This window comes from Novosphingobium subterraneum, assembly GCF_000807925.1.
GTDB classification, from domain to species: domain Bacteria; phylum Pseudomonadota; class Alphaproteobacteria; order Sphingomonadales; family Sphingomonadaceae; genus Novosphingobium; species Novosphingobium subterraneum.
This window is the reverse complement of the sequence record NZ_JRVC01000015.1, coordinates 1-57671: the sequence shown is the minus strand read 5'-3', so window position 1 is coordinate 57671 and position 57671 is coordinate 1. Positions and strand designations below refer to the sequence as shown.

The window sequence follows — 57671 nt, the reverse complement described above, 5'->3', positions numbered from 1 at the left end:
CAGGGCTGGCTGGCCGATGCCTATGGTCTGCAGACCTCTTTCCTGCTGACGGCTGCGTGTGAATTGTATGTGCTGTTCTATGCTCTGTGGGGTTCGAAGACTTCTGCCGATCCCGCCTGACGCATAGCTATGAACACCCTTCGGCCGGATCGCACATGGTTGCGCTCCGGCCATTCTGATAATATGTCAGACTAAATCAGGAGATTTTCGATGACAGAATTCCGCTCCGTGGTCGCCGCCACGGGTGAGCCGACCGGTCCTGCCTTTGCGGTGCATGGCCCCGCTGAAGTCGATGCCGCCTGCGCCGCAGCTGCCGCCGCGTTCGACGTCTACCGCGCCACCAGCCGCGAAGAGCGCGCTGCCTTCCTCGAATCCATTGCATCAGAGATCCTCGCCATCGGCGATGATCTGATCGAAGCAGCAATGAGCGAATCCGGCCTTCCCCGTGCGCGCCTCGAAGGCGAACGGGGCCGCACCGTGGGCCAGCTGCGCCTGTTTGCAGACGTTGTCCGCAAGGGCGCCTGGCAGCAGTTGCGCATCGATCCGGCCCTGCCCGATCGTCAGCCCCTGCCCCGTCCGGACATCCGCCTGCGCATGATCCCGGTGGGGCCGGTCGCCGTGTTCGGCGCATCGAACTTCCCGCTCGCCTTTTCGACGGCTGGAGGGGACACCGCCTCGGCGCTGGCGGCAGGCTGCCCGGTCGTGGTCAAGGGACACCCTGCCCATCCCCGCACTGGCGAACTGGTCGCGGGGGCGATAGCCCGTGCAGTTGCTGCCTGTGGCCTGCCGGCCGGCGTGTTCGGCCATCTCGTGGGTCCGTCGAACGAACTTGGCGCGGCGCTTGCGCAGGATCCGCGCATTGCCGCAGTCGGCTTCACCGGCTCGCGCAGCGGCGGCCTTGCGCTCGTCCGCCTTGCCCAAGGCCGTGACGTGCCGATCCCGGTCTACGCCGAGATGTCGAGCATCAACCCGGTGCTGCTCCTGCCCGAAGCGCTGAAGGCGCGCGGGGCGGCGCTCGGCACGGCGTTCGTCGGCTCGCTCACCATGGGTGCGGGCCAGTTCTGCACCAATCCCGGCCTTGTGCTGGCCATCGAAGGCGAAGGCCTCGAAGCGTTTGTTGCCGCTGCCACCGAAGCCGTCAGGGCCGCGACTGCCCAGACGATGCTGACGGGCGGCATCTGCAAGGCTTATCAGTCGGGCGTCGCTGCGCTTGAAGCCGCACCCGGCGTAGAAAAGCTGGCCGAGGGCGTTGCCGGCGACGCAATGCAGGGCCATGCCGCGCTGTTTCGCACCACTGCGCAGGCATTCCTCGCCGACAAGGCTCTGGGCCACGAGGTTTTCGGCGCCTCTTCGGTCGTCGTCGTGTGCAGGGACGAGGTAGAACTCGCCACAGTCCTTGCCGGGCTCGAAGGCCAGCTGACGGCCACGCTCCACATGGACGCCGCTGATGAAGCGCTCGCCGCGCGATTGATGCCGATGCTGGAAGTGAAGGCCGGGCGCATCCTTGCCAATGGCTGGCCGACCGGCGTCGAAGTATGCCACGCCATGGTCCATGGCGGCCCCTTCCCGGCAACCTCCGACCCGCGCACCACGTCGGTCGGCAGCCTCGCGATCGACCGCTTCCTGCGCCCCGTCAGCTACCAGAACCTGGCCGCCGATCTGTTGCCGCCCGAACTGCGCGATGATGCGCGTGGCGATGGTGCGCCGCGCCTGATTGACGGCACGTTGACGCTCTGAGCGCCTGACAGGAGATCCCATCATGTCCCTCCGCCTCCTGCAGCACCGTGCCAGCGATGGAACGCGCAGTGTCATCCTGGCCAATGGCGCGGCCGCGCATGTCCTCGAAGGAGTTGCCCGCACCACGGACCTCGCCCGCCGCGCCATCGCCGCCGGAACGTCGCTGGTGCAAGAGGCGAGGGCCTGTCCGGTTGGCCCGTCAATAGATCTTGCGGCAGAGTTCGAAGCAGGCCGCTTCCTCGCGCCGATCGACCACGAAGATCCGGCGCATCTGGCCCTGACCGGCACAGGCCTTACCCACCTCGGCTCGGCCGAAGGGCGCGACAAGATGCATCGGGAGGCTGCAGCGGCTGCCCATCAGACCGATTCCATGCGCATGTTCCTCGAAGGGCTCGAAGGCGGCAAGCCGAGCGATGGCCGGGTCGGCCAGCAGCCCGAATGGTTCTACAAGGGCGATGGCAGCCAGCTGGTCGGACCCGGCGAACCGCTGGAGATGCCGGCATTCGCGCAGGACGGCGGCGAGGAACCGGAACTGGCTGGCATCTACCTGATCGGCCCGGACGGCACACCGTTCAGGCTCGGCTTCGCGCTTGCCAACGAGTTTTCGGACCACGTCACCGAACGCCACAATTACCTGTGGCTGGCGCATTCCAAGCTGCGCCGGGCCGCACTGGGCCCTGAACTGCTGATCGGCGAGGCCCCCACCGACATTCGCGGCACCAGCCGCATACTGCGCGATGGCGTGGTGCAGTGGGAAAAGCCTTTCCTCACTGGCGAGGACAACATGAGCCACAGCCTCGCCAACCTGGAGCACCACCACTTCAAGTACGAGTTGTTCCGGCGCCCCGGCGATGTGCATGTCCATTTCTTTGGCACCGCTACACTCTCATTCAGCGATGCAGTACGCACGCAAGTGGGCGACGTGTTCGAGATCGAGGCGGCGCCGTTTGCACTGCCGTGCCGCAATCCGCTGACGCAGACGGCAGGCGATGCTTCCGCGCCGCTCAAGGTGCAGGTACTCTAAAGGCATGGACCCGATCAGGATCGCCGTTGTCGGCGTGGGCAAGATCGCCCGCGACCAGCACTTGCCCGCTATCGCTGGCAATGGCGCGTTCGGACTTGCCGCGACGGTCAGCCCGCATGACCCCGGCGTGGATGGCGTGCCCCATTTCGCCAGTCTGGACGAGTTGCTTGCGAGCGGTCCGGCCGTCGACGCCGTCGCGCTGTGCACCCCGCCACAGGTACGCTACGATCTGGCCAGCACCGCGCTTGCGCGCGGCGTCCACGTCTTTCTCGAAAAGCCACCGGGCGCGACGCTGGCTGAAGTCGCCGCGCTGGAAACGCAGGCAGACAAGGTCGGCGCCACGCTGTTCGCTGCCTGGCATTCGCGCTTTGCCGCCGGGGTTGCTCCAGCCCGAGCCTGGCTGGCCGAACGGCGCATCGACAATGTCGAGATCATTTGGCGTGAGGACGTGCGGGTGTGGCATCCGGGACAGGCGTGGATCTGGGAGCCGGGCGGCCTGGGTGTCTTCGACCCCGGAATCAACGCATTGTCGATCGCAACCCGCATCCTGCCCCGGCCGATCTTCCTGCAGTCCGGGACACTCGAAATCCCCTCCAACCGCGCCGCCCCCATCGCTGCCGACCTGAGCTTGCGCGATAGCACCGGCGCGCCAGTCCACATGGACCTCGACTGGCGGCAGACCGGCCCGCAAAGCTGGGACATCGTGGTGGAAACCGATGCCGGCACGCTCAAGCTGTCAAGCGGCGGCGCGGTACTGACGCTACCTTCGGGCACCAGCCATGACGAGGATCACGAGTATCCCGGCCTCTACGCCCGCTTCGCCACGCTGATCCGCACCGGCCGCAGCGACGTCGATGTAACCCCGCTGCGCCTCGTTGCCGACGCCTTCCTGCGCGCGACGCGGGTCAGCGTCGAACCGTTCGAGGATTGACCATGCCTGGCCCGGTGCGACGCGTTATCGGCGACTGGGGCAGCACCCGCTTGCGCCTGTTCCTCGTGGAGGACGGCGAGACGACCGCACGCTTGGATGGCCCCGGCGTGACCCAGCTGGTGGAACCGGCGGAGCGAACGCTGGCTCGCCTGCTCTCGGTCTGGCTGGCAGTCGGTCCGATCAAGGCGATCACGCTGTGCGGCATGGTCGGGTCTCCCGCAGGTCTCGCCGTTGCTCCTTATGCCCCCTGCCCGGTCGATGCGGAGGGCTGGCACCATGCCCGCACCCGGCTGCGCGTGCTGGGCCACGATGTCGAGATCCTGCCCGGTCTCTCCTGCCGGACCGGCGATGGCGTGCCCGAGGTTATGCGCGGCGAGGAAACACAGGTCTTTGGCGCAATGGCGCTGAATCCTGTCCTGCGCGATGGCGATCATCTCTTCGCCCTTCCCGGCACCCACGGCAAATGGGTCAGCACCAGCGACGGCACCATCACCGGCTTCCATACGGCTCCCACCGGCGAGGTTTTTGCCGCGATTACGGGCCACACCTCCCTGACCGGCCCGGACGCGCCCGGCGAGGGCAGCTTTGAGGATGGCTTCGGACGCGGGCTTTCCCGTTCGGCCGAAGCATTGCCGGGTGCTCTGTTCGAAGCTCGCGCGGCGCGCCTGCTCGATGGCCGCTCGCGCGATTGGGCCAAGGGCTATCTCTCGGGCGTGCTGATTGGGGCAGAGGTGGCGCAGTTCGGCAGAGGCGCGCGGAACGTGACATTGATCGGCGATCCCGCACTTGCCGCGCTTTATACGACCGCGCTTGCACACCACGGCGGTTCATCGCAACTGGTCAACGGCGAACGCGCCGTCGTGGCCGGACTTGCCCAAGCCATAACACTTGCTGAAAGTCTGCGCTCGTGAAGGTCGAAGAAGTCCTCGCCGAAGGCGTTCCGCCCATCGTCGCCATCCTGCGCGGCATACGCACCGAGGAAGCGGTGGACATCGCCGCTTCCCTGGTCGAGGCGGGTGTGCGCCTGATCGAAGTGCCCTTCAACTCCCCCGATCCGTGCGGGTCGATCAGGGCCATGGTGAAAGCGCTGGGTGACCGCGCCGCCTTTGGCGGCGGCACGGTAACCAGCACGGATCTTGCCGAACAGCTCGCGGCGGCCGGCGGCACGTTCATGGTCTCGCCCAATACGGACGCCGCGGTCATTGCCCGGTCGCTCGAACTCGGCATGGACGTCCTTCCAGGGTTCCTGACGCCCACCGAAGCCTTCGCGGCACTTGGCGCAGGCGCGCGGGACCTCAAGCTCTTTCCCGGCTCCGTCCTGGGCAGCAGCTATATCAAGGCCATTCGGGAGGTCCTGCCGGCAGAAGCGCGCATATGGGCGGTCGGTGGCGTCGGCGTGGCCAATGTCGCAGAGTTCCGCGCGGCCGGGGTGTACGGGATCGGTGTCGGGGGCAGCCTCTACCGGCCCGGCGACGATGCGGCGACCGTGGCTGCGCGCGCAGCGTCCCTAGTGGCAGCCTGGAAGGCAGCTTCCTGATTTCTGCTTGAAGCAGTGCTTGCCAAGCGTTCACCCCGACGCTAATTAGAATGCATATTTCAGATTGCCGTCAGGTTTAGGTAGCGCTATCATCGCCGCAGCAATTACGCGAAAGGCCGGAAACCGGCCTGTAAGGGGATGTCATGATGAAGGCGAGAATCACCACTGCTGCCCTGTGCCTGACCAGCGCGCTTGCGCTCGTTGCCTGCTCGAAGGCCGCGAACGAAGCGCAGCCCGCAAATGGTGGGGCACCTGCAAGCGCCTTCCGTGATCAACCTCTGGTCAACGAGATCTACACCGCTGACCCTTCCGCCCACGTCTTTGACGGCAAGATCTACATCTACCCCTCGCACGACATCGAAACGCCGACGCCTGACGACGATCTGGGCAACCAGTACGCCATGCGCGACTACCGCGTCTTGAGCATGGACAAGGTTGGCGGCAAGGTCACCGTCGGTCCTGTCGCGCTTGACGTAAAGGACGTGCCTTGGGCCTCACAGCAGATGTGGGCGCCCGATGCGGCCTACAAGGACGGCACCTACTACCTGTACTTCCCGGCGCGCGACAAATCGAAGGACAAGAACGGCCTCGGCGCGTTCCGCATCGGCGTCGCCACGTCGAAGAGCCCGATGGGCCCGTTCGTGGCCGAAAAGGACCCCATTCCCGATTCGTTCTCGATGGACCCCGCGGTGTTCACCGACGACGACGGCACTGCCTACATGTACTTCGGCGGCATCTGGGGTGGGCAGCTTCAGCGTTGGGCCACGGGCAAGTATGATCCAAACGGCTCCGACACCGATCTCATGAAGGATGACCAGCCCGCGCTGTCCGGCAAGGTCGTCAAGATGAACCCCGACATGAAGACTTTCGCGGAGAGCCCTCGCGACGCGGTGATCCTGGGCGAAGATGGCAAGCCGGTACTGGGAGGCGACCACGAGCGCCGCTTCTTCGAAGCCTCCTGGGTCTTCAAAAAGGATGGCAAATACTACTACACCTACTCGACCGGCGACACGCACTTCCTCAACTACGCCATCGGCACCAGTCCGTATGGACCGTTCAAGTACGCCGGCCACATCCTCAAGCCCGTGCAGGGCTGGACCACGCACCACTCGATCATCCAGCACGATGGCAAGTGGTGGCTGTTCTACGCCGACACGCAGCTCTCCAACAAGAACCACCTGCGCAACGTCAAGGTGACCGAGCTGACCTTCAACCCTGATGGCTCGATCCAGACGATCGATCCCATGAAAGCGAAGTAAATCCCAATGTTCCTCGGCATCGATGTCGGCACCAGTTGCGTAAAGGCGGTCGTCACCGCCGAAACCGGGGAGGTCCTGGCGCAGAGCAGCTCGGACCTTACCGTTTCCCGGCCTCACCCGTTGTGGTCCGAACAGGCCCCTGCTGACTGGGTGGACGCAGCGCACAAGGCGGTGCTTGGCCTCGATGCCGCCTTGCGCAAGGGCGTGCGCGGCATCGGCCTTGCGGGGCAGATGCACGGCGCAACCCTGCTGGGCTCGGACGACAAGCCGCTGCGCCCTGCCATCCTGTGGAACGACGGCCGCAGCTTTGCCGAATGTGCGGAGATCGAGGCCGCCGAACCTCGCGCTCGCGAGATCACCGGCAACATCGCCATGCCTGGTTTCACGGCTCCCAAGCTGGCGTGGGTCCGCAATCACGAACCGGACGTTTTCGCCGCCACGCGGACGGTCCTGCTGCCCAAGGACTACGTCCGGCTCGCCTTGACCGGTGAAAAGGCAAGCGACATGTCCGACAGCGCCGGCACTCTCTGGCTCGACGTCGCCAAGCGCGCCTGGTCTCCGGAAATGCTCGCCGCCACTGGCCTTGACGAAAGCCACATGCCGCGCCTTCATGAAGGGCCTGACGTGACGGGCGTGCTGCGCGAAGATGTTGCCAGGGCCTGGGGAATGGACCGCGTGCCGGTGGTCGCAGGCGCTGGAGACAATGCCGCGGGCGCATTGGGCGTCGGCGTGCTGTCAGACGGGCAAGGCATGCTTTCGCTGGGTACATCGGGCGTGATCTTCGTGGCCAATGCGGCATTCCGGCCCAACCCGGCCGAGGCCGTCCACGCCTTCTGCCACGCCTTGCCGGGCGTGTGGCACCAGATGAGCGTGCACCTGTCCGCCGCCTCGTGCATCGACTGGGCAGCCAAGGCCTGCAACGTGCCGGGCCCTGCGGAGTTCTTCGCCCTTGCCGAACAGTCCGGCGCCGCCTGCGGGCCTGAGCTATTCCTGCCATACCTCTCCGGCGAGCGCACTCCGCACAACGATCCGCACATTCGCGCGGCGTTCCTCGGCCTCGGTAACGAAAGCACCACCGGACGCATGGCCGCCGCCGTGCTTGAGGGCGTGGCCTTTGCCCATGCCGACGGGATCGATGCCCTGCGCAACGCCGGTACGCAGAGCGACGAGTTGTGCGTGATCGGCGGCGGCTCCCGCTCGGCGCACTGGGGGCGCATCCTGTCGAGCGTCCTCGGCGTGCGGCTCGTCTATCTCCACGGTGGCGAAGTCGGCCCGGCGCTGGGCGGCGCCCGTCTCGCGCAGATCGCCGTGACCAAGGCTTCCGCCGCCGAAGTCTGCACCCGCCCGCCGGTTCGTGCCGTGATCGAGCCTGATCTCGCCCTCGCCGCATCATTAGCGCCCAAGCGCGCCCGTTTCCGCGCAGCCTATGCCGCGCTCGCCCCGATCAAGGAGTAACTTGTATGTCCGCAGCCTATTTCGATGAATTCGCGACCGTCCGCTACGAGGGTCCTGACAGCACCAGTGATCTTGCATATCGCTTCTACGACAAGGACCGCATGGTCTTCGGCAAGCGCATGGAAGACTACCTGCGCTTTGCCGTGTGCATGTGGCACACCTTCTGCTGGCCCGGCAGCGACGTGTTTGGCGCTGGCACGTTCGATCGCCCCTGGCTCAACGGTCCGCAGGACGAAAGCGCCGCCCGCGCCAAGCGTGAAGCCGCTCTCGCCTTTGTCGAGAAGCTCGACCTGCCGTTTTACTGCTTCCACGATGTCGACGTGATGGCACCGGCCGAGAGCATCGGCGAATTCCGCGCCAGCTTCGCTCGCGCCGTCGATCACCTCGAAGAGCTGCAGGCCAGGCACGGCCGCAAGCTGCTGTGGGGAACGGCCAATCTGTTCGGCCACCCGCGCTACCTTGCCGGCGCCGCCACCAGCCCTCGCCCGGAAGTCTATGCGTGGGGTGCCAGCCAGGTGCGGGATGCTCTTGAAGCGACCCATCGTCTCGGCGGCTCGAACTATGTTTTGTGGGGCGGGCGTGAAGGTTACGACACGATCCTCAACACCGATCTCAAGACCGAGCAGGAAAACTTCGGTCGCTTCCTCAGCCTCGTGGTCGAACACAAGCACAAGATCGGCTTCAAGGGCACGATCCTGATCGAACCCAAGCCGCACGAGCCAACCAAGCACCAGTACGACTTCGATACCCAGACCGTGTACGGCTTCCTCAAGCGCTTCGGCCTCGAAAACGAAGTCAAGGTCAACATCGAGGCCAACCACGCAACGCTTTCGGGCCATACCTTCGAGCATGAAATCGCCATGGCCGGCGCGCTCGGGGTGTTCGGTTCGATCGACGCCAACCGCGGCGACCCGCAGAATGGATGGGACACCGACCAGTTCCCCAACTCGGTCGAGGAACTGACGCTGGCCTGCATCGAGATCGAGCGCGCTGGTGGTTTCACCGACGGCGGCTTCAACTTCGATGCCAAGGTCCGCCGCCAATCAGTTGATGCAGCTGACCTTTTCCACGGCCACATCGGCGGCGTCGATGTCATCGCCAAGGCCCTGCTGCGTGCCGAGGCGATCATCGCCGATGGTCGCATCGATGCCTTCCGCGCCGAACGCTATGCTGGTTGGAATGGCGAGCTGGGGGCAACCATCCGCAAGTCAAGCCTCGCCGAAATCGCGGACCTCGCCGTGGCGCAGGATCTCAAGCCGGCCCCGGTCTCGGGCCGTCAGGAATGGCTGGAGAACATGCTCAACCGGTTCTGATCAAACTGGTCTGAGTAAAAGCAGAAGCCCGCGGCACGAATGCGAGTGCCGCGGGCTTTTTTACGCCTTCGACGTTGATAATTATCGTTGAAACCTCATCTTCTTTAACTCATACAATTGTAAGAATATGAGAGGATGACATGATTCGGACCTCCGCCTTTCTTGCGGCGGTGGGCGCAGTACTTTGCGCGTCTGCCACACCCGCAATTTCACAACCGGCCCCTTCGCTCGCCCCATACTTCGTGCCAGCCACAACCGGCAGCACGTCGGTTGACGAAGATGGCTTCATTCGCCGCTGGCTGCTGCTTGAGCCGATCACAAAGCCTAATCGCACCAACCAGCTCTTTACCAGCGACTACGTGCGCAAGGCCTTTGCTGAAGACCGACCCGCAGGTCTCGACCGCAAGCTGCCCAGTGAAGGCCAGACCGTTTCGCACAAGGGCGCTGCCCTCACCTGGCATGCGCTTGACGCCACGCAGTGGGACGCCAAGCTGTTCTACTTCGCCGCCGCCTACGGCAAGCCGACTTACGGCGTAATCTTCTGGGCAACGACGGTGATCGACGCGCCACGCGATATGCCCCAAGCTCACCTCGCCGTCGGCTCCAACTCCGCATCGATGTGGTGGCTGAACGGGAAGGAAGCCGCGGCCTTGTTCGGCGACCGTCGCATGGTCATGGACGATGTCGTCTCGCCCGCGCTCGGTTTGAAAAAGGGTCGTAACGTGCTGCACGGCGCGGTCATCAACGGCCCCGGCCTGTCCGATTTCGCGGTCCGATTCGTCGACGACAAGGGACAGCCGATCCGCGATCTCAAAGTTACCCTGCGCTGAAAGGCCTGTGATGAACACCAAGCTCCTCGCCGCCGCAGCTCTCGCCGGCATTGCCGCCCCGCTTCTCGCGCAGAGCAACCCCGTCGCGCAGATGGAGGGCGAGCCTTACATCCATGATCCCTCGACAATTGCGCATTCAGATGGTCGCTTCTACACCTTCGGCACCGGCAAGGGCGGCCTGGTGTCGTCTGACGGCTGGACCTGGAAAAGCGGACCAGTTCGGCCCGGCGGCGGCGTAGCGCCCGACGTGATCAATCTGGGGGATCGCTACTACGTGGCCTGGGCCGTCGGCGGCGGCGGCATGAATGGCGGCCACAAGAGCGACGTGAAGATCATGTGGACGAAGTCGCTCGATCCCGCGTCCAGGGATTTCGGTTTCCACGAGGTCGGCACCGTGGCTTCGAGCGATGGCTTCGAGAACAACGATGCAATCGACCCGGCCTTCCTGCTCGCCGAAGGGCGCCTTTGGCTCAGCTACGGCACCTACTTCGGCGCGATCCGGATGGTCGAACTTGATCCAAAAACTGCCGAACGCCTGCCCGGCAACCAGCCCGTCGATATCGCGATCGACATGGAGGCAACCGCACTGCTTTATCGCGATGGCTGGTACTATCTGCTCGGCACCCATGGCACCTGCTGCGACGGGCCCAACTCGACCTACAATATCCGCGTCGGCCGTTCGAGGAGCCCGCTCGGCCCTTATGTCGACAACTTCGGCGTGCCCCTGCTCAAGGGTGGCGGCAAGCTGGTCTGGGGATCGAACGGCCGTGGTCGCGGCGCTGGCCATTTCGGCCTGGTTGAGCTCGGCGATGGCGTGGAAAAGTTCTCGTTCCACTACGAGGCCGATATGGACCGCTCCGCGCGCAGCGTTCTCGCAATCCTGCCGCTGACCTGGAAGAACGGTTGGCCAGTGGGACAGGAAAACCTGCGCCCCGGCACTTACGAGATCCAGTCCGAGCGCGGCGGCGCGCTGCAATTGGCGGTGGACGAAGTGCGCTTGCCCTGGTCGTGGACCGGTTTCGGCCCGCCCAAGGAGCCGGTCAAGCCCGTGCCGGACCAGACTCTGGAGCAGAACCAGGCCGTGTGGCCCAAGGGCACGATCCCGGTCGACATGGGTACGTACCAGGTCCGTCCCAACCAGCATTGGACAGTCGAACCTGCGACCGGTGCCGGGGGCTGGTTTGGCGCGCCGTATATGAAGATCGTCATCGCCGGAACGAACCGCGCTCTTGCCGCCACGCCGTCGGGCGATGTCGTGACAGTGCCGGAATACACCGGCGCACCCGAACAGCTCTGGCGGATCGACATGCTGCCGGATGGCACCTATCGAATCGTCCCGAAGACCACGCCCGATCCCATGAAGCCCCTGGCCTTGGCCGCTGTCGGGGCCAGCACGCCGCGGCTCGTCCGCTTCGACACGGCGTCCGAGGCCGGCAAATGGACCTTCCGTAGGCCATGACGGCAAAGGACTGACAGTTCGATAAGGGTGACCCCCGACCATCGAACTGCTGGACTTTGCCGAAATTGCGCCCAAATAGGGCAGAGGGGCGCAAGGAGCTGAAAGTGTCGCGAAGCAAGGAACAGGGCGGGGACGCGATCGACAGGTCTGACAAATCTTTACGCCTACACGGCAGCATCGCGCGCGATCTAGGTATTGCCATTGTCACCGGTAAATACGCCCCCGGCCACGTGCTGACGAGCGAGGTCGATTTTGCCGAGCGCAACCACATTTCGCGCACCGCCTATCGCGAGGCAATCCGTATCCTCGCCGCCAAGGGCCTGGTCGAAAGCCGCCCGAAGGCAGGCACCAAGATCACCGATCCGTCGCGCTGGCACATCCTCGATCCCGACGTTCTTGCCTGGACCTTCGAGGGCGAACCCAGCCAGGCCGCGATTGACGACCTGTTCGAGCTGCGACTGATCATCGAACCGGCGGCCGCCGAAATTGCTGCCACCCGCCGGACCGGTGCGCAACTGGCGCAGATGGGCCACGCGCTTGAGGAAATGGCCAAGCACACGCTGGCTTCGCCGCTCGGTCAGGCCGCGGACCAGTCGTTCCACACCACGCTGCTGAAGGCGACTGGCAACATGGCGCTGATCTCATTGGCCAGCACCATCTCGGCTGCGGTGCGATGGACCACGATCTACAAGCAGCGCAAGCGCAAGCTGCCGCGCGATCCCTTGCCAGATCACCGCGTGCTGTTCGATGCCGTGGCCGATGGCGACGGCCCTGCCGCCCGTGCTGCCATGCAGAAACTGATCGAACTGGCACTTGCCGATATCGATCCGCCGGCGCGCGCCTGAGGTATAGCCGTCTGCAGCTTTTCGCTGGACAGCCCAGTATTTAGTCATACTTATTATCCGGCGGCCTTACGCTGCCGGATATGGCTCTTGCACGCCGATCCGAGATCCAGAAAACACCATCGTACGATGGTCATCGGACTACGGGAAGCGGGATGCCAATCACACGCAGGCAGGCAATCGCAGCGGGTGCTGCTGTTGCTGGACAGGGAATTGTCGGACTTCCTGCCAAGGCTGCGCCCCCCGCGCCCCGGCAGGATGTGCTGTGGTATCGCCAGCCTGCCTCGATCTGGACCGAAGCCCTTCCGGTGGGCAACGGCAGGCTCGGAGCAATGGTCTTCGGCGGCACCACGTCAGAACGGATCCAGCTGAACGAAGACACGCTGTGGAGCGGCGGCCCTTATGATCCGTTGAACCCGAAGGCTGGTCCTCAAGCGGTGGAGCACATCCGCAAGCTGATCGCGCAGCGCCGCTTTGCCGAAGCGGAAGCCCTCGCCAACGACTGCCTGATCGCACGGCCTGTCTCGCAGATGTCCTATCAGACCTTCGGCGATCTCTTCATCGACATGGACCTTCCCGGCACGCCAAGGACCTATCGCCGCGAACTTGATCTCGACAAAGCCATCGCCACAACCCACTTCGCCACCTCCACCGGCACCATAACGCGCGCGGTACTGGCAAGCCCCGTCGATCAGGTCATCGCCATCCACCTCTCGGCCAGTCACGGCGTCACGCTGAATTTGGCCGTTCGTTTTGACACGCCGCAAGACGCGACGGTCCGCGCGGCCGGCAATGCAATCCACGCAGAGGGCCGCAATCGGGCAGATCACGGCATCCCCGCCGGCCTGGGCCTCGCCGCAAGGATCACCGCCAGCGCCCAAGGCGGAAGCGTCCGGACGGAAGGCGCCACGTTGGTCGTCAGTGGGGCCTCGCACGCGACCATCCTCGTCGCGCTCGCGACCAGCCACGCAGGCGATCCTGTCGCCACCGTCGCCCGCCAGATCGCCAATGCCAGCGCCCGGCCATGGGTGGCCTTGCGCGATGCTCACATCGCCGAGCATCGCCGCCTCTATCGCCGCGCAGCGCTTCACCTCGGCCCCGCCAGCCCCCTGCCTACCGACGAGCGCATCAAAGCCAATGTCGAAAGCGACGAACCCGCCCTCGCCGCGCTCTATTTTGCCTATGCCCGTTACCTGATGATCTGCTCCTCGCGCCCCGGCACACAGCCCGCGAACTTGCAGGGCATCTGGAACGAGAGCACCAAGCCGCCGTGGGGATCGAAGTACACGATCAATATCAACACCCAGATGAACTACTGGCTGGCGGACCCTGCAAACCTCGGCGAATGCGCCGAGCCGCTGCTGCGCATGGTGCGCGAACTTGCGGTCAGCGGTGCGAAGACCGCTCGCGCCATTTATGGGGCAAGGGGCTGGGTTGCCCACCACAACACCGATCTCTGGCGCGCCTCCAGCCCGATCGATGGTGCCGCATGGGGCATGTGGCCGATGGGCGGCGCATGGCTCTGCAACGCGCTGTGGGACCGCTGGGACTATGGCCGTGACCGGGCATGGCTGGCCGCAATCTACCCCCTCATGCGCGGCGCGGCAGAGTTCTTTCTCGAGACCCTGCAGCCCTCGTCCCAGGGCCTGATCACCTCCCCCTCGATCTCGCCCGAGAATCGCCACCCGTTTGGCGCTTCGGTCTGCGCCGGCCCAGCGATGGACCGCCAGATCCTGCGAGACCTGTTCGATCGCACCGCAGCTGCCGCCACCCTTCTGGACCGCGACGCCGATTTCGCCGAGCAGCTGCGTCACGCCCGCTCCGCCCTCGCGCCTGACCGCATCGGCAAAGCCGGGCAGCTGCAGGAATGGCTCGAAGACTGGGACGAAGCTGCGCCCGAACAGGACCATCGCCACGTCTCGCACCTCTATGCGCTCTATCCCGGCCACCAGATCAACCCGGACGGCACGCCAGAACTGGCGAGGGCAGCGCGCGTCTCCCTCGACCGACGCGGTGATGAATCAACCGGATGGGCCACCGCCTGGCGGATCGCCCTGTGGGCGCGGCTGCGGGATGGCGAGCGGGCGCACAAGATCCTGCGCAGCCTGCTTTCGCCCGCGCGCACTTATCCCAACATGTTCGACGCGCATCCGCCCTTCCAGATCGACGGCAACTTCGGCGGCAGCACCGCAATGATCGAAATGCTGATGCAAAGCCGGGGCAGTTCGCTTCATCTCCTTCCCGCGCTTCCCCGGGCCTGGCCTTCTGGCAGTGCCCGAGGGCTGATTGCGCGAGGCGGGGTGGCAGTCGATCTTAAGTGGACGGAAGGACAACTCGTTCAGGCCGTGCTGCAACCGATGGAAAGTGGCACGGTCGAGGTGCGCCTCGGCGAAATCCGCCGCACCATCACTCTCTCTGCCGGGCGTCTTGTGACGCTGAAAGGCTCCACCCTGGCGATAAGCTGAAACCGCTTGCGAACCCATGCGTTGCGCTGGCACTTGGGTGCATGCGGGTTCGGCCGCAGGATGGGGGAATGATGCTGGAGCGTAGCAAGATCGAAAAGGGCGGATTCGTCCTGTTTCTGGTACTTGTCACCGTCGGGTTGACGCTTGTCGTATCGCATTTTCTTGGCGCGATGCTGTGGGCCGCGCTGGCCGCGATCATGTTTCATTCGCTGAACCAGCGCCTGCTCGAACGGTGGCCGGAAAGGCGCAGCCGCGCCGCTGCCATGACGCTGCTGATCATCACCTTCGCGGTGATTATCCCTGCCATGCTGATCGGAACGATGGTGGTGGAACAAGCTTCCGGCGTATTCGCGCAACTGCGCACCGGTGAGCTGAATTTCTCCGCCTATTTCAAACAAGTACACGACGCTCTTCCGGTTCGGCTTCAGGACCTGCTCGGCAATGCCGGTTTTGGTACGTTCGAGACCGCGCAGAGCCGCATTTCCGAAGCCCTCGGCAACAGCGCCAGCGCAATCACGCAGCGCGCACTGGCCTTTGGCGCAAATGCGGCATCCTTCCTTCTTGCTTTTGCTGTAGGCCTTTACGTCACGTTCTTCATGCTGCGTGATGGATATGTGCTGGGTCCGCAGATTGTCCGCGCCCTGCCTCTTGCGGATTCGATCGCCGCCCAGATCGTCGAGCGGTTCGTCGCCGTGGTACGTGCCACGATCAAGGGGTCGGTGCTTGTTGCCTTGGCACAGGGCGCACTTGGCGCGATCACTTTCGCAATAGTCGGTCTGCCCGCCTCACTGCTCTGGGGTGCGCTCATGGCCATTGCCGCACTGCTACCCGCGATCGGCCCTGCCATCGTCTGGGGCCCGGTCGCGATCTACCTCTTCGCCACGGGTGCGATCTGGCAGGGCGCAGTCGTGATCGGATCGGGCGTCATGGTCATCGGCCTTGCCGACAACGTCCTGCGTCCGATGCTGGTCGGCCGCGATACCGGCATCCCCGACTGGCTGGTTTTGGTGACAACGCTGGGCGGGATCGAGTTGCTAGGCCTTTCCGGCATCGTTGTCGGCCCGGTGGTCGGGGCCCTGTTCCTCACCGGCTGGCAGATCCTGACCGAACAGAGACTGGCGCTTCACCCTGCCGAGATACAAGGCGAAGCGCCGTGATCTTCACTTCGGCAGATCGACCACGCGGTCTACGCTGAATGTCGTCTCGGTCCCCGGCAGTCCACTGTCGGGCTGGCCCCCGCCCAGGTTGAGGCGATAAGTCCCCGCAAAAACCTGCCTCACCCCATCCGGGCGCACGGCGGAAAGGTCACGTGGCGAAAGCTCCAGCGTCACCGCCTTGCTCTCGCCCGGCTTCAGGGAAACCCGCTGAATCCCGCGCAGCGCCACGCGCGGGGCACCGGGCTGATCGGGGAAGCGCAGGTAGGCCTGCACCACTTCCTCGCCTTCGCGCGCGCCGGTGTTGGTCACCTGCGTCGTCACGCGAATGCCATTGGCCGTGCTGCCGCCAACCGGATCGACCTTCGCAGGGCCATAGCCGAATGTCGTGTAGCTCAGGCCATAGCCAAAGCCATAAACCGGCTTGCCGGTGAAGTAGCGATAAGTCCGCCCCTTCATCGAATAATCGGTGAATGCCGGCAGGTCCGCCGTGTCCTTGTAGAACGTCAGCGGCAGACGTCCGGACGGATTGGTCTTGCCTGTCAGCACATTGGCCACGGCAAGCCCCCCGGCCTGACCTGGATACCACGCCTCTACGAGTGCATCGGCATTGTCCCTGGCCCATGACAGGTTGATCGGGCTGCCGTTCATCGCCACGACGACGAGCGGCTTGCCGAGCGTGCGCGCCCGGATCAGCAGTTCGCGCTGATCCATCGGCAGTTCCAGACTGGTCTTGTCACCGCCGTCGAAGCCCTCGATCTTGAGCGGCATTTCCTCGCCTTCAAGGTCCGCCGTCAGGCCGACCACGGCGACCAGCACATCGGCCTCGGCCGCGCCGCGCGCCAGATCGCCCCAGGGGTCCTTGCTGATGCGCTTCCAGAACAAGCCCGGCCCCGCCGCGCCGCCTCCTTCGATATCGAAGTGCAGCGGATAGCGCTCGCCCTTCTTCAGTTCGACCTCGACGTACTTTGGCGGCTCACCCCACAGCGAGTAGTGATCGGAGGTGATCACGGGCTTCCCGCCAATCTCGATTGCGCCCTTCACCGCGGTCACGCCCATCTTGTACAGGCCGCTTTCCGGCGCCACGAAGAAGCCGTCCCACACCACCTTGTGCGCCGGGCTCACCTCTTTCAGCTGCATCGCGCTGCTTTTCAGGTTGGTCTCGATCCGCGTGACCACCGGCTTTGCCGTGAACGTTCGTTCGCCGCGCGGCTTGTCGGGATCCACCGCGTTATAATAGACTGCCTTCAGCCCCGGCTTCCCGTCAGGCGTGAGGAAGTTGCCATCCGTCACCAGATCGCCGTCGACGATCGAAGGAGAGAACGGCACGTAGTTGACCTGCGCTCCCGGCATCGCGCGGCGCAAGCCCTCGACAACCGAGATTGGCGGCGCGGAATTGGCGGAGGAGTAATTGCCCCGCAGCACCCGCGTCGCATCGCCCAGGGGTCCGATCACCGCCACCCGCGCGCCGGCCTTCAGCGGCAGCACGCCCGTGTTCTTGAGCAGGACCAGGCTCTTCTCGGCAGACTTGAGCGAAAGGTCCCAACCTGCCTGCGTGCCCACTGCGCTCACCGGCGTGGCATTGGGCTTGCGCGCGCTCATCCCGCCCAGGTCGCCATTGCGATAGCGTGCCGAGAACAGCCGCACCAAAACGCGGTCAAGGTCGCCTTCGGTCAGGTAGCCCGCCTTCAGTGCCGCCTTGTAGCGGTCGGCCAGCCCCTTGGCCTCACCAATGGTGCCGGTGTGGCATTCGTTGTCGACGCCCGCCAGCAGGCCTACCGCCACGCCCGAGGCAGCATCGGGCGCATACTTGTGGCGATCATAGATATCGACCACCGCATCGCAGTCCGAAACGACATAGCCTTTGAAGCCCCACGCCCCGCGCAGCCTGTCCTTCAGTAAGAGATGGCTCGCGCAGGCCGGCTGCCCGTCAACGCGGTTGTAGGCGCACATGATCGATCCGGCCTTGCCCTCGACAATCGCGGCGCGGAACGCGGGCAGATAGGTGTCTTCCAGATCGTGGCGCGAAACCATGATGTTGTCGGTATGCCGGGTCGGTTCGGGCCCTGAATGCACCGCAAAGTGCTTGGGGCTGGCGATCACGTCGGGCAGATCCGGGTTCGGCCCCTGGATGCCCTTCACGTAAGCGACGCCCAGTTGCGCCGTCAGGTACGGGTCCTCGCCATAGGTCTCCTGCCCACGGCCCCAGCGCGGATCGCGGAAGATGTTGATGTTGGGCGCCCAGGTGTCGAGCCCGGTGCCGATCTTGCCGAGATGCCCGGTCTGCCGAGCCAGCGTGTGCAGGCCCTGCAGTTCGGTGCTGATCACCCGTGCCACGTCATGGATCAATGGCGGGTCGAACGTGGCAGCAAGCCCGATGGATTGCGGGAAGTTCGTGGTCGGGACGGCACCGCCCGCGCCATGCAGGCTCTCGGTCCACCAGTTGTAGGCCGGCACGCCAAGGCGCGGGATAGCCGGCGCGACATTCAGCAATTGCTCCACCTTCTCGTCGGTGGTCATCTTCGCCACCAGCGCTGAAGCCAGCCGGTCCGCCTCGGCCCGCGGATCAACCTCCTGCGCGTTGGCGGTGGACATAGTTAGCGTTACCACGCTGACGGACCCAAGCAGCAGTCGCGCAAGGCCGCGCGTTGGCAATGAACTGGCGATCACGATTTTCCTCTCAAGTATCCCGTGCCGATGCGACCCGGCAGGGCTGGTCGTTGCGGATCAGACTGGCTGCAATCCGTATTTCACGATGCGGTCGATCAGGTCGCGATGCCTGGGCAGTCCACTCAGCATTCGCGCAGTGACGTCAGCATTCTCTGCCCGCGCACGCCGCGCCTCACGCACTTCCGGTTCGAGCGTGCGCGCGGAAACCTCGGTTCGGAAACCCATTCCATAGAGCACGTACTGATAGGATGCCGAAGGGAACACCTCGTCCACCCGGTCGAACTCCTCGTGCATATAGGGGCCCTGATACTGCCACAGCGCCATCAGCTCCTGCAGCCTCTCGGGAATGGAGGCCGGGTCCATGTTGTCCCGCCAGAACGCCGTATCGCGTCGCTGGCTCAAGACGTAATGCAGCTTGAGAAAGTCGATGATCCGGCCCCAGCGGTACAGCGTCTTCTCGTTGTAGCGCCGCGCCACCACGTCCATAACCTCGCGCACCGGGGGCATCTGGTCTGCGATCATCTTGGCCGAAAGCTCGATCAGCACGATGGCGGAGGCTTCCAGTGGCTCGAGGAACCCTGCCGCCAGCCCTACGGCAACGCAATTGTTCTTCCAGAACAGTTCGCGGTGGCCCGAACGGATATCGATCTTGCGCACCGCAAGACCTTCCGCCGCCGGACCCACATAAGCGCGCAGTTCCGCCTCCGCTTCTTCGCGGCTGATATGGCGGCTTGAATAGACGTGCCCAACACCCCGTCGCGTCGGCAAACCGATGTCCCAGATCCACCCCGCCGATTGCGCGGTCGAGATCGTGTGCGTTGCCACCGGCGCATCGGGGGCGGGGTATGGCACCTGCATGGCGAGCGCGGTGTCGCAGAAGAGCACGTCGTTGCAGTCCTTGAAGCCGACGCCGAGCGTCTGCCCCAGCAGCAGGCTGCGCATGCCGGTGCAGTCGATGAACAGATCGCCGCTGATTTCGCCTGCCTGCTCGGTCGCGATCGCGCGAATGTCGCCGCCTTCGTCCTGAAGCACTTGGCGCATGTCTGCCAGCACGTGGCGCACGCCCAGCTTTTCGGTGCAATGCCGCTGCATGAACGGCGCGAACTTGCCGGCATCGAGATGGTAGGCGTAATTCGCCTGCCCCTCGTACTCGGCATTGACCATCGACTTGGGCGCCAGGTTCTCGTCGCAGAGCCGCCCTTGCGGACATACCGCGTCGCAGAAGGTCTCGCCGTTGTCGCCACCCTCGTTCAGCGTGCCCGTCAGCCAATGCGGCGCAAGGTTCAGCTGCCCGAAGCGCTGCGGCAGGACCAGCGGATGATAATAGGCGTCATCCTCGGCGCCCGTGGTCCACTTCGCAAACAGCGCGCCTTGCTTGAAGGCGGCATCGCATTCGCGGAAAAAATCCGTTTCGGAAATGCCCACGCTCTTGAGCGTCGAGCGCAGCGTAGGCCAGGTCCCTTCGCCCACGCCTATGATCGGCACGTTGGGGCTTTCCACCAAGGTGACGGAGAAGTCGTGTCCGATCCGGGCCTTGTGCTTTGCGGCAATGATCGCTGCGGTCAGCCACCCGGCCGTTCCGCCACCGACAATCACGACATCGCGCACTGCACGAACCATCCGCGCACCTCTCCGTCCTGCTTTTGCAGCAGTGCCGGGGCACGAAGCTCCGGCACCACCATCACGTCTTGTCAGTAGTTGAAACGGGCGCCGAAGACAAAGCGGCGACCGTAGTTGAACGTGTCGAGCGACATGTTCGAAAAGCGACCATAGGTGCTGTAGTTCGAGTTGTTGAGGTTGGTGCCCTCGACAAAGACCGACAGCTCCTTGGTCACTTGGTAGCTTGCGCTGGCATCGATCTGGAACTGACGGTTCACGTTGACCGGTTCCGCACCGAAGGTGCCGCCCTGCTGCTGGCCAAGGCCAAGCAGGTACTTGTCGCGCCAGTTACCGGCAACGCGCACTTCCAGACCGTTCTTGTCATAGAACGCCACGAGGTTCGCGGAGTTGGCAAGGCCGGTGATGGCAAAGGCCGAACCCGAGATGTCCGCCGTGTTGAAGGTACGGTTGGTATTGACCAGCGTGGCATTGGCGTTGAACCCGAAACCGCTATCGCCGAAGACCTGCTGCCAGGCGATTTCGACGCCGCGCACCACGCCGTCCGGACCGTTGACCTTGCTGTTCACCTGGAACTGCGCGGGCTGGTTCGTGAACGGATCGACCACACCGTTGATCGTCTGGGTGCTGACGCCGCCGACGATGAAGTTCGAGATGAACTTCATAAAGCCGTTGACCGCGAAGTACGAGTTGGAACCGTAGTACCACTCGACACCGAGATCGAGGTTGTCGGCAAGGTAGGGCTTGAGGCCGGCGTTGCCGCCCGACGCCGCAAGGCTGCCCCTGCGCAGCGTACCAAGGTTGATCGTCGGGCGCAGATCACCCAGCGCCGGGCGGGTCAGCGTGCGCGATGCATCGAAGCGCAGGATCAGGTTCGGCTTCACCTCCAGCTTCACGTCAAGGCTGGGCAGGACGTAGTTGTAGGAAATGCTGCGCTCGATCAGCTGCTGCGGCGTGAAGGTATCGACCTGGATCAGCGTCGGGTCGGTCGGCACCGTGATCAACTTCACCGGATTGCGGCCAAGCGCGCCCGAAGTCAGCTTGGTGTACTCGTCACGTACGCCCGCGCTGACCTTGAACGGCATATCGCCGATCTCGCTCTCGAAGTTGATGCGCAGATAGGCCGCAAACGTCTGCTCCTTGACGTTGAGCACGCTGTCCGGGTTGAACGCAGGCGCAGTCGTGCCGCGTCCGGTCGCCTCGAGCACCCGGTACACCGCCACCGGATCGTACTTGATGATCGCAGGGGCGAGGTTGCCTTCGTAACCCGGAATGAAGTTGTTGGTGCTGATGATGCCCTGATAGACACTGTCTGGCAGCGGTGCGACTGCGCCGGTACGGCCAGACGGAGCGCCGTAACCACCGTAGCGGAAGAACGTGCCGTTCACGAACGGGCTTTCGCCTTCCTGATGATACTTGTTTTCCTGGAAGCTGCCGCCGAAGTGGACCTTCAGGTTGTCGCCGTCCCACTTGCCGCCGATCTTCACCTGCTTGACGAGGTTGGTGAAGTAGTTGGGGAAGCCGGCAATCACGTGGCTGCCGATCAGCGACTTGTCGGTAAAGCGCGAAACGTCACCACCCGGCCCCACGTCGTGGATGCTGGGCAGGAAGTTGTTGCTCGGCCCGCCGATCTTCACGCCGGTATTGGCGCCAAGGATCGTCGAATAGCGGCTGCACGAAGTCGGCGCGGTCGTCGGGCCCGCACCGGCGGGATACGTGCAACCCGTCGACAGGAACGGCCCGTTCGGATCGGCATTGGTGCCGCCGTAACCGATGTCCATCGCGTTCTGGTAGCCGTTGCGGCCGGGATTGAGGACCGAGCGCGAGAGCGATGCGTCGAAGTCGAAGCTGAGCTCGTCGGTCGCATCCCACTTCAGGTTGCCGCCGAACATGTAGGTCTGGTTGATCGTCCGCGCCAGGCTGGCGTTGAAGTCCATCGGCGTGCCGAACTGGTTGAAATCAACCACCGTGCCGTTGCTGTCCTGCTTCACATTGCGCAAGTCGTCACCGTTGAACCATGCGCCGTAGCCATAGGTCGCGGTGTTCAGCGTCTGGCGGGTGAAGTTGCCGTCCAGCGTCAGCAGCACATCGTCACCGGCCTGCCACTGATAGGCAAGACGGCCGTCGATGCGCTCGTCCTTCGTGGTAATCTGGTTGGCGCCAACCTGCTGCGGGAACCAGCCCAGCACGTTCTTCTTGGCAGGCGTGAAGTCGTTGGTCTGGCAGGCCGCCTGCGCCTGGCACTGATAGAAGTAGTTGCCGATCCACCCCGGGATGAAGACCTGGTTGGTTTCGGTATCGACGCGGCGGTAGGCGGCGTAGGCCAGGATGCCCATGGTGTCGTCGGCAAAACGCGTGCTCGCGAGGGCCGCACCCGAAGGCGTAACCTTGCCGCTGCGGTCCTGAACGGCACCGGAAGCCTTTACCGCAAACTTGCTGCCCGCGCTGTCGAAGGGCTTGGGCAGGGCAACATTGATCGTCGCACCGATGGCGCTGGCGCCCAGTTCGACGTCGGGAGTCTTGTAGACCGAGATGTTCGAGACGAAGTCCGAGCCGATCGTCGTGAAGTCAACCGCACGGCTGCCCGAAGCGGTCGAAAGGCGACGGCCATCGAACTGCGTGTCGTTGAAGTCACCGCCAAAGCCGCGCACGGTCACGCCATTGGCTTCGCCGCGGGCGCCAGAACGCTGGATCGAGATGCCGGGCAGGCGCTGCAGTGCGTCAGCCACGTTGGCATCGGGGAACTTGCCGATGTCTTCGGCCGAAATCGCATCGACCACGCCCGAAGCCGTGCGCTTGATCTCCATGTTGCGCTGGAGCGAGCCACGAATGCCGGTGACGATGATTTCGGCGTTGCTCGGCTCGTCGTTCATGACCGAGCTTTGCGCTTCCTGTGCCGCAACCGGCATCGCCATGGCAAGCGCGATCGCGCCTGCTGCACTTCCGATAAGGAAGCGTGAATTGATGGACGTCCTCATACCCTCTCCACTGCTACTCTGACGGCCCCCCCGCCCGGGAAGGTGATCTGCATCCGGCTGCCCCACACGACAGGACCGGCAGCCATGACGAAGCACGCGCAATCGGAGAAGCATCACGCAGGCGAACTGCGATTTCCCTTCAGCCTCTCAACCCTGCAGGCGCTCTGTCAGCGTCACCTTGCGAGACCGGTGTAACTGATCTAGGTAGCGCTATCAATACCAAATTGTCTGCGCAATGGCGCCTTGGTTGGATAGTGTTGCAACAAGGCCGCGGATGGCGTTAGATCAGCCATGTTAGCGCGCACATGAAGTACCGGGCATAACCGCGATAAGCTGCCTGAAAAACAGGGAAAGACGGGAGAGGACGAATGGCTGAGCAACTCGAGATCCTGAACAGCGAGGTCCATCGCAACCTGGCCATGCACCCTATTGCTGGCGCGCATCCGCACATGGTGCAGATCTCGCTGCCCGAAGTCGAAGCGGCCGCATCCTGCTGTCCGGTCATGCTGGCCAAGTCTCCCGAAACAGGGCGATTCGCCATCGTCGCGTTGTTCGGATTCTCGCCCGACGAAGTCCTCGTGGAGGGCGCAGGCACTGGAAACGCTGCGTTTCTTCCGCTCGACCTGCAACGGCAGGGATTTTTTGCCTCTGACGAGAACATTGCCGTCGATCTTGCTCATCCCCGCTTCGCGCCCGGAGGCACAATTCCCCTGTTCGATGCCATGGGCGGCCCGACCGACGAGATGCGTCTCGTCCAGCGCGCCATCGGCACCTTGATGGGCAACGCGGCAAGGACGGAAAGATTCATTGCCGATATCGTCGAGGCGCGGCTGGTCGAGCCGGTCGACATTTCCCTGAAGTTCGACGATGGCCAGACCGTCGCCCTGAATGGCCTCTACACGGTCAGCGGCGATGCGCTTGCAGATCTCGATGATACTAGAATCATCAGACTATTTAGAGACGGCTCCCTGGCTGCTGCATTGGCAATCCGCGCGTCGCTGCGCCAGATCGGCCAGCTTGCCCGCAGGCGGAATGAACGTCTCGCCATGCCTGCCAGCGGCTGGGCATGACATGACCGGACAGGCCCGGCCAGAACTGACAGAAATCTCGAAAGACCACACCGCGCTGGTCAGCGCGGAGGCGTTTCGCGTTCAAGTTATTGAAACGGGTCGGCCCGCGGTCATCAGAGGCCTCGGCGCGGCTTTGCCAGCGACACGGGCCGCAAGCGCAGAGCCAGGCGCAGTGCTGGACTATATGCTTGGATTTGCGAACGAACGCCGACCACAAGTCTTCCAGAGCGATCCGATCAACGCGGGCCACTATTTCTATTCGGACGATCTTTCCGGCTTCAACTTCACGCGCAGCGAAATGGCGCTCAGAGATGCCTTCCACGCGATGCTGGCCCACGCGGCCGATCCCTCGGCGCCGACGACCTATGTCGGTTCGCTTGTCGCGCACGCCTATCTTCCCGGCTTTGCCGAGCCCAATCATGTTGCCATCGTGCCCCGATCTGTCGAACCACGCCTGTGGATCGGCAATCCGTCCACCGCTGCGGCTCACTACGATGCTTATGAAAATCTGGCCTGCGTGATCGCCGGAGAGCGCACGTTCACGCTCTACCCGCCTGATGCCATTGGCGATCTCTACGTTGGTCCGATCGACAATACGATGGCCGGCCAACCCGCGAGCCTCGCCGCCGGCAATCCGGACCCAGCGCGCTTCCCCCGCTTCGAAAAGGCCCGCGCCCGTGCCATCGCCGTTACCCTGCAGCCGGGCGATGCCCTCTTCCTGCCCAAGTTGTGGTGGCACCAGGTTGAAGCCAAGGCCCCGATCAACGTCATGCTCAACTACTGGTGGGACGCCACTGCCACCGGGCCTGACGCGCCCTCGCTGTCTATGCTCCACGCCATGATCGCCATAGCCGAACGCCCAGAGGCAGAGCGCATGGCCTTCCGTGCCTTCTTTGATCACTACGTCTTCCGCACCGAAGGCCACCCCCTTGCCCATTTGCCCGAAGACCAGCGCGGCGTCCTCGGCAATCTCAAGGCCAACTACGGCCAGATCCGCGCCATGCTCCTCCGCGCACTGCGCGGCAGCTGACAACAACCAGAACCAACCTCGGGAGATTGACCAATGCGCCTTTTGCCTATGCTGGCCCTCTCAGCCCTCACGATGGGAGCGCTACCTTCAAGCGCATACGCGCAAGTGCAGACGCCTGCACCCGCTGCCATTGCTGGCGCACCCAAGACCACGGTCCAGAAGATCTCTGTTCACGCCACGGCCCTCGAAGGCGCGCTTGAAGGCGATAGCGCCGATCGTGACGTTTTCGTCGTCCTGCCGCCCAGCTACGCGAAGAACCCGAAAGGCCGCTATCCGGTGGTCTATGCGCTCCATGGCTACTCCATCGGCGCGCAGCAATGGATGGGCGAGATCCACGTGCCGCAGGTGATCGAAGGCGGCATGGCCCAGGGTGCGCGCGAGATGATCTACGTCTTCCCCGACAGCAAGACCGTGCACAACGGCTCGATGTATTCCTCGTCTGTCACCACCGGCGATTTCGAGACCTTCATCGCCCGCGATCTTGTGACCTACATCGACAGCCACTTTCGCACCCTGCCCACGCGCGAAAGCCGCGGTCTCGTCGGCCATTCGATGGGCGGTTACGGCGCCACGCGCATCGGCATGAAGCATGCCGACGTGTTCGGCGCGCTCTACCTGATGAGCCCGTGCTGCCTCTCCGCGCGCGGCCTGTTTGGCGTCACGCCCGAGGCAATGAAGGCCTATGCCGCGATGAAGAGCCCGGCCGACTCGGCCAGCCTGCAATGGGCACAGCGCGGCACCCTGGCGGCTGCCGCCGCCTGGTCACCCAACCCGAAGAACCCGCCGCTCTATCTCGACCTGCCGTTGACCGCCGACGGCAAGACCCGCGATGACGTCATGGCGAAATGGGCCGCCAACGCCCCGCTCTCCTTTGTGGACCAGTACATCCCGAACATGCGTCGCTACGCTGCGATTGCCATGGACGTGGGCGACAAGGACGGCCTCAAGACCGATACCGAAACCCTGCACAAGGTCCTCGAAACCTACGGCATCGCCAACAGCTTCACGCTGTACGAAGGCGATCACACCAATCGCGTCGCCTTCCGCTTCCAGGAACAGGTCGTGCCGTTCTTCAGCAAGCACCTCGCGTTCGGAGCAACGAAGTGAAGCGCCTCGCTGTCGCCGCCCTGCTCGCAGCAACCACCCTCGCATCCTCGGCCAACGCCGCCGACAAGCCGCTCGAAGCCCGTGGCACCTGGAGCGTAACGACGCGTGGCTCCGCCCCGCTGCCGCCGATGGGCTGGAACAGCTGGAACGCCTTCGGCACCGACATCGACGAGGAAAAGGTCATCGCCTCGGCGCAACTGATCGTCGATTCCGGGCTCGCCGCCAAGGGCTACCGCTACGTCAACATCGACGATGGCTGGTGGGCGAAGCGGCGGCAGGCTGATGGCCGTGTGCTGATCCGCACCGACAACTTCCCTTCGGCCCGAACGGCTGATGGCAACACCAGCTTCCGCCCTTTCACCGACCGGCTTCACGCCATGGGCCTGAAAGCCGGCATCTACAGCGAGATCGGCCGAAACAGCTGCGGCCAGATCTACGGCGATCCCGCCGGCCCCGGCCAGCCCGCGGGCACCATGGCCGAACGCGAGATCGGCCTCTACGGCCACATCGATCAGGACATCGCGCTCTATTTCGGCGAATGGAACTTTGACTATATCAAGGTCGACGGCTGCGGCATCCGCGCGCTCGCCGCTGACAGCCCGCAGGTCAAATCCGGCCGGCTGCGCGCGCTGGATCCGCTGATCGACTACGACACCATCCCGCGCACTAATATCCCCGCAGTGAAGGGCCTGTTCGATCAGGTGGGCCAGGCGCTGTCGCGCAACAAGCCTGGCAACGATTTCGTCCTGTCGATCTGCCTGTGGGGTTCGGCCGACGTCCGCTCATGGGCGCGTACCCTCGGCAACCTTTCGCGCACCAGCGAGGACATCTCCCCCAATTGGGAGCGGATGCTGCACAATCTCGATTCCGCCTCCCGGCGTGAACTTTACGCCAAGCCCAACAGCTGGAACGATCCCGACATGCTGTTCATCGGCAGCGGCGAGTTCGACGATGCGCACCTCACCGAGGCGCGTTCGCACATGTCGCTGTGGGCGATGCTCAACGCACCTCTGATCATCGGCTTCGATCTGCGCAAGGCCTCGCCCGCAATGATGGGCGTGCTCGGCAATGCGCAGGTCATCGCGCTCAATCAGGACGCGGCCGCGCATCAGGCCGTGCTGGCCTATGATGGCGACAGCGTTCAGATCTTCACCAAGACGCTGGCCGACGGCACCAAGGCTGTCGCCCTGTTCAACCGCACCGGCAGCCCGATCGACGTGAAGCTCATCGCGTCGCACCTCAAATACCGCGCCGATCAACCGATTACCCTGACTGACCTGTGGGACGGCGACACGAAATCCTTCACCAATGAAATGCCGGTCCATCTCGAACGCCACCAGACCCTGCTGTTCAAGGCCAGCGGCACGCGCGAGCACGCGCAAGGCCTTTACCTGTCCGAGCAACCCGGCAACGTGAACCCGGCGGTCGACGGTATCGTGCATCCCATGGCCGACCCGATGGTCTATCGCGGCCTTCTGCCCTGGCGCTCGACCAAGGCCGATGGCGAACATCCCGTTTATGGCGGTTGGGGCGGTGCGCGGGCAGATGCGACCCCCTTCGCCCAGACTCCGAAGATCGCGGGCAAGACCTATCACAACGCCATCGGCACCCTCGCCAACTCTCGCCTCGAAGTCCGCAACACCGGCTTCTCGACCTTCACCACCCTCGCCGGGATAGACGACTCCGTCGCCGACCCCACCGCTCGCGTCCGCTTCTCGGTCCACGCCGATGGCAAGCTGCTGAAGCAGACCGGGTGGATGAAGCCCGGCGACGCGCCTGCCGCCATTGCCGTGCCGGTCAAGGGCGCGAAGATCGTGGAACTGGTCGCCGAAGGAAACCGCCCGGAGATGCAAAATGTGGCGGTCGACTGGGCCGAAGCGGCGCTCGACCGCTAGGCTTGGCGCCGCACAAGGCGCCAGACCCGCATCACGCCCAGCACCACCAGCGCCCAGAAGCCAAGATCCGCAAGGAACGGGCCGGGCCGGAAGTCATCCTCCGGCCCGATCTGGTGCGGCACGGAAGTGGCCGTGCTGTCCGCCAGAAACGGCGCGGGCCACCCCGCCACCTCGCGCGGCAACCAGTTCTGCTCGAGCGGCCCCTCGAACCCATACATCGCCCGTTCGTCGGACGCGGGATGGATCAGCGCGCTTGCGCAGGTGAGGAGCAAAGCGAAGGCGGCAACGAGGATCGATCTCAGCATCACAGCCAAAACGCGGCAGCAAACGCAAAGTGCCGCCCCCAGCGGACGGTCTACGTTCCGCTGTTCAGGACCGCGTTTCTGGTGGCGAGGTCTTCAGCCAGAATAATTGGTTCGGCGCCAAACGGCAGTGATCTCCAGCGTCTCGGCAAGGACCGCTCTGGCAACTTCGTACTGTCTGAAAACGGTTTCGCCGGACATTCGCCTCATCGTGCTGACTTCGGCGGGCAACGTTGATCTTGTGACACCCTCCGGTCCTTTTTTGATGAGGTCCTTACTTTTCGGATGTCGGATCATCGCCTGCTGACATTCGCTGGATGAAGCTTGGCAAGGCTCGAGCGTCTCCTGCCGCGCAAGCATAGCCCAGATCTATACCCGCATAGGGAATCATTTCTTTTTTTGAGGGATAACTTTCGGCATCTCCGCGCCTTGACTGGGTCAGGTGGGAGAACCGCAGCGATGTGCCGGAAAAGACGATCGCTCGACGGGAAGGTCTCAGGCCGTGTCCACGAGTTCGACACGAGAGGTGTCCTTCTGGCGCAGCGATAGTTTCGGCCCCGATTGGACCACAGCTCAACGTTGGGCCGAATTGGCAGCACCAGACGTCTTCATCCGAGAATACTCGTCATTCACGATGAATACCACGTGCGAATAGGCATGGAACTCGAAGAAAAAAGGCGTCTCTTCTCCATAATTTCGACAATCGAGAGACATTATTCCGATAATTCAATTTCAGGGAGATAAAGATGAATAGATACAGATTGATGGCACTGGCGGCGTCGACTGCGATTGCTTCATATTCATGGTCAGCGAATGCCCAGGATACAACTGAAGGCGCTGGCACCGATGCGAATGCTGACGTGTTCGGGGACATCGTCGTGACAGCCTCGCGACGGGCAGAGCGCTTGCAGGAAGTGCCGTTGGCCGTGTCAGCACTGGGAGCTGAACAGATCGCCAAGGGAGGATTCCAGCGCCTGCCCGACTTGCAGTATCAGGTTTCTGGCCTTCAGTTTGGCAGTTCCCCGAACGACAGTGGTTTCCGTCTGCGTGGCGTTGGCTCGGCAGGCGGTTTCGCCTCGTCGTCCGAACAGAATGTCGGCACCGTCGTCGACAACGTCGTGATCCCCTTCGGCAATCCGCTCAACAGCCTGGGGGATCTCGAGCGGGTGGAAGTGCTCAAGGGCCCGCAGGGTACCCAGTTCGGCAAGAACGCTTCTTCCGGCGTCATCAACATCACGACGGCCAAGCCCCGGTTCGACAAGGTCTCGGGCAAGGCGTACGCATCGTACGGTGAATTGAACGAGGTCAACGCCAACGCCTCGGTCAACCTGCCATTGTCGAGCAATGCCGCTATGTCGGTGTTCGGCTTCTACCGTCGGAATGATGGCTTCCTCGAGAACGTCCTGCGCGATGAAATGTGGGGTGGTGAACGCAGCTATGGAGCGCGCGCCAAGCTGCTTTGGGAGCCGTCCGAAGATCTCAGCGTCTACGTGATTGGCGACTATTCCAAAATCAATCGTACAGGGCCGGGGCAACTCTGGACGCTTAACTCCCTGCCAAACAGCGCCAAGCCGGGAACCGGCTTTAATCCGCTGATGGCATTACGCTTCGCCAATCTGTCAGCCTTGGGCGTCACGCCGGGCTTCGAGAACGGCAAATCGGTTGAAGACTATCCAGGGTACAGCTCGGAGCAGAACTTCGGAGCCTCGATCGAAATCAACAAGGAGCTGGGGAGCGGCTATAACCTTACGTCCGTCACCGCCTACCGTGGTCTCAACGAAGGTCCGCAGGCATTTGCCATCGATGGCAGCAGCTTGCCGATCTTCAGGGCCCAGCCAACCGGTGTCGATCAGACATTCTTCAGCCAGGAACTGCGCCTCTCCTCGCCCAAGGGCTCGCAGCTCGAGTTTACCGGTGGCTTCTACGCATCGGTTCGCAAGGTAGGCGACGCTAACGACTTCAATCGCGCCCAGTTGCGCCCGGCCTTCCCGTTCACACCGATTGCTCTTGGACCGACGCTGAGTGCCACACCGATCATCAATATCTCGGCAGGGCAGAGTAACACCCAGACAAAGTCTGATTCTTACGCCGGATTTATTGACGGCAAGTTCCACATGAGCGAGCAGTTCGCCCTTCTCGGCGGTTTCCGCGTCCAGAATGACAAGGTCAAATCGTCGTCGTTCTCGATCGTCGACCCGGCCGTCGCACCCGCAACGGTCGATTTCTCGACAACGCCGCCAGGATTCGTTGTCCCCTATGCACCGCGTGCACTGCAAACGGGCAGCGTGTCGAAGACAGGATGGTCAGGGCGAGTCGGTGCCGAATACAAGCTGGCGCCTGATGTCATGGTGTTCGCGACCGTTGCCCGTGGTTACCTGGGACCGACCGTGACGTTCTCCGGGCTCACGGGTGCAAAGTCCAGCGTCAATCCCCAGACGGTCCGCGACGTGACAGTTGGGCTCAAGAGCCAGCTGTTCAATCGGACAGTCACCTTCAATGCCAACATGTTCTTCGATCAGTACAAGAACCTCCAAACCTCGGTCTTCAACGGAACCGAGTTCCTGACGGAGAACGCCGGTGGTTTCCGCGCGAATGGCTTTGAAGTGGATGCAGCTTGGCGCGTCAGCCCCGAGTTCAGCCTGAATGGAGGCTTCACTTATTCGGACACCAAGTTTACCGATTACGTCACGGCCTGCCCAAGTGTCGTCAAGGCCGGCTACACGTGCTTCACCCAGAACGGAACCAGTCTGATCCAGGCGAAAGGCGAGCCCTTGTCCGGAGCACCGAAATACAGCGCTACGTTGGGGGCAAATGTCACCCTGCCAATCAGCGATAGCCTGCAGTTCGATTGGGCAGCAAACGGGTACTATCGAAGCAGGGTTCAATATGACGTGGCAAGCGCGATTGCTTCCCAGCCAGGATTCGTGACCATCGGTCTCAATGCCGGCATCGGTCACCCGGACGGGAATTGGCGCCTCGGCGTGTTCGCCCGCAACCTGCTGGACAAGCGCTTCCATGCATCAGTGATCGGATTGCCCTTTGCAGATGCAGGCGGCGCCGTGAACTGGTTGACGCGTGAAGGGCGTCGCACCTTGGGGGCAAGCCTGGAAGCTAAGTTCTGACAGGCTACAGGTCCCGCCTTGCTGCCTCGCTTTCTAGGTTAGCGAGGCGGGACGCCTTGCAACTGCTAAGACACTGGAGGCTAAGCCAGACAGAACTCGGCTTGGTATCGAATTTGGGCAAACTCGTAAGATTCTGATCGACGTATGGGAGAAGTATCGTGAAGCGAGTTTCACGGCGAGAGTCCTTCAAGCTGGCTGCCATCGGAACTGCGGGCTGCCTTCTGGGCGGTCTGAGCGAACTGGCGCGTGCCAGCGAGCCAGAGGAATTTGCCTACGTTCACCCTCAACTGCGCCCCTTTGCCAAGCAACTCATGGCCATGCTTGAACCCATGCCCGAGCTTTCCGAAAAAAGCTTGTCATTCACCCGGAAGGCAATGGGCGGATGGGCGCAGCCTCCCCTCCAAGCCCCCGCCTGGACCAGACAATCTGTACCTGGTTTGACGGGCCACCCGGCGGTCACCGTGTACGTCGTCAACAGCGACGCGTCGAAACGCCGTCCGGCAATCCTTCACACGCACGGCGGAGGTTTTGTCAGCGGCACAGCTATCAGCATGGTTGCTGACCTGCAGCGTCTGGCTTTGGAATTGGACTGCACGATCGTCACAGTCGATTATCGTCTCGCGCCGGAAACACGATATCAGGGATCCATTGCAGACAACTATGCAGCTCTCGAATGGCTTTACGACAATGCGACATCCCTTGGCGTCGATGCAGGCAGGATCGCCGTTATGGGCGAGAGCGCAGGCGGCGGGCACGCAGCGCTGTTGGCCCTCAAAGCGCGTGATGTCGGCAAGGTCCCGATCGTCGCACAGGTTTTGATATACCCGATGCTGGATGACCGCACCGGAACCGTAGAGACGCCAAAGGCTCCGATCGGCACGATTGTCTGGACTGCTGCCAAGAACCGGTTCGGGTGGGGTGCGTTTCTGGGGATGGAGCCAGGCATGGATACTGCTCCTGTGGCGGCAGTGCCAGCACGCCGATCGGATCTGGCTGGCCTGCCGCCAACCTTCATCGGCGTCGGAGCTATCGACCTTTTTGTCGATGAGGACATAATGTACGCCAAGCGTCTGATCGCTGCCGGCGTTCCGACCCGGCTGGAAGTCGTGCCTGGGGCGTTCCATGGATTTGACGGGATCGCTGCTTCAACCCAGGTGGCGAAGAACTTCCATGAGTCGAAAGTAGCTGCTTTGCGGAGCGCTTTCGCTTGACAGACTTATCACCTCAACAGGCAGTATGAGCGCCCAGCTGTCCCCGCTTCGGGTGAATTGTTACATCCAGCCCAAGTGAGAACATTGCCTCCAGAGCCAAGCTTTGGGACGGGTTCGGCACAAGGGGGGAATGAGATGGTTGGTACAACTGTGGCTGGCAGGTGGGGACTGTCGCTGGCAGCGCTTGCATCGTCGATGCTGGTTGCTCCTGCCCATGCCGAGGAGGCTGAAGACCAGGCAGCTTCCGGCACGATCCAGGAAATCACCGTCACTGCTCAGAAGCGCAGGCAGTCTGTGCAGGACGTCGGGATCACCCTTTCGGTCGTCAGTGGCGACAGCCTGGCCCAGGCCGGCTCCAGCTCCGTCACCGACCTGACCTCGCTGGTTCCCAATATCCAGGCGAACTACGGCGCCGGGCAGGTTGCGTTCAACGTCCGCGGGATCGGGACCAACGAATTCTCCGCCAACCTCGATTCACCGGTCGCGATCAACGTCGACGAGGGATACCTCGCCAAGACCTTCATGAGCGGTCTCCTCCTGTTCGACATCGATCGCGTGGAAGTGCTCAAGGGTCCGCAAGGCACGCTATTCGGGCGCAACGCCACTGGCGGCGCGGTCAACTTCTTCACGCGCCGCCCGACGAGCGAACTCGCTGCCGGAGGCACCGTTTCGTTCGACAATTACCGCACGCTTCGCGCGGAAGGCTATGTCAGCGGCCCGCTCAGCAGCACGATCTCGGCGCGCCTTTCGGGCATGGTCACGGACCAGGGCCGCGGGACCTATCGCAATCTCACGCTCGGTCGGCGCGAAGGCTTCGAGAAGAAGTGGGGCCCTGCGTGGCCAGCTTCTTTGGGAAAGCGGGCCCGACAGCGTGCTGGTGACCGTGTTCGGCGGACAGCAGAACGGCGAGCTTCAGCCTTACGAAGGCGTCGGCGTATTCACCCCGGCTTCGGTAGCGGCAGGTGCCCCGGTGTTCTGCGGCGCTTATCTGGCGGGGCGTGCCACGGGCGGCAACAGCGGCTGCGTCAGGGGCACGGACGGCCTGTTTCCGGGCGACAACGACCCGTTCACCTCGAACAACAACCAGCCTCATACCGTCCGCAACCGCTCGATCGGCGCAACCGTGCGCTATGAGCACGAGTTCGACGGCGCGACGCTGACCTCGCTGACGTCCTATCAGACCTTCACCCGCCGCCAGCACGAAGACTCCGACGGAAGCCCGGTCAACACCATCGACGTCGACTATTACAACCGGATCCGCCAGTTCAACACGGAGCTGCGGCTGACCTCGAACGGGCAGGGCCGCTGGAACTACGTGCTCGGGCTCTATTACGAGCGCGACGCCTATCGCAACGGCGATTACCTGCAGATCGCGCGAGGCGCAGCACCCGGATTCTACAGCCCCTTCACCCAGACGAGCGACGCGATCGCCGCGTTCTTCCACAACGACGTCCAGCTGACCGATCATCTCAGCCTGACCGCCGGTGTCCGTTATTCCTGGGAGAAGGTCGGCCTGAAGGGCGGCACGTTCGCCGGAACCGGACTTGGCGGCAATCCGCTGGCCCCGACGACGATCGTCGCTACCCTGGCCCAGGCCGACACCAGCCGCACCGACGACGACGCCAACTTCAAGCTGGGCATCGAGTGGAAGCCGGACGTGTCCGGCATGTTCGACAAGTTCATGCTTTATGCGAACGTTTCGACGGGCTTCCGGTCAGGCTCCTACAATGCGGAGTTCACCGCCACCCAGTCTGCGCTGACTTCGCTCGCCCCCGAAAAGATCACCGCATACGAGGCAGGGTTCAAGTCGCTCCTGGCCAATCGCACCATGCAGCTCAACGCCGCAGTGTTCCACTACGACTTCCGCGATGGCTTCATCAACGTCGACAGCGCAACCTCGCCGATCCCGGTGACCATCAACGCAGCCGCGATCAACACCTGGGGCGCGGAGCTTGACTGGCAGTGGCGGCCCATCAACGACCTGTCGGTGGGCATGGTGCTCGGTTGGCTCGACTCCAGGATCGACAGCGACATCACTTCGGGCGGCGCCAGCCTCAAGGGTGCCCGCACCGTGCAATCGCCGCGCTGGACCTTCACCGCGCAGGGCAGCTACATGCCCGCCATCGGCAACGGCCTGAAGCTGATCCTTGCAGCCGACGGTAACTGGCGCTCGTCGCAGTTCTTCGAGACGGTCAACTCTCCCTCCAGCCTTGAGCCGGGTTTCTGGCTGGTCAATGCGCGCGCCGGAATTGGTGCCGAGGACGACCGGTGGAGCCTCACGGCGTTCGCCCGCAACCTTACCGACACCCAATATCGTACCTACGTCAATGACTTGCCCGGATTTGGCTGGGTGCTCAACATCTACGGGCAACCCCGGACTTATGGACTTGCCGCAAACTTCAAATTCTGAGGTTGGAAATGGCCACCTTGACTCCCCGTATCGAATTGCGTGAGGCTCCTCCGATCATACGGAGCGGCCGCGTCATGAAGCCAACGATCGTCTCATCCGGTTACGTCGTCGATCAGGAAGAGGGGCCGCTCGCGCGTCTCACCGAGGATCTCGACCGAGCGAGCGGACTGGAAGAGCGTCTCGATGTCCTTCACGACTTTCTACAATCGTTGGGTTGGAAGCAGTTTGTCTACGGGTGGTCAAGCGGACCGCTTGGAGGGCAGTGTGGCAATGTGCCTGTCCTTGTGCGGGCGTTCCCGACGAACTGGGACCGGCAATGGGACCGGCACAGCCGCCACGATCCATACTTCCTTTCGGCTGCCAACAGCCGCCGCCCGGTTCGCTGGAGCGACGTGCAGAACAGCGCGGACCTGCTGACCGCACCGCAGCGCGATTGCATGCATTATATCTCGGATCTCGGCCTGACGGACGGGATTACCGTGCCAGTCCATGTCCACGGCCGCCGGTTCGCCTTTCTCACGGCGCTGGGCACCGAATGCAGCGCCCAGGACGCCTGCCGCCAGGAAATGACCGCGCTGCTGACCATGGTCGCGCACTACTTCGATAACCACCTCTGGGCCACGACAGAACAGATGGTTGCCGGCCAGATCGCGCTCAGCCCGCGCGAGCATCAGTGCCTGGTCTGGTCTGCCTACGGCAAGACGATCGAGGACATCGCGGCCATCCTCGATATCTCGGCCGAGACGGTCAGGGTCTATCTGAAACGCATCAACCAGAAGCTGGCGGCAGCGAACCGGACCCATGCCGTCGCCAAGGCGCTGCACATGGGTCTGATCTCGCTGAACTAGGCTTCGCGCCACACCCCAGTCCGACAACGTGCTCCCGTGCGGCTGCCCAGCCTGCGCGAGAGCCAAGCCGTGCCGTCGAAGGAGGCAGGAAATCATGCAGTACCCACAAGCCATCAGGGACCGGCAGGCTGATTACGTTTTCATGTTCGACCGTCGGCTTGCCCAGAAGCTCGCCACGACGATCACCGAGAGAATGATCGAAGAGCATCGACGCAAGCCTTTGGGCCAGCACAGCGATGCTCTGGAGCGGGTGCTCAACTTCTTTCGGCGCGGCGGCCTTGCCGGCAAGGTCGGAATCTTCCAGCCTGATCCTGCCCGACCTGTCTATCGCCTCATCCGCTTTCCCGGCGTCCGCGGCGGCTCGGCCACGATCATCGATGGCGAGCCCGCGACCAGCCTCGCAGAGGCGCATCACGCGGCCTTCCTCCAGCGGATCGCGGACCTGAATGCACAGCTTGCAGGGGACGAGGCATGAGCGCGCCCGGCAACCTCACCGGCTATGCTGATCCGCTCAACGCCCGCTGCGGTGGCAGTGTCGATTTCATGCTGCACGATGCCACGCCAGGCACGGCAGAGATCAGTCTCGTCCGGCTGCTGCACGGCGATACCAACCCGCTCGGGCCGGGTTTCGTCGAGAAGGAAGTAACCGGCGTCACGCTGCCCCGGACCGTGGCGGTCGGGCCGCAGTATGTCCCGCTCGGCAGCTGGGCCAGGGCCCGGGACCCTGACGGAGTGCTCAGTGCTTCCCTGCCCTCGGCCACCCTCTTCGCCTTCATCAAGCCGACGATGCCCGGAGCACGCGAACAGATCATTGCCGGAACGTGGGACCCGGCAACGAAGCGGGGTTTTGCGCTGCTCCTGACCGAAGGCGGGCAGGTTGCTCTCAGGCTTGGCGATGAAGCCGGAACGGCCGAGATCGTCTGCCCCAAGCCGGTTGCAGCGCACGCCTGGCATTTCGTCGCCGGTGGCTGGGACGAGACAGGCAAGCTGCTGATCTGGCAGAAGGGCCTGATCTCGCGCTGGAACAGCCTCGTCGGACCGGCACCCGGCTACGATCTCGATGCTGCTGCCACGGAACAGCTGGAGCGGCCGGTGCTGCCATGTGGCGGGCAGTTCACGCTGGCTGCGGCGCTGACCGGCGATGACCGCGCCGTGGCGCACTACAATGGCAAGATCGACCGCCACGGCATCCTCAACGCGATGGCCGGGCATGATGAACTTGCGAGCCTTGCCGCAGGCGAACTGCCCGCCGCCGAGCGATTGCTGGCGTACTGGGACACGACCGCGGGATACACAGACAAAGGCATCGGCGACGTGATCCGGGACGTCGGACCCCATGGCCTCCATGCCCACGGCATCAACCGACCGATCCGGGCCATGACCGGCTGGAACTGGGACGGCCGCAACGACAGCTTCCGGCTCGCGCCGCATCAGTACGGCGGGATCGCATTCCACGACGATGCGCTTGTCGATTGCGGCTGGCAGGCAAGTGTTTCGATCGAAATCCCGCCCGATCTGCCGAGCGGCATCTATGCCCTGCGCGTATCCAAGGACGGCAGCGAAGACCACGTGCCGTTCTTCGTGAGGCCGGACAAGGCGCGCGCGGACATGGCCGTGCTTATGCCGACCTTCACGTATCTGGCCTACGCCAACGAACATCTCAGTTTCGAGGCGCCGATTGCCCAGGCCATCTGCGCCAATACGCCGGTGGTGAGTGAAGCGGATCTCACCTGGAAGCAGCAGGAAGCCTTCGGTCTGTCCACTTACGATGTCCATTCGGACTACGCGGGCGTGTGCTACTCCTCGTGGCGCAGGCCGATACAGAACATGCGCCCGAAGTACCGGATGCCGGCAATCGGTGCGCCGTGGGCTTTCCCGGCAGACCTTTCGCTGATCTGGTGGCTGGACGCGGCGGGCTATGAAGTCAACGTGGTGACCGACCATGATCTCGCCGCCGAGGGCCTGGAGCTGATCGCACCCTACCGCGCGGTGCTGACCGGGACTCACCCCGAGTACTACTCGCTGGGCATGCTCGATGCGCTCGAGGACTACGTAGCCGGTGGCGGTCGCGTCGGATACCTCGGCGGCAACGGCCTCTACTGGGTCACCGAAGTGCGTGACGAGGAGCCGTGGTGCATCGAGGTCCGCAAGCTCGATACCGGCTCGCGGGCGTGGCAGGCCGCGCCGGGCGAAGGCTATCTCGCGACGACGGGGGACCGGTCGGGTCTGTGGCGGGCGCGGGGAAGGCCGCCGCAGAAGCTCGTCGCGCTGGGCTTTACCACCGAAGGTATGGACGAAAGCCAGCCGTTCGAGCGCATGCCCGACTCCTTCGAACCCGAGGCGGCATGGCTGTTCGAAGGCGTGGGCCACGATGAACTGATCGGCAACTTCGGGCTGGGTCTCGGCGGCGCCTCCGGGCTCGAGATGGACCGCTACGACCTCACGCTGGGCACGCCACCGCACACCCTGTTGGTCGCGTCCTCGTTCAATCACTCGGACAACTACCCGCTGGTGTCCGAAGACATCACCTATGCCTTCCCCGGCAGGGGCGGCACGCAGGACCCGCAAGTGCGTGGCGATATTGCATTTTATGCCAACGCCAAGGGCGGCGCAGTGTTTGCCGCCGGGTCGATCGCGTGGAGCCAGGCATTGCCATGCAACGGCGGCCGGAACAACGTCGCGCGCATCATGACGAACGTGCTCGATGCGTTCCGCTCGTCGGACCCGCCGTTTCTGCCACGCACATGACGCGAAGGTCCGGCCCTCCCTTGCACGTCGCCCAGTTGACCCTGCCCGACAGGATGGGCGGTTACGCCAAGGGAGACCGGACGCGCCGCGTAATCCTGCAGGCGGCGCATGATCTTTTGCTTGAGCATGGCTACGCCGCCCTTACGCTGCGCGGCGTAGCCACGGCCTGCAACTTGCGCATGGGTAACCTGACCTATCACTTCCCCTCGCGCGAAAGCCTCGTCTCTGCCTTGTTCGACGCGATCATCCGTGGATACGAGGACGCCTTCGCCGAGATCATGGCCGACCAGAAGCTCCCTCCTGTTGCGCGCCTGATGGACGTGTGCCGGCTCATCATGGACGATATCGGCACGCGGCGCACCACGCGGCTGTTTCCGGAGCTCTGGGCGCTGTCCAACCACGATCCGTTCGTGGCAGACCGCATGTACGAGATGTACGACAGGGCCCGCGCCGCCATCGTATCCGCCGTCCGCTGCGCTTACCCTGCCGCCCACGAACGAAGCGTGGACCTGACCAGCATCTTCATCACTTCGGCGATGGAAGGCATGAGCATCTTTGCCGGGTATGGGAAACCCTATCAGGACGATCGCGCCGAGATTGCCGAGATCGCGCTCGATGCCTTCCTGCACGCAAGCCAGGCCCATGCAGACGAATCGCCGGCCCGCTGACGCCGAAGGGGGTAACCGTGCATCCTATTTGGAATGTTTCCCCGGGGAAACATTCCAAAATGGCGCGCCGTCGATGAGCGGTGAATTGGCAACTGTGGGCGGATAAAAGGCCGCCGAGATAGCCCGACCGCGCCCATCCGTGCGGTAGACAGTGGAACGACCGGGCAAGGGCCACCGTTCTCCCAGCCAGGAGAACATATGAAACTCGATCTTCTTTCGCGATATACCTCTGCAATCGACAGCGTGCCGACCATTCTCGACTGGCGCATCAGTGGCGAGACCGACCTGCTTTCCGACGTCGTCCTGTGCCCGCCGGACTATCTGGCGCCGGTACCTTGCTGCACCGTTACACGCGACAATCTCGAGCAGGGCTTTGCGGTCGATGTGCCGGCGGCCAAGCGGCAGCATGAGGCACTGTGTGCAGCCCTGCGCCGCAACGGCGTAACCTGCCACTTAGTGACGCCAGAACCGGACCTTCCGGATATGTGCTTCACCCGGGACATCGCCGTAGCGACCCCTTTCGGACCGATGCTGACGGCCCCCGCCATGCCGCATCGTCGTGGCGAAACCGAGGCTTTGGCGCGCCACGTCAGAGCCTGGGGGCTTAACTGGCCGCGCGTCACCACGGGCACGATCGAGGGTGGAGACATCTGCATTGCCCGTGAGGGCCTCCTCCTGATCGGGAGTTCGGGCGAGCGGACTTCGCGCGAAGGGCTTGAGGAGTTCGCCGCGCCGTTCCACGATGCCGGCTGGGAAGTGCTGGTCTGCCCGTTCCATGCAGACCACCTCCATCTCGACACCCTGTTCTGCATGGTCAGCCCGGACGAAGCCTTGGCCTGTGTCGAACTGCTCGATGCAAGCTTTGTTGCGCGGCTTCGCGAGCTTGGCATTGCGCTTATCGACATGCCAGCCGCCAGCGTGCCGCAGCTCGGCTGCAACATCCTTGCACTGGGTGGCAAGAAGATCATCGCCAGTGAGGACGACGAGGCCGTTTCACGACTCCGCGCCCGCGACTATCACGTTGTAACAGTTGACGTTTCGCAGTTCACCCGCTGCGGCGGCGGCATACACTGCCTGACTCTTCCAGTCCGGCGCGTGCCAGGCGCGCGAGGAGGATAGACAGGGTCAGCAGGTGCGTGGTTGGAGCTACCTTCATCCCATTTGCAGTTTTGCCATCGCCGTTGACAGATCTCGACGTCAAACGGCTTGGCAAGGACTTACCTTGGGCTGCACCGATGACCCAGAGGAGCCAGTCCCTGCATTGGTCCCTGGCGTCACTCGGATGATGGTCGAAGCAACGGGTAGGGAGTGCCCTTTCAATGACGCTCTCGTGCAGCGCCTCGCTTGCCAACGCGCCTCAAACGGCTGCTGGAGCGAGTCGCGGGCTGAGTATATGCACGACAGCCAGGGCAAGCAGGTAGCTGCTGGCGCAGATGGCGAAAAGAACCTCGTACGAGCCGCCGGTCTTGTCGAGGATGTAGCCGGTGAACAGGGCCATGCCCATCCCGCCGAGAGCCCCGACTGTGCCGCCAATGCCGACCACCGAGCCTACCGCCCCACGGGGGAACACGTCTGAAGGCAGCGTGTAGAGGTTCGCCGAGAAGGCCTGATGCGCCGCAGTGGCAAGCCCGATGATGAATACGGCAGCCCACACGCTGTCGAGGCTCTGCGCGAACGAGATCGGCAGTACCGCCACGGCGCACAGAAACATCGTGGCCTTGCGCGCGAAGTTCGGAGTGCGGCCAGCCTTGATCAGGCGGGAGGACATCCATCCGCCGAAGATCGAACCACCATCGGAAATCAGGTAGATCGCCGCGAGCGGCAGACCGAATGTCTTGAGGTCCATGTCATAGCGCTCGAACAGGTAGCCGGGCAGCCAGAACAGGAAGAACCACCAGACCGGGTCGATCAGGAACTTGCCAAGCGCATAGGCCCAGGTCTCGCGCACGGTCAGGAGCTTTGCCCAGCCGATCTGCTCCACCGGGTCTGCCGGGTCCTGCTGTATCCAGGCAAGTTCGGCCGGCGAGACGCGCGGGTGTTCGGCAGGATGGCGATAGATCAGCCACCATGCGACGAGCCATGCCACACCGAAGATGCCGGTGATGAAGAATGCGGCGCGCCAATCGAACCACAGCACAAGCGCCGGGACCAGCAGTGGCGTGATGATCGCGCCCACATTGGCACCGGCGTTGAACAGGCCGATCGCATAGGCGCGCTCGCGCTGGGGGAACCAGTCGGTGACGGCGCGAATGCCAGCCGGGAAGTTCCCGCTTTCCCCGACGCCGAGACCGAAGCGCGCGGCGGCAAAGCTGACAAGACCGGTTGCGAAGCCGTGCGCCACGTGCCCGGCAGTCCAGATCACGATTGCGATGGTATAGCCAAGCTTCGCGCCGACCACATCAACGATGCGGCCAAAGCCAATGTAGCCGATGGCATATGCGACCTGGAACCAGAACACGATCTGGGCGAAATCGGTCTCGCTCCAGCCGAACTCGGCCACCAGCGTCGGCTTGAGCACGCCGATCATCTGGCGGTCGATGTAGTTGACTGCCGTGGCCGCAAACAGCAGGGCAACGATGACCCAGCGGTAGCGCCCGGCCTTGGCAGAGGCGGCTGCAGCCGGGTTGAAGTTCTGGTCCATTGCTTCTCTCCCGAAGCGGCCAACCCGTTACGGGCTGTGCCGCCAAGTGCAATTCAGCGGGGGCCCGCCGCGATGATCGAGCAGGTCAATTCGCCGTGGCCCTCGAAGATCGCACGAAATTCCTGGCCGACGGCGATCTCGTGCACGCCGGTCACGGCACCGGTGGAGACCCATAGGCCCTGCGACACATCGAAGCCTCGAGCCAGCAGATTGCCAAGCAAGAAGCGCACCGCACCGTAGGGCCCGTCGAGCATCGCGGCAGCGGTTGCCGACCCGACTTCGACGCCGTCAATCTCGCTCCTGACCCTGATTGAGCAGAGGTCGGTCGACTGCCAGTTGGGCAGAGCGGCGCCACGCACCAGGCCAGTGTTGTTCCCGAAGTCGGACACGGTAACCGCCGGACCATCGGCATTGATGCCCGGGTAGGGCGAACTTGCGATCTCGATCCCGATGCGGACATCATCAACTATCGCGATCGTGCCGGCGTCGTCAGCAGGAACCGGACCCTTGAAGCCCGGCGCGACGTGGACAAGGAACTCGGCCTCGCCGGCGGCGAAGCCTCCTGCATAGACCGGCATCGTTGGAGTATCGCCGACATTGGCGTCGACGACGCTGTCCGCAAAGATCGGGCCCGCAAGGCGGTTGGCGCCAAGCGACGCGTCGAGAGGGGGATTGATGCGCCCGACTTTCCAGCCGACGACCTCACGCCCGTCGATCGAAATGGCGCGACCCTGTATGCCATAGGCATCGTCGAGACCCTGCGGCGCGGTGCCGGGGTAGGTTTCGAGGACGCGGGCCTCGCGGCGGGCGCTGACGAAGGCCGCTGCAACCTGATCCGCATTCTCGTTCAATTCGGTCCCCATCCCTTGGTCCTTCATTCGTCCGGCTGCCTATAGGAAACCGGTGTCAATCACAAGTCTCAGCCATCCGGTCGCGTTATACAATTAGAGCGTTACGCCCTTCTTCCAGATTGCCATTTCGCGCTGGTCGCTGCGTTCTGCGGCCGTTCGGCGACCGCTGGCGATAGCGACCAGCGTCTCGAGAAAAGCCGCATCTGCCGCCTGCTCGCCTTCATAGAGCACGCGCGAGGCGTCGAAATCGATCCAGTGGGGCTTGGCCAGCGCCAAGGCCCGGTTCGAGGCGACCTTGACCGTAGGCACCGGAAATCCCAACGGCGTGCCGCGCCCGGTGGTGAACAGCAAGAGCGTTGCACCTGCTGCGGCAAGGGCCGTGGAAGAAACCGCATCGTTTCCGGGCGCTTCGAGCAAGGCGAGGCCGGGTTCGACCGCCTGACCCCCGTAATCCAGCACCGAAGCGAGCGGCGCGGTCCCGGCCTTCTGCACGGCGCCGGCAGACTTTTCCTCGAGCGTGGTAATCCCGCCGGCGATGTTGCCGGGCGACGGATTTTCCGACACCGGCAGGCCCTGATCGAGGTAGTAACGCTTGAAGCGGTTCACCAGCGCAGCGGCAGACGCGAACGTCCGAGCATCGACGGCGCGATCCAGCAGCGCCTGCTCCGCGCCGAAGATTTCCGGAATCTCGGTGAGGATCGGCGTGCCCCCGGATGCGGCCAGGCGTTCGCTGAAGCGGCCGAGCATCGGATTGGCGGTAAGACCTGACAAGCCATCGGACCCACCGCACTTCAGCCCCACGATCAGCGCGGAGAGCGGCAGGTCCTCGCGCTGCGCGGAGACTGCGAGTTCGACCAGTTCGTCTACCAGCGTTGCCGCTTCCACCAATTCGTCGCCAGCGGATTGCGAGGACAGCGTCCGTACCTTGGACCGCGCCGTTTGCGGCAGCGCGGCCAGCAAAGCGCTCAACTGGTTGGATTCACACCCCAGACCGAGCAGCAAGACGCCAGCCGCATTGGGATTGGCGGCCAGCCCAGCCAGCAACGCGCGGGTCGCGTCGAGATCGTCTCCCAATTGCGAACAACCGTGAGGATGATTGAACGCGTGAACACCGTCGATTCGGCCCTCCGCAATCAAGGCGGCATGGCGTGCTTGTGCAGCACGGGCGACCTGCTCCGCAGTGCGACCGACGCAGCCCACTGTTGGCAGGATCCAGATTTCATTGCGCGTCGCGGCACGACCATCGGGGCGTCGGTAGCCCTGCCAGGTCCGTGAAGCGCTGGTCGCCGTGGCCAATCCGCCGCGTGCGACTTCGGCAGAGTAGACCTGTTCGCCGTCAAGCGCGGTCTTCACGTTGTGGACGTGGACGTGTTCGCCAACCTGGATGTCCTGGGTGGCAACGCCGATCGGCAATCCGTACTTCACGACCCGATCACCGACGGCGTGGGCGCGCGTGGCGAACTTGTGCCCCTGCGGAATGTCTTCCATGATCGCAAGGGCGACGCCGCCGACTGTGACCGCCGCCTCGCGGGAAAGCGGACGCAGCGCCACCGCAACGCTGTCCATCGCGTGAACGCGCAGCACGTCCGGCATGGCAACGACGACCGACAATCCGCGACTCTCCCAAAAATACGCCCGGCAGGGCACCGTCTTTGGATAGCTTCTAGGTAACCGGTGTCAATGGCCAAGACTCGCGGCCCATTGCAAAGTCTGACAAGAACCGGCTAGTAACGCTGCAACGCCTTGACACCGGTGTAAGTCACCGTGAACCGGGCTGGGATCGACGGGACGACGTGTGAAGAAGTCGAAGGACGGCAAGCCGACAATCAACGACGTGGCGCGCCTTTCGGGCGTCTCGAAGAAAACCGTCAGCCGGGTAATCAACCGCTCGCCGCTGCTCAACGATGCAACGCGCGAGAAGGTCGAGGCGGTGATCGCGGAGCTGGGCTATGTCCCCAACCCTCAAGCCCGGGCCCTGGCCCTGCGCCGCAATTTCCTCATCGGCCTGATCCACGATAACCCCAACGCGCAGATGGTGCTGGGCGTGCAGGAAGGGATCCTTTCCGCAATCCGCGATACCGAGTTTGCGCTTGTCGTTCGTCCTGTCAATCGCCGCTCGCCTGACATGCTTGACGACGTGCGGGCCTTTCTCGAACAGCAAAGGCTGTTCGGCGTCATGCTTCTGCCGCCAATTTCCGAGAATGATGCGCTTGCCGAACTGTGCGACGAACTTGGCGTCACCTACGTGCGCATGGGCTCGGTCAAGCTTGACGAAGACGAGCACATGGTGGCGTCAAACGACCGCGAGGCGGTTTCGCAAGCGATAGACTACCTGATCCGTCGGGGCCACCGCCGCATCGGCTTCGTCGCCGGTCCCGAAGGTTTCCGCTCCGCTGCCGAGCGGTCGCTGGGCTATCGCGATGCGCTGGAGATGGCGGGGATCCCCTTGGACGATGCCATCATGGCCGAGGGCAACTACACGTTCGAGACGGGAATTGCCGCAGGCAGGAAGCTGCTCGCCGCAACGCCCCGCCCCGGCGCGATCTTTGCGAGCAACGACGAGATGGCCGCAGGCGTTCTGCACGCAGCGCGGACGCTCGGCCTTTCAGTACCGGAGGACCTTTCGATCGTCGGCTTTGACGACACTGCCATCGCCGCCCATATCTGGCCCCCACTCACCACCGTGCGCTGGCCGATCCAGGCCATGGCCAGAGCCGCGGCGCTCAAGCTGATCGACCCGGCAGAGGCGCGCAAGCAGCCCTCGCACTTCCTTTCCGACCTGATCGAGCGGGCGTCGGTCGCCACCTGCTGATACCTGCAAAAATGGCGCACGAATGGGCTTGCTTCGACTAATGACACCGGTTACCTAAGGGTCAAATTCGCGTCAAACTGCTCGGTCAAGCAAGCCGAAGCGAGAGGAATTCCCATGAAAATCGCATTGATCATCGAGAACAGCCAGGCCGCAAAGGCCAGCCTCGTCCACGAATCGCTGGCCGCCGTGGCAGAGCCGCTTGGCCACGAGGTTCATCATTACGGCATGTACACGCCCGAGGACAAAGCCTCGCTGACCTACGTGATGAACGGCCTGCTTACCGGCATCCTGCTCAACTCCGGGGCTGCCGACTTCGTGGTTACTGGCTGTGGCACCGGGATGGGTTCGATGCTTGCTGCAAACAGCATGCCGGGCGTGTTCTGCGGACTGGTGATCGACCCGACCGACGCGTTCCTGTTCGGCCAGATCAACGATGGCAACGCGATCTCGATGCCCTACTCCAAGGGCTTCGGCTGGGCAGCCGAACTGAACCTGCAGGACGTGTACCGCAAACTGTTCGATGGCGAACGCGGCCTTGGCTATCCCAAGGAACGCGCGGCGATCATGAAGACCAATCGTGGCATCCTCAAGAGCCTCAAGGAAGCTTCCTGCCGTGATATGCTGACCGTCCTCAAGACCGTTGACCAGGACCTGCTCAAGGCCGCCATCGCTGGCGAGAAGTTTGCCGACCTGTTCTATGCCAACTGCAAGGACGAAGCGATCTCCGACTACCTGCGCGGCCTTTCGGCCTGACCCCTGATCCAGGGGAGAGGATAACGATGAACCTGTTCGACCTATCGGGCCGCGTTGCGGTCGTCACTGGTGCCAACACCGGTATTGGCCAAGGCATTGCCGTGGCGCTGGCACAGGCGGGGGCAGACATTGCCGCAGTCGGCCGCACGCCTGCCGAGGAAACCGCAGCCAAAGTTCGCGCACTGGGGCGCAATTGCGAAGTGGTTGGTGCCGATCTTTCGACGATCGAACCGGTGCAGGCTGTGGTCGAACAGGTGATCTCTTCGCTCGGCGGGCTCGACGTGCTGGTCAACAACGCGGGCATCATCCGTCGGGCCGATGCGGTGGACTTCACAGAGGCGGACTGGGACGCGGTGGTCGATACCAACCTCAAGTCCGTGTTCTTCCTCTCGCAGGCGGCGGGCCGCCACATGATCGCCAACCGCGAGGCCACCGGGCGGCGCGGCAAGATCATCAACATTGCTTCGATGCTGAGCTTCCAGGGCGGCATCCGGGTGCCGAGCTACACCGCAAGCAAGAGCGGCGTCGCCGGCCTCACCAAACTGCTTGCCTGCGAGTGGGCGGCCAAGGGTGTGAACGTCAACGCGATTGCACCGGGCTATATCGCCACGAACAATACCGCCGCGTTGCAAGCGGACGAGACGCGCAATCGCCAGATCATGGAGCGTATACCGGAAGGACGCTGGGGTGATCCGGCGGACATCGGCGGCGCAGCGGTGTTCCTTGCCAGCAGCGCGGCAGATTACGTGCAGGGACACGTGCTGGCCGTCGACGGCGGCTGGCTGGCCCGGTGACCCCTGGCGCCCTGATGGCCGGTCACCTCGTATGCTTTGGCGAATTGCTGTTGCGGCTCTCGCCACCCGGCGCGCGTCTGATGGTCCAGGCGCAGAGCCTCGAGATGGTTGTCGGCGGGGCGGAAGCCAATGTGGCCGTCGCGCTCGCCTCGCTGGGCCACGCCACCCGCATGGTGACGCTGCTGCCCGACAATCCCCTTGGCGACAAGGCGCGGGCCGAACTCGGCGCGGGCGGAGTCGATACCCGCTTCGTCGCCCGTGGTCCCGGGCGCATGGGGCTCTATTTCATGGAGCCCGGCGCTGGGCTCAGGCCCTCATCGATCACATACGATCGCGCCGGGTCCGCATTTGCGCATGCTGACGCTTCGGCGTTCGACTTTGCAGGAGCGCTTGAAGGGGCGAACCTGCTGCACTTGTCGGGCATAACCCCTGCGCTCGGGCCCAATGGCGTCGCGCTTGCCCGAGCCGCCGTGGCTGCAGCGCAGAGCGCGGGCGTACCTATCTGCCTGGACGGAAACTACCGGGCTCAGCTCTGGGAAAGCTGGAACAGCGATCCGCGCGCCGTGCTGACCGAACTGGTGGGTGCAGCGACCGTGCTCATCGGCAACCACCGCGACATATCACTGCTGCTCGGCAAGACGTTCTCGGGCGATGGCGCCGAACGGCGGCGCGAGGCGGTGGAAGCGGCCTTCGCCGCGTTCCCCAACCTGCAACTGATCGCCTCGACTGCACGCCAGGTGGTCAGCAGCGACCACCATCGCATCGCGGCGCGCGTCGACGCGCGCGAGTCAAAGCATCAGACATCCGAGATCGACGTTACCGGCATCATCGATCGGATCGGGACCGGGGACGCCTTCGCGGCCGGAGTGCTGCACCGTTACCTGCAAGGCGGCGATGCACAGGCCATGGCCGAATGCGGCCTTGCGCTTGCTGCGCTCAAACACTCTGTCCCCGGCGACTTCTGTTTAATAAGGCAGAGCGAACTCGCTGCGTTCAGCGCCGAAGGCGGCGATGTCAGGCGGTGAACTGACCCGGCGCGCGTTGCTTGGCGCCAGTGCGGCACTCGCGGCATCACCGGTTCTGGGCAGAGCCCGAGACCCGCAAGCGGGACGCTTTACCGGACTGCGCGAGGATGCCGTGCTGGCCTTCAAGGGCATTCGCTATGGCCGTGCAGAGCGGTTCGCACGGGCCGTGCCGGAGCCGTGGCAAGGCCCGCCGCGAAGGGCGCAGAGCTTCGCCCCGATCGCTCCTCAACGCGGCAATCCCGACTTGGCGCAGAGCGAGGACTGCCTGTTCCTCAACGTCTGGACGCCGGATACCAATCCGCGAGCGCGGCGTGCGGTCATGGTCTATTTCCATGGCGGGGCCTATTCCAACGGCACGGTCACCGATCCGCTGACGCGCGGCGGGACGCTGGCGGCGCAAGGCGACGTCGTCGTCGTCACAGTCAACCACCGGCTGAATGCACTTGGCTATGCTTGGCTCAAGCCTTTCGGGCCGCAGTTTGCGGACAGCGGCAATCTTGGGCAGCTGGACCTGATCCTTGCCCTTCAATGGGTGCGCGCCCACATAGCCGCGTTCGGTGGGGATCCGGCGCGGGTCATGGTCTTCGGCCAATCGGGAGGCGGCGCCAAGATTGCGACACTGATGGCGATGCCGGCGGCTGACGGCCTGTTCCATGCGGCGGCAACGATGAGCGGCCAGCAAGTCGTGGCGAGCGGACCCGGGAACGCATGGAAGCGGACGCTTGCCCTGCTAGCAGCGCTGAAGCTGCGCCCCGATGACGTGGAAACACTTCAGACGATGCCTGTGCAGCGACTCGTCGAAGGCCTTGCCGCACCCGACCCGATCATGGGTGGCAACCTTTACATGGGCCCGGTGCTGGACATGACCAATCTGCCCCGCCACCCGTTCTGGCCGGATGCGGCGCCCCAGTCACTGGGAATACCGATGATCCTGGGCAATGTGCGCGAAGAGACCCGGGCCTTCATCGATCCGCGTGGGCCAAAGCTACAGGGGCTGGCCTGGGACAACCTCGCGGCCCGCATAGCGCCAGAGATCAAGATCGATCTCGACGTCGATTGGGTCGTCGGGCAGTACCGCTCGCAATACCCGCAATGGACGCCAGAGCAAGTGTTTTACTCCGCGACCACGGCGGGCCGCTCGTGGCCCGGGCAAGTGATCGAGGCTGACGAGCGGGCGAAGGCTGGTGCCAAAGCCACCTGGGTCTATCAGCTGGACCGCGCTTCTCCCAGCGATCCCTTGCGCGGTGCCGCACATACCGATGACATCCCTTACGTCTTCGGGACGCTGGATGCGCCCGGCAGCATGAGCGGGGCGGATGCAGGCGCTCGGACCACCAGCAGCCTGCTGATGCAAGCATTCACCGGCCTTGCCAAGACCGGCCAGCCCGGGCTGGCGGAATGGATGCCGTACACCCTTCCAGACCGGGAGACGCTGGTGGTTTCGGACGGCCGGGTCGAGACCGTCAACGATCCACGCCGGTGGGAGCGCGAACTCTGGGCTACGGCACCTTACGTTCAACCGGGTAGCTGATGATCAGTGCCAGAGGCGCGTCCCCGCGCTGCGTGATGCCGACGACCGCGCCTTCGTAGAGGTAGGCGGTCATGCCCTTCCTCAGCACGGCACGCTGCCCGTCAGACACGACTTCGCCTTCGCCTTCGAGCACGTAGTAGACCTCATCGTGCGCGATGGGATGTTCGCCGATTGACGCGCCGACATCCAGAGTGCGGCGGCGGAACTCCATGCGGCGCGGCTGAGGCACCGCGTCACTGATCCGCCATGCAGTGCTCATGCCGATGCCGCCATGCGGCGGGGGTTCACGCCGCATGGTGTCCACCTCATCGATGACCGCCATGGGCGGCGCTGCGGCAAGCAACAGGGCGAAGACCGCGTTCATGGCTGGCGCATCGTCGCGTCGCGGGAAGAGAGTTTCTCCTGCGGTCCCGCCTTCTGGCCCGGATACCGGCCCGACTTCGGCGTCATCGTATCGAGGTTCCAGTCGGCCTCGACGAAGGGCGCGAATGTGGCCACGGTGTGCGGATAGCCGCCGACTTCTTTCTCGTCGTCGATGATGTCGCCACGTCCTTCGGCGACGAAGAACAGCACCCGGATATCATCGGGCGCACGATCCCACGGACGCGCACCGACTGTCTGCAGCACGGACGTCTCTACCTCACCCGAAGGCAGGGTGCTGTAGCGAGAGATGTCGGTCAGGGGCGCTTTCGCGGTGATCAACCTGGCCCGCGTCTCGCCATAGCGGCCGAACTGCGGAAGGGGGTTGCCGTGGCGGTCGACCGCGCGGTTGTCCTTGCCGAAGTACTTTAGATCGCCATCGCCGCCCAGCATCAGGAACGGCAGGCCCGGATCGGTATCGTTGCCGCCGCGCATGACGTTGCCAACTGCAGTGATCTCGCCAGTCACATAGTCGTGGCCGCCCCATTCGAGGTTCATCAGGTTGTAATGCACCGCGCGGTGGCCGGGATTGTAGATCACATTGTTGATCATGGTGACCTGCGCGCCGCCCTTCACCAGTGGCGAACGCTCGACATTATGCGCCCAGACGTTGCGGTAGAAGGTGATGTTCGTCGCATTGTCATGGATGAGCGAACCCTTGGAATGCTCACCCTTGGGGTGGCTGGCATTGGCAAGTCCTTCCGCAGCGATGTTCTCGCGGAAGACGATGTCGTGGCTGGTACCAGCGCGCCATTCGGCCACGGAATTGCCGGTGAAGCGCGGTCCCGACGCGGACATGTTCTCATCGAGCGCCCACAGGAAGCTACAATGTTCGACCACGACATTGCGCGCCGCCACAGTCGAGAAGGCGTCAGCCTCCCAGCCTGAAAGCTTGGCCTGACCATCAGCACCGGTCATCACGCGCAAGTGGGAAAGGATGACGTCGTGCGTCTTCAGATCGATGCCACCCTTGACGATCGTGATTCCTGGCGACGGCGCAGTCTGTCCCGCTACCGTAAGGAACGGCTCGGTGATCTCCAGCGTGTCGCGGCCCATGTCGATCGTGCCGCCGACCTCGAACACGACGGTGCGCGGACCCTTTGCGGCAAGCGCCTCGGCAAGTGATCCAGGGCCAGCTTTTGCCAGCGTGGTAACGCGGATGATTCGCCCGTTGGCCCCGCCCTTGGTCGGATCGGCGGGGTGCGGCCCGGCCCAGGCGGTCGTTGCCAGCAGACTGGCGAAAATGGCGGAAATCGTGAACTTTTGCAGTCTCTGATGCATCGCAGACTCTCCCATTGGCATGGTTATTGACAGAGGCGCGATGCAAGGGCAATAAATAATGACACCGGTTACCTAAATGACATGCCAAGCCTTTGCGGGCATGATCGCTGCGGGATCGGATCGATAGCCGGTACCATGTTGGTAGCAGGGCCGGCTTGCGGGAGCAGTGGTGCACAGAAAGGTTGTCGGTTCGCGTCATCCCTCTTTGACACCGGTATCAATGGCCTCGACAAGGGCAATGAGGGGATTCATCATGCTTACTTCAGTTTCGCGCATATCGCTGTTCAGGATGGCGTTGCTGGCGGGCGGCGGGCTCGCGGCAAGCGGTCTTGCCCAGGCGCAGGAAGCGGTCGCAGCTCCCGAAGCACAAGTCGGCGCAGACGATGCGGCTATTGATGATGCGATCGTCGTGACCGGATTCCGCCAGTCACTCCAAGCGGCCATCAACGTCAAGAAGAACGCCGTCGGCGCAGTGGATGCCATCGTCGCCGAGGACATCGCCAAGTTCCCAGACCAGAACCTTGCCGAATCGCTGCAGCGCATCCCCGGCATCTCGATCTCCCGCGATGCCGGTGAAGGCCGCGCCATTACCGTGCGCGGTCTGTCGAGCCAGTTCACCCGCGTCCGCGTCAACGGTCTTGAAACCGTGGCGACGTCGACCGACGGCGCATCGACGAACCGCGACCGCGCATTCGACTTCAACGTCTTCGCTTCCGAGCTCTTCAGTTCGATCGTCGTCCACAAGACCGCAGAAGCAAGCCTCGATGAAGGTTCGCTGGGCGCCGTGGTCGATCTCAACACCGGCAACCCTCTGGCCGGCAAGGCCGGCTTCACCGGCGTCGCCTCGGTCGTCGGCACCTACAACGACCTGTCGGATTATGTCGGCCCGCGTCTCGCCGGCCTGCTCAGCTGGCGCAACGATTCCGGCACCTTCGGTGTGTCTCTTTCTGCCGCGTACCAGAAAACCAAGGTCCTTGAGCTTGGCAACAATACGGTGCGCTGGTCACAGGCCCGCTTTGACTCCGTCAATGGCGCGCCATGCTTCACGCAGAGCGCCACCGACCTGACCGGCCGCCAGAACTCCGGCGGGACCTACACCGTCGGTCGCAACGCCGCGTGCGACAAGGCCGCGCTTGCCTTCCACCCGCGCATTCCGCGCTACGGCGAGGTCAAGCATGACCGCGAACGCCTGGGCCTGACCGGCTCGGTCCAGTTCGCGCCGACCGATGCCACCAAGTTCTCGATCGATGGGCTCTTTTCCCGCTTCAACGCCGATCGCGAAGAGCAGTGGGGCGAAGTCCTGCTGCGCAGCAACGAGCGTTCGATCGACGTCGTGAACCCGGTCTACGACAGCAACAACAACATGATCTCGGCGACGCTCAACGATGCATGGGTCCGCACGGAGCATTACCTTCGCAAGAGCAAGACCGAGTTCTATCAGGTCGGCGGCACCTGGGACCAGGACCTGTCGGATACCTTGCGCTTTACGGTGCTCGGCGGTTTCTCGAAATCGGATGCCGACATCCCGGTCGAAACCACGATGATCTTCGATGATCGTGACGCGCAGGGGTACAGCTTCGACTACACCGACATGAAGAGCCCGAAGCTGACCTTCGGCACCAGCGTGACCGACCCGGCCAACTTCCAGCTCGCCGAAATCCGCGACCGCCCATCGACCGTGGTGAACAAGTTCAAGACCGTGCAGTTCCGCACGGAATGGGACGTTGCGGAGGGCTTCACCGTGAAGGCCGGTGCGATGTGGCGCCGCTTTAATTTCGACACCGAATCCTACACCCGCGACACCGCTGTGTGCGGCAATGGTGGGCTTGACCGCGTGCTTGGCACGATCACGTGTTCGGCCTCGTCAGTCTTTGGCCCGACGGCCGTTTACGGCATCCCGGTGACGGCGCAATTGGCGCAGATGTTCAACCTCGGCAATGCCGGGCAGCCAGCAGGCAACACCAACGCCTGGCTGGTTCCGAATCTCGAAACCACCACGGCGCTGACGAAGCTCTACGACCGCGCGCTCGTTCCCGATGCTGGCAACATTCGCGGTGTCCAGGAAACCACCAAGGGCGGTTACCTGCAGTTTGACGGCAAGGGCGAACTACTGGGACTGCGCTATGCGCTCAACGCAGGCATCCGCTATGTGAAGACCGAGCAGTCCTCCTATGGTCTTGTCAGTGGGACCCAGGCCACGGTCGAACGGTCGTACGACAACTGGCTTCCCTCGGCGAACGTGGCGTTCTACCCGACTGAAGACCTGATCATTCGCGGCGCAGTTGCCGAAGTGATCACGCGTCCAACGCTAGGCTCCCTGACGCCGGGCGGTTCGGCGGACGGGTTCAACTTCCGGGTGAACAGCGGCAACCCGTTCCTCAAGCCCTTCCAGGCCACTAACTATGACCTGTCGATCGAATGGTATTTCGCTCCGCAGGCGCTGATCTCTGTGGCGGGCTTCATCAAGGATGTGGCCAGCTTCACCCAGAGCGCAGCCATCACCGAGGCGACCTTCGCGCAGACCGGCCTTCCGGCCTCGGTGCTGAACCCCTCTTCGCCAGCTGCGCTGAACCCAGCCCTCCTCAACCAGCCGATCTGGACGCTGACCACCACCGTCAACGGCACCGGTGCAAAGCTCAAGGGTATCGAACTGGCAGCGCAGATCCCGTTCAAGATCTTTACCGAAGGCTTCCTCGGCAACTTCGGCATCATCGCCAACGCAACCTTCATCGACAGCGATGCAACCTACACGCTGCAGGGTCCGGCGACTACGCCAGGTGGCGCGTTGGTCAACGTCGACAGGACCGCGGCTCTTGCCAACGTCTCAAAGCAGGCCTTCAACGGCACGCTGTATTATGACGACGGCCGCTTCTCGGCCCGCGTAATGGGCACCTATCGCGGCCGCTATCACGAGGGTGCGAGCGGCACCGGCAACGTCCTCGAAGGCTATGGGTCGATGTTCAACCTCGACGCCTCGATGCGGTTCAAGCTGACCGATTGGGTCGAACTCTCGGTCGAGGGCAACAACCTGCTCGATACCTACCGCTATCGCTACACCGACATCGACGCGAACCGGAACTACGAGAACAATCATTATGGGCGCAACATCCTGGTGGGCGCCCGCTTCAAGTACTGACGACCAACCTGCCGGGCGCATCCCTCCCGCGCCCGGTACCTCAGAAGGAGCTGCCATGACTGTCGCAGGATCACTGGATCGTCGATTTTTCATGGCAGCTTCTCTTTTGTCACTCGGCCTTGGTGCAGCAGCGAGTGGCCAGACGCCGCCGCCCGCCGTGTCCGGTGGCCCCCTGCCCCCTGGCCTGCCACAGCCATCCGAAACGATCGATCTTTGGCCAGGCGGTGCGCCCGGCCAACCGGCCAAAGCACTGGTCGAAACCGTGCAGGAGCGCTCGACTGACCGCCTCGTCACCGATCGTGCCGTCTTCGGGATATCCCGCCCGCGCATGGCAGTGTTCCGGCCTGACCGCCCGAACGGCGCTGCGGTCCTGATAACGCCGGGCGGGGGCTATCGCTGGGTTGTGGTCGACAAGGAAGGGTACGAGATGGGCCGCTGGCTCGCGGCCCGTGGCTTCACCGCCTTCGTCCTGTTCTATCGCCTGCCCGGGGAAGGCTGGGCAGCGGGTCCGGATGTCGCACTATCCGATGCGCAGCGCGCCATGCGCCTCATTCGCCAGCGCGCCAGGGATTTCGCAATTGATCCGGAACGCGTGTCTGCAATGGGTTTCTCAGCCGGCGGTCATGTCTGCGCCGATCTTGCCACGCGCTTTGCGGTGAAGACCTATGCCCCGGTCGATGCGGCAGACGCGCTGTCGGCCAAACCGCACAGCGCCGCGCCGATCTATCCGGTGGTCTCGATGTCCGCACCCGATGCCCATCCCGGTTCGCGCGAACTCCTGGTCGGCAAGGCCGCTGCGCCGGAGATGGAAGCTGCGCATTCCCCTCACCGCAACATGCCGCGCGATGCCCCGCCACTGTTCCTGCTTCATGCCGAGGACGATGACGCGGTACCGGTGAACAATACACTGCTGCTTCGTGCCGCCGCCAAGGCACAAGGCGTGCGCGTCGAGACCCACCTGTTCGAGTTCGGCGGCCATGGCTTTGGCCTGCGCAAGGCAATCGGCAAGCCGGCCGAGGTCTGGCCGGATCTTTGGCGCGCGTGGGCGCGAACCACGGGACTGGCGCTATGACTGTGAATCGCCGTGATGCGCTGAAATCTGCCGCCCTCGTCTCTTTCGGTCTTGCCGCGCCTCTCGGAGCAAACGCAGCACCTGCGCCGCGCGAGGTCCCCTCGCGGCACCGGGGCTTCGACAACCAGCGCGTTGCCGATCTGGGCAACGGCATGTTTCTAAACCCGATCCTTTCGGGCGACCGTCCGGATCCGGCGATCCTCAAGGACGGCAAGGACTATTACCTCACCTTCTCCAGCTTCGAGAGCTATCCCGGGCTGCTGATCTGGCACTCACGCGATCTGGTGAACTGGCAGCCGCGCAAGCCTGCGCTACACAGGAACATCGGATCCGTCTGGGCAGTCAGCCTTGAGAAACACGCCGGACGCTACTTCCTTTACATCCCGGTGAAGGCTCTCCCACGCAACGAGATCTACGTGATCCATGCCGATCATATCGACGGGCCGTGGAGCGATCCGGTCCCACTTGGACTGCACGACCATATCGATCCGTGCCATGCGGTCGGCGAAGATGGTTCGCGTTGGCTGTTCCTGTCGGGCGGCGATCGCGTACGTCTTTCGGACGATGGCCTGAAGATCGCAGGCCCGGTCGAACATGTCTACGACCCATGGCGATATCCCGATGAATGGGACGTCGAAGGCTTCTCGCCCGAAGGTCCCAAGATCCATCGCATCGGCAAATGGTTCTACATGCTCACCGCCGTCGGTGGCACTGCCGGCCCGCCCACAGGCCACATGGTCATTGCCGCACGGTCGAAGTCGATCCACGGACCCTGGGAGCAGCATCCCGGCAATCCACTCGTCCGAACCAAGGACGTGCGCGAGGCCTGGTGGTCACGTGGCCACGCCAGCTTGGTCGAAGCTCCTGACGGATCGTGGTGGAGCCTTTATCATGGTTTCGAGAACAGCTTCTGGACGCTTGGACGCCAGTGCTTGCTTGATCCAGTCGCCTGGACTGCAGATGGCTGGTTTCACATGCAAGGCGGCGATCTCTCCAAGCCCCTGGCCAAACCGAGAGGGGGCGAGGCGCTTCCCCACGGAATGCCGCTAAGCGACAATTTCAGCACGCTGCAACTCGGAACAAAATGGTCGTTCTTCCGCCCGGCACCCGATGAAGCGGACCGCGTGCGCGTTTCCGACAGGACCCTGTTCTTCAAGGGCAAGGGTCTGGCACCATCGTCCGGTTCGCCCTTGCTGCAGATCGCGGGAGATACGTCCTATCAGTTCGAGTGCGACATCGAGCTGGCCGAGGGCGCCACTGCTGGACTTGTGCTGTTCTACGACGACAAGCTTTATGCCGGTCTAGGCTTCGACAGGGAGCGTTTCGTCACGCATCAGTACGGGATGGAGCGCGGCCGGCCAGCGAACCCGCACGGTTCGGCCATGCGGATCCGCGTGACCAATCGTCGCCACATCGTCAGCTATCACACCTCGGGTGATGGCGGACGCACCTGGCGCAAGTTCGACCGCGGAATGGAAGTCTCGGGCTATCACCACAACGTCCGTGGCGGTTTCCTGATGCTGCGTCCCGGCCTTTATGCCGCAGGACCGGGCGAAACGAAATTCCGCAACTTCATTTTCACCGCACTGGACGACTAATGCCCCGCATACTTGAGCTTCATCCGGACCGGCTTTTGCCGGCCGATCCATCGGTGCGCGCGATTGCGCGCGAGC

44 protein-coding genes (1 of these 44 running past the window's edge) are annotated in these 57671 nt (G+C 63.6%); 35 read left to right on the top strand and 9 right to left on the bottom strand.

Annotated features, from left to right (window positions below):
• The 14 genes from NJ75_RS15075 to NJ75_RS15010 all read left to right on the top strand — a co-directional run.
• Nucleotides 1-120: the 3' end of a sugar MFS transporter gene (locus NJ75_RS15075; RefSeq protein WP_052242546.1), read on the top strand. It extends 1170 nt beyond the left edge of the window; the window shows 120 of its 1290 coding nt (coding positions 1171-1290); its start codon lies beyond the left edge, outside the window; the stop codon is at nt 118-120.
• 90 nt (nt 121-210) lie between these two features.
• The gene (locus NJ75_RS15070; RefSeq protein WP_052242545.1) at nt 211-1737 is read left to right on the top strand and encodes an aldehyde dehydrogenase (NADP(+)); all 1527 of its coding nucleotides are present in this window, start codon (nt 211-213) and stop codon (nt 1735-1737) included.
• 22 nt (nt 1738-1759) lie between these two features.
• The gene (gene araD1 / locus NJ75_RS15065; RefSeq protein ID WP_039335907.1) at nt 1760-2761 is read left to right on the top strand and encodes an AraD1 family protein; all 1002 of its coding nucleotides are present in this window, start codon (nt 1760-1762) and stop codon (nt 2759-2761) included.
• A gap of 4 nt (nt 2762-2765) precedes the next feature.
• Nucleotides 2766-3692: a Gfo/Idh/MocA family protein gene (locus NJ75_RS15060; protein WP_039335905.1), complete on the top strand. Its 927-nt coding sequence runs from the start codon at nt 2766-2768 to the stop codon at nt 3690-3692.
• Between the two features lie 2 nt (nt 3693-3694).
• The gene (locus NJ75_RS15055; RefSeq protein WP_039335904.1) at nt 3695-4603 is read left to right on the top strand and encodes a 2-dehydro-3-deoxygalactonokinase; all 909 of its coding nucleotides are present in this window, start codon (nt 3695-3697) and stop codon (nt 4601-4603) included.
• A complete protein-coding gene (locus NJ75_RS15050) occupies nt 4600-5229 on the top strand; it encodes a 2-dehydro-3-deoxy-6-phosphogalactonate aldolase (protein ID WP_039335903.1) in 630 nt (209 codons plus the stop codon). Before NJ75_RS15055 ends, NJ75_RS15050 begins: the two co-directional genes overlap by 4 nt.
• Nucleotides 5230-5375: 146 nt before the next feature.
• The gene (locus NJ75_RS15045; protein ID WP_039336020.1) at nt 5376-6488 is read left to right on the top strand and encodes a glycoside hydrolase family 43 protein; all 1113 of its coding nucleotides are present in this window, start codon (nt 5376-5378) and stop codon (nt 6486-6488) included.
• A 6-nt stretch (nt 6489-6494) separates the two neighbouring features.
• Nucleotides 6495-7943: a xylulokinase gene (gene xylB, locus NJ75_RS15040; RefSeq protein ID WP_039335902.1), complete on the top strand. Its 1449-nt coding sequence runs from the start codon at nt 6495-6497 to the stop codon at nt 7941-7943.
• A gap of 5 nt (nt 7944-7948) precedes the next feature.
• Nucleotides 7949-9256, top strand: coding sequence for a xylose isomerase (xylA, locus tag NJ75_RS15035; protein WP_039335900.1), 1308 nt, complete (start codon nt 7949-7951; stop codon nt 9254-9256).
• A gap of 242 nt (nt 9257-9498) precedes the next feature.
• On the top strand, nt 9499-10086 hold the full coding sequence (locus NJ75_RS15030; RefSeq protein WP_236727160.1) for an acetylxylan esterase: 588 nt from the start codon (nt 9499-9501) through the stop codon (nt 10084-10086).
• A gap of 10 nt (nt 10087-10096) precedes the next feature.
• The gene (locus NJ75_RS15025; RefSeq protein ID WP_039335896.1) at nt 10097-11545 is read left to right on the top strand and encodes a family 43 glycosylhydrolase; all 1449 of its coding nucleotides are present in this window, start codon (nt 10097-10099) and stop codon (nt 11543-11545) included.
• Between the two features lie 104 nt (nt 11546-11649).
• Nucleotides 11650-12390: a FadR/GntR family transcriptional regulator gene (locus tag NJ75_RS15020; RefSeq protein WP_052242544.1), complete on the top strand. Its 741-nt coding sequence runs from the start codon at nt 11650-11652 to the stop codon at nt 12388-12390.
• A gap of 152 nt (nt 12391-12542) precedes the next feature.
• The gene (locus NJ75_RS15015; RefSeq protein ID WP_039335895.1) at nt 12543-14852 is read left to right on the top strand and encodes a glycoside hydrolase family 95 protein; all 2310 of its coding nucleotides are present in this window, start codon (nt 12543-12545) and stop codon (nt 14850-14852) included.
• A gap of 71 nt (nt 14853-14923) precedes the next feature.
• Nucleotides 14924-16009 (top strand): AI-2E family transporter, encoded by a 1086-nt coding sequence (locus NJ75_RS15010; protein WP_039336017.1) that lies wholly within the window; start codon nt 14924-14926, stop codon nt 16007-16009.
• Nucleotides 16010-16012: 3 nt separating this feature from the next.
• Here the strand turns inward: NJ75_RS15010 and NJ75_RS15005 are convergent, their stop codons facing one another.
• From NJ75_RS15005 to NJ75_RS14995, 3 genes are all read right to left on the bottom strand, one after another.
• On the bottom strand, nt 16013-18601 hold the full coding sequence (locus tag NJ75_RS15005) for a glycoside hydrolase family 3 C-terminal domain-containing protein (RefSeq protein WP_052242543.1): 2589 nt from the start codon (nt 18599-18601) through the stop codon (nt 16013-16015).
• Nucleotides 18602-18733: 132 nt separating this feature from the next.
• The gene (locus NJ75_RS15000; protein WP_039335893.1) at nt 18734-20296 is read right to left on the bottom strand and encodes a tryptophan halogenase family protein; all 1563 of its coding nucleotides are present in this window, start codon (nt 20294-20296) and stop codon (nt 18734-18736) included.
• A gap of 71 nt (nt 20297-20367) precedes the next feature.
• The gene (locus NJ75_RS14995; RefSeq protein ID WP_039335891.1) at nt 20368-23271 is read right to left on the bottom strand and encodes a TonB-dependent receptor; all 2904 of its coding nucleotides are present in this window, start codon (nt 23269-23271) and stop codon (nt 20368-20370) included.
• Nucleotides 23272-23639: 368 nt separating this feature from the next.
• Between NJ75_RS14995 and NJ75_RS14990 the strand changes: the two genes are divergently transcribed.
• Genes NJ75_RS14990 through NJ75_RS14975 form a run of 4 tightly spaced genes read left to right on the top strand, consistent with a single transcriptional unit; the run spans nt 23640 to nt 28373 of the window.
• The gene (locus NJ75_RS14990; protein ID WP_039335890.1) at nt 23640-24341 is read left to right on the top strand and encodes a SapC family protein; all 702 of its coding nucleotides are present in this window, start codon (nt 23640-23642) and stop codon (nt 24339-24341) included.
• A 1-nt stretch (nt 24342) separates the two neighbouring features.
• Nucleotides 24343-25371, top strand: a complete 1029-nt coding sequence (locus tag NJ75_RS14985) for a cupin-like domain-containing protein (protein WP_039335888.1) — start codon at nt 24343-24345, stop codon at nt 25369-25371.
• A 33-nt stretch (nt 25372-25404) separates the two neighbouring features.
• The gene (locus tag NJ75_RS14980) at nt 25405-26478 is read left to right on the top strand and encodes an alpha/beta hydrolase (protein WP_039335886.1); all 1074 of its coding nucleotides are present in this window, start codon (nt 25405-25407) and stop codon (nt 26476-26478) included.
• Complete coding sequence (locus tag NJ75_RS14975; RefSeq protein ID WP_039335884.1) at nt 26475-28373, top strand: NPCBM/NEW2 domain-containing protein; 1899 nt, start codon at nt 26475-26477, stop codon at nt 28371-28373. The genes NJ75_RS14980 and NJ75_RS14975 overlap by 4 nt, the downstream gene beginning before the upstream one ends.
• Here NJ75_RS14975 and NJ75_RS14970 read toward each other — a convergent pair.
• The gene (locus NJ75_RS14970) at nt 28370-28678 is read right to left on the bottom strand and encodes a hypothetical protein (protein WP_039335882.1); all 309 of its coding nucleotides are present in this window, start codon (nt 28676-28678) and stop codon (nt 28370-28372) included. The genes NJ75_RS14975 and NJ75_RS14970 overlap by 4 nt on opposite strands.
• 743 nt (nt 28679-29421) lie before the next feature.
• Between NJ75_RS14970 and NJ75_RS14960 the strand changes: the two genes are divergently transcribed.
• The 9 genes from NJ75_RS14960 (at nt 29422) to NJ75_RS14920 (ending at nt 40801) form a co-directional block, all read left to right on the top strand.
• The gene (locus NJ75_RS14960) at nt 29422-31797 is read left to right on the top strand and encodes a TonB-dependent receptor (RefSeq protein ID WP_082013412.1); all 2376 of its coding nucleotides are present in this window, start codon (nt 29422-29424) and stop codon (nt 31795-31797) included.
• Between the two features lie 317 nt (nt 31798-32114).
• On the top strand, nt 32115-33008 hold the full coding sequence (locus tag NJ75_RS14955) for an alpha/beta hydrolase (protein ID WP_236727159.1): 894 nt from the start codon (nt 32115-32117) through the stop codon (nt 33006-33008).
• 135 nt (nt 33009-33143) lie between these two features.
• On the top strand, nt 33144-34142 hold the full coding sequence (locus tag NJ75_RS25145; RefSeq protein ID WP_039335878.1) for a TonB-dependent receptor plug domain-containing protein: 999 nt from the start codon (nt 33144-33146) through the stop codon (nt 34140-34142).
• Nucleotides 34051-35418, top strand: a complete 1368-nt coding sequence (locus NJ75_RS14945; protein ID WP_236727163.1) for a TonB-dependent receptor — start codon at nt 34051-34053, stop codon at nt 35416-35418. Before NJ75_RS25145 ends, NJ75_RS14945 begins: the two co-directional genes overlap by 92 nt.
• Before the next feature lie 74 nt (nt 35419-35492).
• The gene (locus NJ75_RS14940) at nt 35493-36266 is read left to right on the top strand and encodes a LuxR family transcriptional regulator (RefSeq protein WP_169745729.1); all 774 of its coding nucleotides are present in this window, start codon (nt 35493-35495) and stop codon (nt 36264-36266) included.
• Between the two features lie 94 nt (nt 36267-36360).
• Complete coding sequence (locus tag NJ75_RS14935; RefSeq protein WP_062780514.1) at nt 36361-36741, top strand: hypothetical protein; 381 nt, start codon at nt 36361-36363, stop codon at nt 36739-36741.
• On the top strand, nt 36738-39014 hold the full coding sequence (locus NJ75_RS14930) for a N,N-dimethylformamidase beta subunit family domain-containing protein (RefSeq protein ID WP_039335872.1): 2277 nt from the start codon (nt 36738-36740) through the stop codon (nt 39012-39014). The genes NJ75_RS14935 and NJ75_RS14930 overlap by 4 nt, the downstream gene beginning before the upstream one ends.
• A complete protein-coding gene (locus NJ75_RS14925; RefSeq protein ID WP_169745728.1) occupies nt 39011-39682 on the top strand; it encodes a TetR/AcrR family transcriptional regulator in 672 nt (223 codons plus the stop codon). The genes NJ75_RS14930 and NJ75_RS14925 overlap by 4 nt, the downstream gene beginning before the upstream one ends.
• 198 nt (nt 39683-39880) lie before the next feature.
• Nucleotides 39881-40801: a dimethylarginine dimethylaminohydrolase family protein gene (locus NJ75_RS14920; protein ID WP_052242541.1), complete on the top strand. Its 921-nt coding sequence runs from the start codon at nt 39881-39883 to the stop codon at nt 40799-40801.
• Between the two features lie 238 nt (nt 40802-41039).
• On the opposite strand, the gene NJ75_RS14915 is transcribed toward NJ75_RS14920, so the two are convergent.
• From NJ75_RS14915 to NJ75_RS14905, 3 genes are all read right to left on the bottom strand, one after another.
• Entirely contained in the window at nt 41040-42323 is a 1284-nt protein-coding gene (locus NJ75_RS14915) for an MFS transporter (protein WP_039335870.1), read from the bottom strand.
• A gap of 53 nt (nt 42324-42376) precedes the next feature.
• Entirely contained in the window at nt 42377-43186 is an 810-nt protein-coding gene (locus NJ75_RS14910; RefSeq protein ID WP_039336007.1) for a 2-keto-4-pentenoate hydratase, read from the bottom strand.
• A gap of 81 nt (nt 43187-43267) precedes the next feature.
• The gene (locus tag NJ75_RS14905; RefSeq protein WP_039335868.1) at nt 43268-44767 is read right to left on the bottom strand and encodes a UxaA family hydrolase; all 1500 of its coding nucleotides are present in this window, start codon (nt 44765-44767) and stop codon (nt 43268-43270) included.
• 202 nt (nt 44768-44969) lie between these two features.
• On the opposite strand from NJ75_RS14905, the gene NJ75_RS14900 reads away from it, so the two are divergent.
• From NJ75_RS14900 to NJ75_RS14880, 5 genes are all read left to right on the top strand, one after another.
• Entirely contained in the window at nt 44970-45986 is a 1017-nt protein-coding gene (locus NJ75_RS14900; protein WP_039335866.1) for a LacI family DNA-binding transcriptional regulator, read from the top strand.
• Between the two features lie 114 nt (nt 45987-46100).
• Nucleotides 46101-46739 carry an RpiB/LacA/LacB family sugar-phosphate isomerase gene (locus tag NJ75_RS14895; RefSeq protein ID WP_039335864.1) on the top strand — a complete coding sequence of 213 codons (639 nt, stop codon included), beginning with the start codon at nt 46101-46103 and terminating at the stop codon, nt 46737-46739.
• A gap of 26 nt (nt 46740-46765) precedes the next feature.
• Nucleotides 46766-47533, top strand: a complete 768-nt coding sequence (gene kduD / locus NJ75_RS14890; RefSeq protein ID WP_039335862.1) for a 2-dehydro-3-deoxy-D-gluconate 5-dehydrogenase KduD — start codon at nt 46766-46768, stop codon at nt 47531-47533.
• 14 nt (nt 47534-47547) lie between these two features.
• A complete protein-coding gene (locus NJ75_RS14885; RefSeq protein WP_039335860.1) occupies nt 47548-48558 on the top strand; it encodes a sugar kinase in 1011 nt (336 codons plus the stop codon).
• Nucleotides 48545-50089: a carboxylesterase/lipase family protein gene (locus NJ75_RS14880; RefSeq protein WP_039335858.1), complete on the top strand. Its 1545-nt coding sequence runs from the start codon at nt 48545-48547 to the stop codon at nt 50087-50089. Before NJ75_RS14885 ends, NJ75_RS14880 begins: the two co-directional genes overlap by 14 nt.
• Here NJ75_RS14880 and NJ75_RS14875 read toward each other — a convergent pair.
• Nucleotides 50058-50453, bottom strand: coding sequence for a cupin domain-containing protein (locus tag NJ75_RS14875; RefSeq protein WP_039335856.1), 396 nt, complete (start codon nt 50451-50453; stop codon nt 50058-50060). The two genes, NJ75_RS14880 and NJ75_RS14875, sit on opposite strands and share 32 nt — an antisense overlap.
• Nucleotides 50450-51790 carry a pectate lyase family protein gene (locus tag NJ75_RS14870; protein ID WP_039335854.1) on the bottom strand — a complete coding sequence of 447 codons (1341 nt, stop codon included), beginning with the start codon at nt 51788-51790 and terminating at the stop codon, nt 50450-50452. The genes NJ75_RS14875 and NJ75_RS14870 overlap by 4 nt, the downstream gene beginning before the upstream one ends.
• 253 nt (nt 51791-52043) lie before the next feature.
• Here NJ75_RS14870 and NJ75_RS14865 point away from each other — a divergent pair, with 253 nt between their 5' ends.
• The 3 genes from NJ75_RS14865 (at nt 52044) to NJ75_RS14855 (ending at nt 57596) form a co-directional block, all read left to right on the top strand.
• Nucleotides 52044-54926 (top strand): TonB-dependent receptor, encoded by a 2883-nt coding sequence (locus NJ75_RS14865; protein ID WP_039335851.1) that lies wholly within the window; start codon nt 52044-52046, stop codon nt 54924-54926.
• Nucleotides 54927-55017: 91 nt separating this feature from the next.
• Nucleotides 55018-55998 carry an alpha/beta hydrolase gene (locus tag NJ75_RS14860; RefSeq protein ID WP_236727158.1) on the top strand — a complete coding sequence of 327 codons (981 nt, stop codon included), beginning with the start codon at nt 55018-55020 and terminating at the stop codon, nt 55996-55998.
• The gene (locus NJ75_RS14855; RefSeq protein WP_039335848.1) at nt 55995-57596 is read left to right on the top strand and encodes a family 43 glycosylhydrolase; all 1602 of its coding nucleotides are present in this window, start codon (nt 55995-55997) and stop codon (nt 57594-57596) included. The genes NJ75_RS14860 and NJ75_RS14855 overlap by 4 nt, the downstream gene beginning before the upstream one ends.
• Nucleotides 57597-57671 lie beyond the last annotated feature (75 nt).

Bases quoted from the DNA above. Each gene is read 5' to 3' on its own strand.
- NJ75_RS14935 (WP_062780514.1), top strand. From the start codon at position 36,361: ATGCAGTACCCACAAGCCATCAGGGACCGGCAGGCTGATTACGTTTTC.
- NJ75_RS14915 (WP_039335870.1), bottom strand. From the start codon at position 42,323: ATGGACCAGAACTTCAACCCGGCTGCAGCCGCCTCTGCCAAGGCCGGG.
- NJ75_RS15015 (WP_039335895.1), top strand. From the start codon at position 12,543: ATGCCAATCACACGCAGGCAGGCAATCGCAGCGGGTGCTGCTGTTGCT.
- xylA (WP_039335900.1), top strand. From the start codon at position 7,949: ATGTCCGCAGCCTATTTCGATGAATTCGCGACCGTCCGCTACGAGGGT.
- NJ75_RS14895 (WP_039335864.1), top strand. From the start codon at position 46,101: ATGAAAATCGCATTGATCATCGAGAACAGCCAGGCCGCAAAGGCCAGC.
- araD1 (WP_039335907.1), top strand. From the start codon at position 1,760: ATGTCCCTCCGCCTCCTGCAGCACCGTGCCAGCGATGGAACGCGCAGT.
- NJ75_RS14905 (WP_039335868.1), bottom strand. From the start codon at position 44,767: ATGCCGGACGTGCTGCGCGTTCACGCGATGGACAGCGTTGCGGTGGCG.
- NJ75_RS14875 (WP_039335856.1), bottom strand. From the start codon at position 50,453: ATGAACGCGGTCTTCGCCCTGTTGCTTGCCGCAGCGCCGCCCATGGCG.
- NJ75_RS15045 (WP_039336020.1), top strand. From the start codon at position 5,376: ATGAAGGCGAGAATCACCACTGCTGCCCTGTGCCTGACCAGCGCGCTT.
- NJ75_RS14865 (WP_039335851.1), top strand. From the start codon at position 52,044: ATGCTTACTTCAGTTTCGCGCATATCGCTGTTCAGGATGGCGTTGCTG.
- NJ75_RS15005 (WP_052242543.1), bottom strand. From the start codon at position 18,601: ATGTCCACCGCCAACGCGCAGGAGGTTGATCCGCGGGCCGAGGCGGAC.
- NJ75_RS14960 (WP_082013412.1), top strand. From the start codon at position 29,422: ATGAATAGATACAGATTGATGGCACTGGCGGCGTCGACTGCGATTGCT.
- NJ75_RS15010 (WP_039336017.1), top strand. From the start codon at position 14,924: ATGCTGGAGCGTAGCAAGATCGAAAAGGGCGGATTCGTCCTGTTTCTG.
- NJ75_RS14860 (WP_236727158.1), top strand. From the start codon at position 55,018: ATGGCAGCTTCTCTTTTGTCACTCGGCCTTGGTGCAGCAGCGAGTGGC.
- NJ75_RS15025 (WP_039335896.1), top strand. From the start codon at position 10,097: ATGAACACCAAGCTCCTCGCCGCCGCAGCTCTCGCCGGCATTGCCGCC.
- NJ75_RS14970 (WP_039335882.1), bottom strand. From the start codon at position 28,678: ATGCTGAGATCGATCCTCGTTGCCGCCTTCGCTTTGCTCCTCACCTGC.
- NJ75_RS14995 (WP_039335891.1), bottom strand. From the start codon at position 23,271: ATGAGGACGTCCATCAATTCACGCTTCCTTATCGGAAGTGCAGCAGGC.
- NJ75_RS25145 (WP_039335878.1), top strand. From the start codon at position 33,144: ATGGTTGGTACAACTGTGGCTGGCAGGTGGGGACTGTCGCTGGCAGCG.
- NJ75_RS15055 (WP_039335904.1), top strand. From the start codon at position 3,695: ATGCCTGGCCCGGTGCGACGCGTTATCGGCGACTGGGGCAGCACCCGC.
- xylB (WP_039335902.1), top strand. From the start codon at position 6,495: ATGTTCCTCGGCATCGATGTCGGCACCAGTTGCGTAAAGGCGGTCGTC.
- NJ75_RS14870 (WP_039335854.1), bottom strand. From the start codon at position 51,790: ATGCATCAGAGACTGCAAAAGTTCACGATTTCCGCCATTTTCGCCAGT.
- NJ75_RS14940 (WP_169745729.1), top strand. From the start codon at position 35,493: ATGAAGCCAACGATCGTCTCATCCGGTTACGTCGTCGATCAGGAAGAG.
- NJ75_RS14925 (WP_169745728.1), top strand. From the start codon at position 39,011: ATGACGCGAAGGTCCGGCCCTCCCTTGCACGTCGCCCAGTTGACCCTG.
- NJ75_RS14930 (WP_039335872.1), top strand. From the start codon at position 36,738: ATGAGCGCGCCCGGCAACCTCACCGGCTATGCTGATCCGCTCAACGCC.
- NJ75_RS15060 (WP_039335905.1), top strand. From the start codon at position 2,766: ATGGACCCGATCAGGATCGCCGTTGTCGGCGTGGGCAAGATCGCCCGC.
- NJ75_RS14920 (WP_052242541.1), top strand. From the start codon at position 39,881: ATGAAACTCGATCTTCTTTCGCGATATACCTCTGCAATCGACAGCGTG.
- NJ75_RS14980 (WP_039335886.1), top strand. From the start codon at position 25,405: ATGCGCCTTTTGCCTATGCTGGCCCTCTCAGCCCTCACGATGGGAGCG.
- NJ75_RS14990 (WP_039335890.1), top strand. From the start codon at position 23,640: ATGGCTGAGCAACTCGAGATCCTGAACAGCGAGGTCCATCGCAACCTG.
- NJ75_RS14880 (WP_039335858.1), top strand. From the start codon at position 48,545: ATGTCAGGCGGTGAACTGACCCGGCGCGCGTTGCTTGGCGCCAGTGCG.
- NJ75_RS14955 (WP_236727159.1), top strand. From the start codon at position 32,115: ATGCTTGAACCCATGCCCGAGCTTTCCGAAAAAAGCTTGTCATTCACC.
- NJ75_RS14910 (WP_039336007.1), bottom strand. From the start codon at position 43,186: ATGGGGACCGAATTGAACGAGAATGCGGATCAGGTTGCAGCGGCCTTC.
- NJ75_RS14855 (WP_039335848.1), top strand. From the start codon at position 55,995: ATGACTGTGAATCGCCGTGATGCGCTGAAATCTGCCGCCCTCGTCTCT.
- NJ75_RS14985 (WP_039335888.1), top strand. From the start codon at position 24,343: ATGACCGGACAGGCCCGGCCAGAACTGACAGAAATCTCGAAAGACCAC.
- kduD (WP_039335862.1), top strand. From the start codon at position 46,766: ATGAACCTGTTCGACCTATCGGGCCGCGTTGCGGTCGTCACTGGTGCC.
- NJ75_RS15000 (WP_039335893.1), bottom strand. From the start codon at position 20,296: ATGGTTCGTGCAGTGCGCGATGTCGTGATTGTCGGTGGCGGAACGGCC.
- NJ75_RS15070 (WP_052242545.1), top strand. From the start codon at position 211: ATGACAGAATTCCGCTCCGTGGTCGCCGCCACGGGTGAGCCGACCGGT.
- NJ75_RS14885 (WP_039335860.1), top strand. From the start codon at position 47,548: ATGGCCGGTCACCTCGTATGCTTTGGCGAATTGCTGTTGCGGCTCTCG.